General features: G+C 60.1%; 61 protein-coding genes (2 of these 61 only partly in view). 33 read left to right on the forward strand and 28 right to left on the reverse strand.

The features are described from left to right. On the forward strand, position 1 holds a 1-nt sliver of the coding sequence (locus EDC30_RS08690) for a phage baseplate assembly protein (RefSeq protein ID WP_132258428.1). It extends 1,187 nt beyond the left edge of the window; only 1 of the gene's 1,188 nt is visible here; the start codon falls outside the window, past its left edge; the stop codon is cut by the window's left edge — 1 of its three bases falls inside, at position 1. Continuing rightward, entirely contained in the window at positions 1-567 is a 567-nt protein-coding gene (locus EDC30_RS08695) for a phage baseplate assembly protein V (protein WP_132258429.1), read from the forward strand. The genes EDC30_RS08690 and EDC30_RS08695 overlap by 1 nt, the downstream gene beginning before the upstream one ends. Then, positions 567-1,025, forward strand: a complete 459-nt coding sequence (locus EDC30_RS08700; RefSeq protein ID WP_132258430.1) for a phage GP46 family protein — start codon at positions 567-569, stop codon at positions 1,023-1,025. Before EDC30_RS08695 ends, EDC30_RS08700 begins: the two co-directional genes overlap by 1 nt. A gap of 1 nt (position 1,026) precedes the next feature. Continuing rightward, positions 1,027-2,076, forward strand: a complete 1,050-nt coding sequence (locus EDC30_RS08705; protein ID WP_132258431.1) for a baseplate J/gp47 family protein — start codon at positions 1,027-1,029, stop codon at positions 2,074-2,076. After that, entirely contained in the window at positions 2,067-2,657 is a 591-nt protein-coding gene (locus tag EDC30_RS08710) for a YmfQ family protein (RefSeq protein WP_132258432.1), read from the forward strand. The genes EDC30_RS08705 and EDC30_RS08710 overlap by 10 nt, the downstream gene beginning before the upstream one ends. A 3-nt stretch (positions 2,658-2,660) precedes the next feature. Beyond that, positions 2,661-3,353: a tail fiber protein gene (locus EDC30_RS08715; protein ID WP_132258433.1), complete on the forward strand. Its 693-nt coding sequence runs from the start codon at positions 2,661-2,663 to the stop codon at positions 3,351-3,353. 9 nt (positions 3,354-3,362) lie between these two features. Next, complete coding sequence (locus EDC30_RS08720; RefSeq protein WP_132258434.1) at positions 3,363-3,953, forward strand: hypothetical protein; 591 nt, start codon at positions 3,363-3,365, stop codon at positions 3,951-3,953. A 6-nt stretch (positions 3,954-3,959) separates the two neighbouring features. Next, complete coding sequence (locus EDC30_RS08725; RefSeq protein WP_132258435.1) at positions 3,960-4,487, forward strand: hypothetical protein; 528 nt, start codon at positions 3,960-3,962, stop codon at positions 4,485-4,487. 8 nt (positions 4,488-4,495) lie between these two features. Next, positions 4,496-4,846, forward strand: coding sequence for a hypothetical protein (locus EDC30_RS08730; RefSeq protein WP_132258436.1), 351 nt, complete (start codon positions 4,496-4,498; stop codon positions 4,844-4,846). Between the two features lie 12 nt (positions 4,847-4,858). Next, positions 4,859-5,401 carry a glycoside hydrolase family 108 protein gene (locus EDC30_RS08735; protein ID WP_132258437.1) on the forward strand — a complete coding sequence of 181 codons (543 nt, stop codon included), beginning with the start codon at positions 4,859-4,861 and terminating at the stop codon, positions 5,399-5,401. A 2-nt stretch (positions 5,402-5,403) separates the two neighbouring features. Continuing rightward, positions 5,404-5,925 (forward strand): hypothetical protein, encoded by a 522-nt coding sequence (locus EDC30_RS08740; RefSeq protein ID WP_132258438.1) that lies wholly within the window; start codon positions 5,404-5,406, stop codon positions 5,923-5,925. Positions 5,926-6,106: 181 nt separating this feature from the next. After that, complete coding sequence (locus EDC30_RS08745; protein ID WP_132258439.1) at positions 6,107-6,895, forward strand: DNA adenine methylase; 789 nt, start codon at positions 6,107-6,109, stop codon at positions 6,893-6,895. Positions 6,896-7,227: 332 nt separating this feature from the next. Beyond that, positions 7,228-7,464, forward strand: a complete 237-nt coding sequence (locus tag EDC30_RS08750; protein WP_132258440.1) for a hypothetical protein — start codon at positions 7,228-7,230, stop codon at positions 7,462-7,464. Positions 7,465-7,694: 230 nt separating this feature from the next. Continuing rightward, positions 7,695-8,864, forward strand: coding sequence for a zinc-dependent alcohol dehydrogenase (locus EDC30_RS08755; RefSeq protein ID WP_132258441.1), 1,170 nt, complete (start codon positions 7,695-7,697; stop codon positions 8,862-8,864). Positions 8,865-8,901: 37 nt separating this feature from the next. Further along, positions 8,902-9,465: a hypothetical protein gene (locus tag EDC30_RS08760; RefSeq protein ID WP_207907243.1), complete on the forward strand. Its 564-nt coding sequence runs from the start codon at positions 8,902-8,904 to the stop codon at positions 9,463-9,465. A 78-nt stretch (positions 9,466-9,543) separates the two neighbouring features. On the opposite strand, the gene EDC30_RS08765 is transcribed toward EDC30_RS08760, so the two are convergent. Beyond that, positions 9,544-9,750, reverse strand: coding sequence for a hypothetical protein (locus EDC30_RS08765; protein ID WP_132258442.1), 207 nt, complete (start codon positions 9,748-9,750; stop codon positions 9,544-9,546). Between the two features lie 112 nt (positions 9,751-9,862). Further along, positions 9,863-11,041 carry a GGDEF domain-containing protein gene (locus EDC30_RS08770; RefSeq protein ID WP_132258443.1) on the reverse strand — a complete coding sequence of 393 codons (1,179 nt, stop codon included), beginning with the start codon at positions 11,039-11,041 and terminating at the stop codon, positions 9,863-9,865. Positions 11,042-11,301: 260 nt separating this feature from the next. Between EDC30_RS08770 and EDC30_RS08775 the strand changes: the two genes are divergently transcribed. The 5 genes from EDC30_RS08775 to EDC30_RS08795 all read left to right on the forward strand — a co-directional run bounded on the left by EDC30_RS08775 (position 11,302) and on the right by EDC30_RS08795 (position 16,326). Continuing rightward, positions 11,302-11,943 (forward strand): HD domain-containing protein, encoded by a 642-nt coding sequence (locus EDC30_RS08775; RefSeq protein WP_132258444.1) that lies wholly within the window; start codon positions 11,302-11,304, stop codon positions 11,941-11,943. A 79-nt stretch (positions 11,944-12,022) separates the two neighbouring features. Beyond that, entirely contained in the window at positions 12,023-13,081 is a 1,059-nt protein-coding gene (locus EDC30_RS08780; protein ID WP_132258445.1) for an NAD(P)-dependent alcohol dehydrogenase, read from the forward strand. 173 nt (positions 13,082-13,254) lie between these two features. Further along, a complete protein-coding gene (locus tag EDC30_RS08785) occupies positions 13,255-15,225 on the forward strand; it encodes a peptidase U32 family protein (RefSeq protein ID WP_132258446.1) in 1,971 nt (656 codons plus the stop codon). 164 nt (positions 15,226-15,389) lie between these two features. Further along, a complete protein-coding gene (locus EDC30_RS08790) occupies positions 15,390-15,956 on the forward strand; it encodes a protein tyrosine phosphatase family protein (protein WP_165973773.1) in 567 nt (188 codons plus the stop codon). 88 nt (positions 15,957-16,044) lie between these two features. Beyond that, on the forward strand, positions 16,045-16,326 hold the full coding sequence (locus EDC30_RS08795) for a hypothetical protein (protein ID WP_132258448.1): 282 nt from the start codon (positions 16,045-16,047) through the stop codon (positions 16,324-16,326). Positions 16,327-16,404: 78 nt separating this feature from the next. On the opposite strand, the gene EDC30_RS08800 is transcribed toward EDC30_RS08795, so the two are convergent. Beyond that, positions 16,405-16,599 (reverse strand): YjfB family protein, encoded by a 195-nt coding sequence (locus EDC30_RS08800; protein WP_132258449.1) that lies wholly within the window; start codon positions 16,597-16,599, stop codon positions 16,405-16,407. 165 nt (positions 16,600-16,764) lie between these two features. Here EDC30_RS08800 and EDC30_RS08805 point away from each other — a divergent pair, with 165 nt between their 5' ends. Next, the gene (locus tag EDC30_RS08805; RefSeq protein ID WP_132258450.1) at positions 16,765-19,488 is read left to right on the forward strand and encodes a bifunctional diguanylate cyclase/phosphodiesterase; all 2,724 of its coding nucleotides are present in this window, start codon (positions 16,765-16,767) and stop codon (positions 19,486-19,488) included. A 52-nt stretch (positions 19,489-19,540) separates the two neighbouring features. Here EDC30_RS08805 and EDC30_RS08810 read toward each other — a convergent pair whose 3' ends face one another. Further along, positions 19,541-21,961 (reverse strand): hybrid sensor histidine kinase/response regulator, encoded by a 2,421-nt coding sequence (locus EDC30_RS08810; protein ID WP_132258451.1) that lies wholly within the window; start codon positions 21,959-21,961, stop codon positions 19,541-19,543. Between the two features lie 481 nt (positions 21,962-22,442). After that, positions 22,443-23,579, reverse strand: coding sequence for an alkene reductase (locus EDC30_RS08815; protein ID WP_132258452.1), 1,137 nt, complete (start codon positions 23,577-23,579; stop codon positions 22,443-22,445). Between the two features lie 135 nt (positions 23,580-23,714). Between EDC30_RS08815 and EDC30_RS08820 the strand changes: the two genes are divergently transcribed. The 3 genes from EDC30_RS08820 to EDC30_RS19470 all read left to right on the forward strand — a co-directional run bounded on the left by EDC30_RS08820 (position 23,715) and on the right by EDC30_RS19470 (position 25,383). Continuing rightward, positions 23,715-24,692 (forward strand): LysR family transcriptional regulator, encoded by a 978-nt coding sequence (locus EDC30_RS08820; RefSeq protein ID WP_132258453.1) that lies wholly within the window; start codon positions 23,715-23,717, stop codon positions 24,690-24,692. A gap of 63 nt (positions 24,693-24,755) precedes the next feature. Then, positions 24,756-25,166, forward strand: a complete 411-nt coding sequence (locus tag EDC30_RS08825) for a hypothetical protein (protein WP_132258454.1) — start codon at positions 24,756-24,758, stop codon at positions 25,164-25,166. Between the two features lie 58 nt (positions 25,167-25,224). Next, positions 25,225-25,383 carry a hypothetical protein gene (locus EDC30_RS19470; protein WP_165973774.1) on the forward strand — a complete coding sequence of 53 codons (159 nt, stop codon included), beginning with the start codon at positions 25,225-25,227 and terminating at the stop codon, positions 25,381-25,383. A 10-nt stretch (positions 25,384-25,393) separates the two neighbouring features. Here the strand turns inward: EDC30_RS19470 and EDC30_RS08830 are convergent, their stop codons facing one another. Together EDC30_RS08830 and EDC30_RS08835 are read right to left on the reverse strand one after the other, a co-directional pair. Further along, on the reverse strand, positions 25,394-25,819 hold the full coding sequence (locus EDC30_RS08830) for a DUF1810 domain-containing protein (RefSeq protein WP_132258455.1): 426 nt from the start codon (positions 25,817-25,819) through the stop codon (positions 25,394-25,396). A 26-nt stretch (positions 25,820-25,845) separates the two neighbouring features. After that, a complete protein-coding gene (locus EDC30_RS08835; protein ID WP_132258511.1) occupies positions 25,846-26,538 on the reverse strand; it encodes an MlaC/ttg2D family ABC transporter substrate-binding protein in 693 nt (230 codons plus the stop codon). A 344-nt stretch (positions 26,539-26,882) separates the two neighbouring features. Between EDC30_RS08835 and EDC30_RS08840 the strand changes: the two genes are divergently transcribed. Further along, the gene (locus EDC30_RS08840; protein ID WP_132258456.1) at positions 26,883-27,614 is read left to right on the forward strand and encodes a glutamine amidotransferase; all 732 of its coding nucleotides are present in this window, start codon (positions 26,883-26,885) and stop codon (positions 27,612-27,614) included. 94 nt (positions 27,615-27,708) lie between these two features. Here EDC30_RS08840 and EDC30_RS08845 read toward each other — a convergent pair whose 3' ends face one another. Beyond that, on the reverse strand, positions 27,709-29,325 hold the full coding sequence (locus EDC30_RS08845; RefSeq protein WP_132258457.1) for an EAL domain-containing protein: 1,617 nt from the start codon (positions 29,323-29,325) through the stop codon (positions 27,709-27,711). A 395-nt stretch (positions 29,326-29,720) separates the two neighbouring features. On the opposite strand from EDC30_RS08845, the gene EDC30_RS08850 reads away from it, so the two are divergent. From EDC30_RS08850 to EDC30_RS08875, 7 genes are all read left to right on the forward strand, one after another. Next, the gene (locus tag EDC30_RS08850; protein WP_132258513.1) at positions 29,721-30,332 is read left to right on the forward strand and encodes a c-type cytochrome; all 612 of its coding nucleotides are present in this window, start codon (positions 29,721-29,723) and stop codon (positions 30,330-30,332) included. A gap of 29 nt (positions 30,333-30,361) precedes the next feature. Beyond that, on the forward strand, positions 30,362-31,675 hold the full coding sequence (locus EDC30_RS08855; protein ID WP_424446910.1) for a c-type cytochrome: 1,314 nt from the start codon (positions 30,362-30,364) through the stop codon (positions 31,673-31,675). 9 nt (positions 31,676-31,684) lie between these two features. Then, positions 31,685-31,861 (forward strand): hypothetical protein, encoded by a 177-nt coding sequence (locus EDC30_RS19475; RefSeq protein ID WP_165973775.1) that lies wholly within the window; start codon positions 31,685-31,687, stop codon positions 31,859-31,861. A 3-nt stretch (positions 31,862-31,864) separates the two neighbouring features. Continuing rightward, positions 31,865-32,437: a cupredoxin domain-containing protein gene (locus EDC30_RS08860; protein WP_132258458.1), complete on the forward strand. Its 573-nt coding sequence runs from the start codon at positions 31,865-31,867 to the stop codon at positions 32,435-32,437. Further along, positions 32,424-34,046 carry a cbb3-type cytochrome c oxidase subunit I gene (locus EDC30_RS08865; RefSeq protein WP_132258459.1) on the forward strand — a complete coding sequence of 541 codons (1,623 nt, stop codon included), beginning with the start codon at positions 32,424-32,426 and terminating at the stop codon, positions 34,044-34,046. Before EDC30_RS08860 ends, EDC30_RS08865 begins: the two co-directional genes overlap by 14 nt. Beyond that, on the forward strand, positions 34,046-34,837 hold the full coding sequence (locus EDC30_RS08870) for a c-type cytochrome (RefSeq protein ID WP_132258460.1): 792 nt from the start codon (positions 34,046-34,048) through the stop codon (positions 34,835-34,837). The genes EDC30_RS08865 and EDC30_RS08870 overlap by 1 nt, the downstream gene beginning before the upstream one ends. A gap of 117 nt (positions 34,838-34,954) precedes the next feature. After that, positions 34,955-35,245 (forward strand): hypothetical protein, encoded by a 291-nt coding sequence (locus EDC30_RS08875; protein WP_132258461.1) that lies wholly within the window; start codon positions 34,955-34,957, stop codon positions 35,243-35,245. A gap of 48 nt (positions 35,246-35,293) precedes the next feature. On the opposite strand, the gene EDC30_RS08880 is transcribed toward EDC30_RS08875, so the two are convergent. The 20 genes from EDC30_RS08880 to EDC30_RS08975 all read right to left on the reverse strand — a co-directional run bounded on the left by EDC30_RS08880 (position 35,294) and on the right by EDC30_RS08975 (position 55,681). Then, a complete protein-coding gene (locus EDC30_RS08880; protein WP_132258462.1) occupies positions 35,294-35,581 on the reverse strand; it encodes a hypothetical protein in 288 nt (95 codons plus the stop codon). 63 nt (positions 35,582-35,644) lie between these two features. After that, complete coding sequence (locus EDC30_RS08885; RefSeq protein WP_132258463.1) at positions 35,645-35,869, reverse strand: hypothetical protein; 225 nt, start codon at positions 35,867-35,869, stop codon at positions 35,645-35,647. Between the two features lie 174 nt (positions 35,870-36,043). Then, on the reverse strand, positions 36,044-41,272 hold the full coding sequence (locus EDC30_RS08890) for a two-partner secretion domain-containing protein (protein WP_132258464.1): 5,229 nt from the start codon (positions 41,270-41,272) through the stop codon (positions 36,044-36,046). Then, positions 41,253-42,902, reverse strand: a complete 1,650-nt coding sequence (locus EDC30_RS08895; RefSeq protein ID WP_132258465.1) for a ShlB/FhaC/HecB family hemolysin secretion/activation protein — start codon at positions 42,900-42,902, stop codon at positions 41,253-41,255. The genes EDC30_RS08890 and EDC30_RS08895 overlap by 20 nt, the downstream gene beginning before the upstream one ends. Before the next feature lie 19 nt (positions 42,903-42,921). Further along, a complete protein-coding gene (locus EDC30_RS08900) occupies positions 42,922-43,374 on the reverse strand; it encodes a cyclic nucleotide-binding domain-containing protein (protein ID WP_132258466.1) in 453 nt (150 codons plus the stop codon). Between the two features lie 18 nt (positions 43,375-43,392). After that, a complete protein-coding gene (locus EDC30_RS08905) occupies positions 43,393-43,851 on the reverse strand; it encodes a Crp/Fnr family transcriptional regulator (protein ID WP_132258467.1) in 459 nt (152 codons plus the stop codon). Further along, positions 43,848-44,366 carry a DUF805 domain-containing protein gene (locus tag EDC30_RS08910; protein WP_165973776.1) on the reverse strand — a complete coding sequence of 173 codons (519 nt, stop codon included), beginning with the start codon at positions 44,364-44,366 and terminating at the stop codon, positions 43,848-43,850. The genes EDC30_RS08905 and EDC30_RS08910 overlap by 4 nt, the downstream gene beginning before the upstream one ends. Beyond that, complete coding sequence (locus EDC30_RS08915; protein ID WP_243656702.1) at positions 44,363-45,106, reverse strand: TadE/TadG family type IV pilus assembly protein; 744 nt, start codon at positions 45,104-45,106, stop codon at positions 44,363-44,365. Before EDC30_RS08915 ends, EDC30_RS08910 begins: the two co-directional genes overlap by 4 nt. Positions 45,107-45,108: 2 nt before the next feature. Beyond that, a complete protein-coding gene (locus EDC30_RS08920; RefSeq protein ID WP_132258469.1) occupies positions 45,109-45,594 on the reverse strand; it encodes a tetratricopeptide repeat protein in 486 nt (161 codons plus the stop codon). Beyond that, entirely contained in the window at positions 45,591-45,944 is a 354-nt protein-coding gene (locus EDC30_RS08925; RefSeq protein ID WP_132258470.1) for a DUF192 domain-containing protein, read from the reverse strand. The genes EDC30_RS08920 and EDC30_RS08925 overlap by 4 nt, the downstream gene beginning before the upstream one ends. Beyond that, a complete protein-coding gene (locus EDC30_RS08930) occupies positions 45,941-46,828 on the reverse strand; it encodes a type II secretion system F family protein (protein ID WP_132258471.1) in 888 nt (295 codons plus the stop codon). Before EDC30_RS08930 ends, EDC30_RS08925 begins: the two co-directional genes overlap by 4 nt. 12 nt (positions 46,829-46,840) lie before the next feature. Continuing rightward, positions 46,841-47,692 carry a type II secretion system F family protein gene (locus EDC30_RS08935; RefSeq protein WP_132258472.1) on the reverse strand — a complete coding sequence of 284 codons (852 nt, stop codon included), beginning with the start codon at positions 47,690-47,692 and terminating at the stop codon, positions 46,841-46,843. Next, complete coding sequence (locus EDC30_RS08940) at positions 47,689-49,377, reverse strand: TadA family conjugal transfer-associated ATPase (protein WP_132258473.1); 1,689 nt, start codon at positions 49,375-49,377, stop codon at positions 47,689-47,691. Before EDC30_RS08940 ends, EDC30_RS08935 begins: the two co-directional genes overlap by 4 nt. Positions 49,378-49,388: 11 nt before the next feature. Then, a complete protein-coding gene (locus tag EDC30_RS08945) occupies positions 49,389-50,705 on the reverse strand; it encodes a type II and III secretion system protein family protein (RefSeq protein ID WP_132258474.1) in 1,317 nt (438 codons plus the stop codon). An 18-nt stretch (positions 50,706-50,723) separates the two neighbouring features. After that, complete coding sequence (gene cpaB, locus EDC30_RS08950; protein WP_132258475.1) at positions 50,724-51,770, reverse strand: Flp pilus assembly protein CpaB; 1,047 nt, start codon at positions 51,768-51,770, stop codon at positions 50,724-50,726. 80 nt (positions 51,771-51,850) lie between these two features. Then, a complete protein-coding gene (locus EDC30_RS08955; protein WP_165973777.1) occupies positions 51,851-52,141 on the reverse strand; it encodes a hypothetical protein in 291 nt (96 codons plus the stop codon). Positions 52,142-52,149: 8 nt separating this feature from the next. After that, positions 52,150-52,872: a hypothetical protein gene (locus EDC30_RS08960; protein ID WP_132258477.1), complete on the reverse strand. Its 723-nt coding sequence runs from the start codon at positions 52,870-52,872 to the stop codon at positions 52,150-52,152. A 1-nt stretch (position 52,873) separates the two neighbouring features. Continuing rightward, entirely contained in the window at positions 52,874-53,716 is an 843-nt protein-coding gene (locus EDC30_RS08965; protein WP_132258478.1) for a hypothetical protein, read from the reverse strand. After that, positions 53,710-55,299 carry a pilus assembly protein TadG-related protein gene (locus EDC30_RS08970; protein WP_165973778.1) on the reverse strand — a complete coding sequence of 530 codons (1,590 nt, stop codon included), beginning with the start codon at positions 55,297-55,299 and terminating at the stop codon, positions 53,710-53,712. The genes EDC30_RS08965 and EDC30_RS08970 overlap by 7 nt, the downstream gene beginning before the upstream one ends. 97 nt (positions 55,300-55,396) lie before the next feature. Then, positions 55,397-55,681, reverse strand: a complete 285-nt coding sequence (locus EDC30_RS08975) for a Flp family type IVb pilin (protein ID WP_132258480.1) — start codon at positions 55,679-55,681, stop codon at positions 55,397-55,399. 308 nt (positions 55,682-55,989) lie between these two features. On the opposite strand from EDC30_RS08975, the gene EDC30_RS08980 reads away from it, so the two are divergent. Continuing rightward, a protein-coding gene (locus tag EDC30_RS08980; RefSeq protein WP_132258481.1) for a tetratricopeptide repeat protein crosses the window boundary here: on the forward strand, positions 55,990-56,020 show its 5' portion. It continues 878 nt past the right edge of the window; the window shows 31 of its 909 coding nt (coding positions 1-31); its start codon is at positions 55,990-55,992; its stop codon lies off the right edge, out of view.

Raw genomic sequence — 56,020 nt, forward strand, 5'->3', positions numbered from 1 at the left:
ATGTTTGATGCAATCGACAAGCTGACGGCCGGTGCGCGTAACAAGGCGGCGCTGATGGTCGGCCGCTGCATCCTGAAGGCGATCGGCGATGGCAAGGCGGTGCAGCTGGTGCAAGCCCAGCTGCTGGCCGAAGAGATCCATGACGACGTCGAGCGGATTCAGGAATACGGCTTCACCAGCGTGCCGAAGCCAGGCGCTGAAGGAGTGATCGTTTTCGTTGGCGGCAACCGCGACCATGGACTGCTGATTGCCGTCGAGGACCGCCGTTTCCGGCTCAAGGCACTCGAGTCGGGCGAAGTGGCGATCTACGACGATCAGGGGCAGAAGGTTCACCTCACCCGAACGGGCATCGTGATCGACGGCGCCGGCAAGGATGTGACGATCGTCAATGCCCCGGTGGTGCATGTGCCGCAGGACTTGCAGGTCGGGCGCGACATCATTGCCGGGCGTGACATCAAGGATGCGGGCGGCACGAAATCCATGGCAGGCATGCGAGGGACTTATAACGCCCATACGCATAACGACCCACAGGGTGGCACCGTCAATACACCGAATCAGGGAATGTAATGGACATCGAAACTTTCTGGGATCCGGTCAATGCGCGCGGCGACTGGCGGCTTGCTTCCGGAGGCCTGCTGTCGGGCGCGCATGACCTCAAAACAGCTGCGTTGATTTCGCTTTTTACGTGGCGTCGGGCGCGTCCGGATGACGTGCTGCCGGATCCGTCCATGCGACGGAAAGGCTGCTGGATCGATGCGATTACCCGCCGCGAAATGGGCTCGCGCCTGTGGCTGCTGCAGCGGGAAAAGCAGACTCGCGTCGTGGTCCTGCGCGCGAAGGAATATGCCGAAGAGGCGCTCGCGTGGCTGGTTGAGGACGGGGTCTGCAGCAGCGTCGAGGTGGTCGCTGAAATCACGGCGCCGGGCGTGCTCGGCCTGCAGTGCATTTTCATGCGAGACAACAAGCCCACGATGAAATTCCAGTTTGATTTCGCGTGGTCAAACCTGCAATTAGTGAAGAGCTGACATGCCATTTACAAGACCGGAACTTATTGACTTGCGCGACGCGGCGTATGCCGACATCGAGCGCATTCCCGGCGCCGATGCGCGCCTTGCCTTTGGCAATCTGAACGTACTGGCCCACATCGTTGCCGGTGCCGTCGACGGGTTGTATGGCTATCTGGACTGGCAAAGCCGGCAGTTGCTGCCGGACACAGCGGACGCCGAGGTGCTGGACCGCCATGCGTCGATCTGGAGCGTCACGCGGCGCCCCGCTGAACCTGCGTCCGGTGACGTCACCGTGTCCGGCGCTATCGGCACTGTCGTACCAGCCGGGACGCTTTTCGTGCGGACCGACGGCCAGCAGTTTGCAAGCACGGTGGAGGTGGTTCTTGCTGGCGCCACGGCTGCAGTGAATGTCCAGGCGGCGGTTGCTGGGGTGCTATCGAATACGGCGGCCGGCTCGGCCATGACGCTGGTGTCCCCCGTTCCCGGGCTGGCCAGTGCTGCAACGGTTGCTGCCGGCGGGCTGGTAAACGGCTCTGACGTCGAAACGGACGCGGCTCTGCGAGCCAGGCTGCTGAAGCGTGTCCAGTCGCCACCGGACGGCGGATCCATGACCGACTATGAACAATGGGCGCTTGAGGTTCCCGGTGTCACACGGGCATGGGTCTATCCGCTGGAGTTGGGGCCGGGAACGGTGACGGTTCGCTTCGTTCGTGACGGCGATGTGAGCTTGATTCCTGACGCCGGCGAGGTTGCAGCCGTTCAGTCCTATATCGATGCATTGCGGCCGGTTACATCAGCGCTGACGGTCGTGGCGCCGGTTGCCTCTCCGATCAACTTCCAGATTCAGCTGACGCCGGGATCGGCTGCGGTAAAGGCTGCGGTCGAATCTGAACTGCGCGATCTGATCAAGCGCGAGGCGGCGCCCGGGAAGACCCTGCTGGTCAGTCACATTCGTGAGGCGATCAGCATTGCGGTCGGTGAAGAAGATCACGTCCTGATTGCGCCAGCGGCGAACGTTGTGAATGCAGTAGGCCAGATCGCGACCTTCGGGGGCATTGTATGGAGCTGACAAGGGAGGACTATCAGCGCCTGCTGCTGCAGCTGCTACCGGAGGGGCCGATCTGGCCGCGTGACCTTGACACAGTGATTGCAAAAGTATTGGGCGCATTGTCGGACAGTCTGGTGCGGGTAGACCGCCGTGCTGCCGACGTGATGGGCGAGATCGATCCGCGGCAGACCCGGGAGTTGTTGGTCGACTGGGAGCGGAATTTCGGTCTGCCTGACGGGTGTATGTCCGACACGCCGACCGGTGATGAGCGAAGGCTGCGACTGCATCAAAAAGTTGCATGGCAAGGCGGGCAATCCAAGGCATTTTTTATCGGCCTGCTTGAGGCGCTCGGCTACCCGGGCTGCACGATCACCGAATATCGCCGCATGACAGTCAACAGTAAGTGCGACGCGGCGATCAATCAGGGTGGGTGGTGCTACGCGTGGCGAGTCAACGTCCCTCTAACTGTGAACGTGAAGGTCATGACTTGCAATAGTTCCTGCGACGCGCCGCTTGCACGGTGGGGTGATCCGGGCCTGATGTGTGTGCTGTCCCAGCATAAGCCGGCACATACGATTCTTTACATTTCCTATGGAGTTTAAGCAATGAGACGAATTTCTACGGCGACCAAGCAGGTCGACAAGTTCGGCGCAGGCAAGCATGGTTTCCGCGACGGTGATCCGGTAAATGCGATCTCTGCCACTGATCTGGAGGCACAGTTCTTTGATCACGTGCAGGAAGAGTTGTGTGCGATTGTTGAAGCGGCAGGCGGTGCTGCGGACGGCAGCTCGCGGAGCCAAGTCGTCAATGCGATTCTTTCGCTGATTGCTGCAAATGGCAGCGCACCGGGGAAAGTGGCTTATTTTGCGATGTCCTCGGCTCCTGCTGGCTATCTGAAAGCGAACGGTGCTTTGGTGTCTCGCACGACTTATGCGGCGCTGTTTGCGGCAATCAGCACGACATTCGGTGCCGGTGATGGTGTAACAACATTCAAGCTGCCGGACCTGCGAGGGGAATTTATTCGGGGATGGTCTGATGGAGCAGGCGTTGATAGTGGGCGTGTTTTTGGTAGCGCACAGACTGATGCTATGCAGGGGCACGTACACCCTGGATGGGCCAACGCGACGGCTGCTAGTGCAACGGATACCCCCGCTGGGGCTGGTGGAACACAGTACACAGGGATCATCAATAACCCAAGTACAGGCAACCCCGCCACTGACGGTGTGAACGGCACTCCAAGAACCGCAGCAGAAACCCGTCCGCGCAATATTGCGCTGTTAGCGTGCATTAAATATTAAGGTGCCAATATGGAATTTATTACAGTCTTTCAACTTGATCCGAATGGCATCTTTATTGGTGAAACCGTCGCAGACCGCTCCCCGTTGGAGGAGGGTGTTTTCCTGGTTCCAGATGGCTGTGTACAAGAGCCTCCGCCTGCATTTGTCGCAGGCAAGCTGCGTGCCTTCGTTAATGGTGCATGGCAGTACCAGGATCCGCCATTGCTGCCGGATAGCATTGGCGAGGATCCTGCCCCTCCGGCATTGGAGCAGATGCGCATGCAGGCAATCCGTTCGTTAAATGAGCGGTGTCAGGCGATTGCCGACCATCTGACAGCAAGTTATCCCGATTTTGAGAAATTAACTTGGGAAGATCAGCGCCGAGAGGCGGTCGCATGGCAGGCGGATTCAGCTGCGCCGACGCCCTACATCGATGGGCTTGCCGTGTTGCGGGGTATCGATCGGGTCGAGTATTTGACGCGAACCCTTGCCAAGATCACGTCTTTTGCATCAGCGGCGCAACGACTTGTTGGTTTGCGGCAGAAATATGAGGACCAATTCAGAGCTGCCACATCGCCAGAGGAAATCGCAGCGATCAACCCGGTCATTACATTGGAATAAATCGCCATGAAAATCGCCTTCTACAAGGGGCGGGAGCGCCTCTTCAATCGGTTCGTCAGCTGGTGGACGCGCGGGCCGTACTCGCACTGCGAGGCTGTCTTCGATGGTTTTCGCGGTCTTGACGGTCCGGTCCTGTGCGGATCCTCGTCCTTCATGGATGGCGGTGTGCGCACCAAGATGATCGAGCTTATTCCAGAGCACTGGGACATCATCGATGTGCCCGCGATCGACGGTTTGCGGGTGCTTGACTGGTTCGCCAGGCACAAGCGTGACCGGTATGACGTGATCGGGCTGCTGTCCACCTCGGTTCCAATCGTCGAGTCGAGAAAGCGCTGGTTCTGCAACGAGGCCGTCGGTCACGCTGCAGGGCTGTCAGAGGCGTGGCGCTTCAACCCGAACGGGTTCGCGCGCATCGTGGAGCTGCTGCCGGGCAGTAAATGGGTTCAGGGTGGGCCGCCGCTGGCTGGTAGTACGGCGCGATCAAAACAATCAAAAGAACCAAAACGACCCGCTTCGGCGGGTTTTTCTTTATAGGGGCGGCAATGCCAGCACCGGCAGATTTTGACTGGAGTAATCCAGCGACATGGGTTGTAGGTTTGGCGAGTGCTGGCTTGGGCTTCTATACCCTCATCCGGACATTCAAAAAAGACAGTCGGAACGACAAGCAGGAACAGCAGATCGACACGTCGGTGCAGCAAATTATTACGACCCTTCGTTCCGAGGTGGAGCGGCTGGTCGGAAGAATGACCGACATGGAGCATGAGCTGGTCCGGTTGCATGAGGAGCGCAACGAGTACTTGAAAGAGCGTACCGAACTGATGCGGGAGCGGGCGCTGCTGATCTCCAGGCTGGAACGGTGCGAGGCAGCCGATGCGCAGGCAAAACTACTATAGAAGGCATCCACTATGAAATTTGAAGAAAAACTGGATGAACTGGTCGGCGTCGAGGGCGGCTACGTCAACGACCCGGCTGATTCAGGGGGAGAGACGATCTGGGGCATCACTGCCGCCGTGGCGCGGGCTTTTGGCTATGCCGGCGCCATGAAGGACATGACGAAAGCGCAGGCCAAGGAAATCTATCGTGCGCGGTACTGGACGCAACCGAAATTCGATCAGGTCGGCAGGCTTTCCGCGCCGATCGCTTACGAGCTGTTCGACACCGGCGTCAACATGGGGCAAACCGTCGCCGGCAAGTTCCTGCAGCGCGCGCTGAATGTGCTGAACAATGGCGCCACCATTTTTCCGGACCTGACCGTCGACGGCGCGATCGGGAAGATGACGCTGTATGCCTTGGAAACGTATCTCAAGGCGCGCGGCGTGACTGGCGAGAACACCCTTCTGAAAATGCTCAATGCCCAGCAGTCGGTGCGGTACCTCGAGCTGGCAGAGAGCCGACCCAAAGACGAACGATTCATGTTCGGATGGCAAACCAACCGTGTGGAGATGTAAAGATGGATCCAGTGACCATTCTCATGGGCCTCGCGCAATTTGCGCCGGCCGTCATCAAGTGGGCAACCGGCAGCGACAAGGCTGAAGAGGTCGCCGGCAAGGTAATCGACGTGGCCAAGGCGGTCACCGGCCGCGATACCCCGGACGCCGCGCTGGCTGCTATCCAGGCAGATCCAGCGCTGGCGATCGAGTTCCGCAAGGCTGTCATGGCCAACGAACTCGAATACGACCGCATGTTCCTTGCGGACGTCCAGAGTGCCCGCGATCGCGATATCAAGATGGCTGCCGCCGGCAACCGGAACTACCGCGCCAATGTTCTCGCCGGCATGGCGATCCTGCTGGTCATCGTCTGCCTGATGGTCGTGGTCTGGATGAGCGATCTGGACGACTATGCAAAGGGCACCATCACGCTGATCTGCGGCCGTGCCTTGGGCTGGGTCGAGCAAATCTTCTCGTTCGAATTCGGCACCACGCGCTCGAGCAAGACCAAAGACGACACGATTTCGAGGTTGTCAGGGTCGTAATTCACTCAGAAGGGAAGCTGGCGACGATCGCCGCCAGCCTAATAATTCAAAGACAGAGCGCCTGCCCGGTTGCGTCAACAACCGAACAGGCCTCAATCCACTGAGCAAGCCAGTGAACCGAGCAAGGCTCTGCCACCTCCCGGGAGGCGCGCAAAGTCTAGCACAGAAGAAAGAGTTCACCATGGCAACACCAATCATTCCTTGGATCGGTGGCAAGCGCCGTCTTGCCGATAAGTTAATTCCACAGTTCCCGCCGCACTCCTGCTACGTCGAAGTGTTCGCCGGCGGCGCGGCGCTGTACTTCATGCGGCCGCCGGCCGAGGTCGAGGTCATCAACGACATCAACGGCGAGCTGGTCAACCTGTACCGGGTCGTCAAGAATCACCTCGAGGAATTCGTCCGGCAGTTCAAATGGGCGCTTTCCAGCCGGGATGTGTTCAAGTGGCTGCAGGATACGCCGCCGGAAACATTGACCGATATTCAACGCGCCGCGCGCTTCTTCTACCTCCAGCAGCAGGCGTTCGGCGGCAAAGTCTCTGGCCAGACGTGGGGCACCGCGACGACGGCGCCGGCCGTCAACCTGCTGCGCCTCGAGGAAACACTGTCCGCTGCTCACTTACGGCTTTCCGGGGCGTATATCGAGAACATGGACTGGGCCAAGTGCATGGAGCGGTATGACCGGCCGCACACCTTTTTCTATCTGGATCCGCCGTATTGGGAAACGGAGGGCTACGGGGTGGAGTTCGAGCTGGACCAGTACGAAAAGATGGCCGACATCCTGCGAAACCTGAAGGGCAAGGCGATCGTGAGCCTGAACGACCATCCGGACATCCGGCGGGTCTTCGACGGCTTCTACATCGAGACAGCGCCGATCCAGTACACGGTCGGCGGCGGTGCCAAGACGGTCGACCGGATGGAGGTCATCATCTACAGCTGGGACAAGCCAGGCGATCCGGCCGGGCTGTTCTGAGCCTCGGCGGACTTCTAATCGGCAGTTCGAATCCCGAAACGGGGGCTTCCAGGCACCGGCAGCGGCGGGCGATGAAATGACAGCTTTTTGCCAGCATTTCTGTGGAACCCGCATGAAATAAGGGGATTTGGTATATTCGAATCCCCCCCTCTCCGCCAGAATAGAAAGCCCCGCACTTGCGGGGCTTTCTGTTTTGGAGGACAAAAAGCCAATGAATCAGCTCCCAAAGCTCTCCACATTGGCATAAATCCGCCTACTATCGGGAATCCTCTGCAGTTTCGCCATCTAATACGACTACGCACTGCGTGAATTCATCGATTCTCAGGAAAACAATGGCAACCACGATCAAGCATAGAAGAACCAATATCGTCACCCTGGAAGACGGCGACACCATCGCCGCCACGTGCGCTCCCGACGACATTGCGCTGGTCGCGGAACATGATGGCTGGTGGATCCACTTTGTCGGCGAAGATGGCAGCGTGGAAAGCTATGACGAGCCCTACCCGACCTACAATCAAGCCCTGTGGGCAGCCAAGGCGGCAGCCGAATATTCTTCCGCCGAAGAATAACTGCCACATATCACGACGAATTAATTCACTCGAATAAATTCAGGCACGGCACCCGGCCTGAAAATTGTCGCACCTGGCGAAACTTTCCAGGAACGCCCAGTCTTATCAAATAAGCCAGCCTGTTGGCAACCCGCTTTGTCTCTTGCCGCACACTCACGTGTCGCGCAGGAAGCGTCCTGTTGCGCTGTTCACTTAGCCGGGCCACCACGTCAATTTTTCAAGGAGGTGCCATGCTTGCCATGAATTACAGAGGTCCTTACCGGGTACGCGCCGAGCAAAAATCCGATCCGGTCATCGAGCATCCGAACGATGCGATCGTGCGCGTATCCCGTTCCTGCATTTGCGGCTCGGATCTCCACTTGTATCATGGCCTGGTGCCGGACACCCGCGTCGGCATGACGTTCGGGCATGAGTTCACCGGCGTCATCGAAGAAGTCGGGCCAGGCGTGCAGAACGTCAAGGTCGGCGATCATGTCTTGGTGCCTTTCAATATTTATTGCGGCTCGTGCTTTTTCTGCCAGCGCGAACTCTACGGCAACTGTCACAACGTCAATCCGGAAGCGACCGCAGTCGGCGGCATCTACGGTTACTCGCACACCGCCGGCGGCTACGATGGCGGGCAGGCGGAATTCGTGCGCGTGCCGTTTGCCGATATCAGCGCGACCGTCATCCCGAATGACATCCATCCCGACGATGCCGTGCTGCTGACGGATGCGCTGCCGACCGGTTATCAGGCGGCCGAGATGGGCGATATCGAAGAAGGCGACACCGTGGTCATTTTCGGCGCGGGACCGGTTGGCATATTCGCGGCCAAGTCGGCATGGCTGCTGGGCGCGGGCCGCGTCATCGTCGTCGACCATGTCGAGTACCGCCTCGAATTCGTGAAGAACTATGCGCAGTGCGAGGTCATCAATTTCCTCGAAGTCGATGACATGGCCGTGCATATCAAGAAGATCACCGACTGGCTGGGCGCGGATGTCTGTATCGATGCCGTCGGTTGCGAAGCGGCCGGCAATGCGATGCAGCGCCTCACTGGCCGCTATCTGAAACTGCAATCGGGTTCGGCCACTGCCTTGCACTGGGCGATCAATTCGGTGCGCAAGGGCGGCACCGTTTCCATCGTCGGCGTGTATGGCCCGACCTTCAACGCGGTCCCGATCGGCAATGCCTTGAACAAGGGCCTGACGCTGCGCATGAACCAGGCCAGCGTGAAACGCCATCTGCCGCGCCTGTTCGAGCATATCCGCGCCGGCCATCTCGATCCCAAGCAAATCATCACCCACCGCGTGCCGCTGGAAGAAGTGTCGGATGCCTATCATATCTTCGCCAGCAAGCTCGACAATTGCATCAAGCCGATCCTGGTCCCGCCGCGGGCACCGCGCTTCGACATGATTCACTAAGCCGGAATCGATAACGTATTGGAAGGAGTGCCCACACATGGAACCTCAATTCAGCATGACCACCCAGCGCGACCACAGCGGCACCAGACTGGACGCGCAACAGGAAGCTAAGCGCAAGTCAGCTTCCGATTACTCCCACATCAAGGGATGGGGCGCGGACCTCGATCACAAGAACCGACCGGCGTATCCGATGGAACGCAAGCCACCGCGCCTGGAAGGTTTGCATTGGCATGACATCGAAGACCAGCCATTGAGGGTGAAGGTCTACCATTCGATCGAGCGCCCCGGCATTACGCCCGTGTTCGGCACCAGCACGCCGCCGAGCGGGGTAAGCGGCAAGATCCGCGATGTCGCGTATGGCTTGAGTGAAAACGATATCCGCCACTGGCTGATGCTGCTGTTCGCCGACCGCGTCAACGTGGTCGAAGGCATTCTTCACGACCTCTCGCGCGGCCATATCCCGAATATCTTCGCTGAAATGGGATGGAAAGCCGAGATGAAGCATCGGCCCGGCCGCCTGGCCTTGAAGGTGGCCGTCACCGCCACCGTGCTGGGGCTGGGCTACAAGATGCTCACGCGCAGGAAAGCGCGTTCATATTGAGCTTCAGACTCCGCTATCGGTAACGTCACCTGCCGATAGCGGAGTCTGAAGAAAGGCAAGCCATCTGCGCTCGCTGGCTCACGTATGTTGGGAAGTGAATTGCTTGATTGCTGCAATCCGCCATTCCCGAATTTCATCGAAATCGCACACCTGCGGCACAGGCGTATCCACGTAATAAAAGTGCCAGTCTTTTTTATCCCAGCGCACCTTGCGCTCGCCCTCTGCAGTAATCGCCCGGCAAATTTCACCATCGTATAAATGGGACAATGCGTAATCAGCCCTCATGCTCCATCCTCTGCGTGATCTCTGAATGAAAAGAGATTAGAGAGGCTATGTGTGTCCCGGTTCTCACTGCATGCAAGCGATGCCATGCATGGCGGCGAATCGGCTGGGCGGATCAGGCTGAATGGAGGCAGGCATCCGCAGGCAGCCGGGGATTCGACGCCACCCGGTCCCGGCCATTGTCTTTGGCCTCATACAAGGCTTCGTCAGCCCGCTTGATTAAGGTTTGCAAGCTATCGCCATCGGCACGGACGGCAACGCCAATACTGACTGTCAGACCCGCATGTTCCTTGCCGGTCATGCCTGCCTTGATCTTTTTGCTCAATTTATTGGCGACCGCGACGGCTCCCGGCAACTCGGTTTCCGGTAGCAAAATGGCAAACTCGTCGCCACCCATCCGCCCGAGGCAATCGACGGCGCGCAACTGCTCTTTCGCGAACCGGGAAAACAGCATCAGGGTGCGGTCACCGGCGTCGTGACCATACGTGTCATTGACCGGCTTGAAATTATCGAAGTCGATCAGCAAGAGGGCCAGCGGACGATGATGCCTTACTGCACGCGCCAGTTCGCGCTCGCTGATTTCAAAAAATCCTTTTCGCGACAGGGCGCCGGTGAGGAAATCGTGATTGGCGGCATACTCGACCATGGAAATGATGCGCCGATGCGCCAGCAGCAGGCCGCCGAATGCCAGGGCCGGCAATGCCACCGCGGCGGCAGACATGAGGATCACACTACCGTCCTCCGACTGCAGCAGCGAGGCTGGCGGTTGCGGCGCCACCAGCATCCAGCCCATGCGGGCCAGGTGGCCAAGGCTCACCAGGCTGCACATGGTCAGGATGAAGCATTCAGTGTAATACGGCTTGTGCCATTGCGCGCGGGACTGCAGCAGCGTCACCGCGATGCCGCCGGCTATGCCGATCTGGAATAGCGAGACGATGACGCTGCGCGCCAGGAACGAGTCATGGACATAATGAAAAAACGCGATCGCTGCCATGAGCGCCGGCACCGCGATCGTCAAGGCTAGCGAAAAAGGCCGTCGCGTAAAGAAATAGCGGTAGGCGACGAACAGCGTTGCGGACGCCGCCGCGTAGACGCCATTGGCCATTTCATAGGCGATCAAGGGCGGCAACTCGCGGCCGAACGCATAAAGCAGGTTGCCGCCAATGCCGAGCACGGTTGCCGCCAGAATCTGGTTGACGCCGCGCACCCGCCTGGTTTGCAAGGCCAGTATCACCAGAAACGACAGCAAACAAAATAGGGCGCCGATGAGGAACGCTTGTTTGGCACTAGGCATGAGATGCGTTCCAGCCAATCAGCGAAAAAATTAAATTGTTCAAAAATGACATGTTTGGGTAAAGCGGGACTTATCGGTTCAAAGACTAACCGGATCCTTTAGCTGTGGGAGAATGTCGGCCATTGTCATATTGCTGTCTGAATGCAGTCAGCGCCGGCCACATGGATTGCAGAACTTGCGCAATTGCGTCAGTCGAAATAGTACCTTACCTCCGCCGGCTTTTTTCAAATCCGTAGCATTTGCCTGCCATTTAGCCTGATATGAGTGAACTCCTCGCCACATGGAAATCTCGCTTGATTAGTGTTGCATCATCAGAGAACCAGGACGATGCCGCCCATGACGTCAACCATTTGCACCGGGTGTGGCAAATCGCGCAAGCCTTGTTGGCCAGTCATCCCGAGGCGGATGCGCTGGTGGTGCTGGCGGCCTGTTATTTGCATGACCTGGTCAACTTGCCGAAAAATCATCCGGATCGTGCGCAGGCTTCGCGGATGGCAGCGAACCTGGCTTGCACCAGATTGGCGGCATCCGGCTTTCCGCAGGAGAAACTGGACACCGTCCGACATGCGATCGAAGCCCACAGTTTTTCCGCAGCGATTCCAGCCCTGACCATCGAAGCGCAAATCGTGCAGGATGCCGACCGGCTGGATGCCCTGGGCGCCATCGGCCTGGCGCGGCTTTTTTATACTGCCGGGAAAATGGGGTCGGCCCTCGCCCATCCTTCCGATCCGCTGGCGACGCAGCGCGCGCTGGACGACCGGCTTTACGCGCTGGACCATATCGAATGCAAGCTGGCCACATTGCCGGCGACCATGCAAACCGAGGCCGGGCGCCGGCTCGGCGAGCAAAGGCTGGCCTGGCTGCGCGGATTTCGCGACACCTTTGCGGAAGAATGGGGTTAGGCTTAGCCGGCCTGGAACTTGACTCGGGCGCGCCAGTCCACCTAGTCTGATTGTCTTGTCCAATTTGAAAGGCCTCGCCATGCTTGCATCCACCGGATATGGCGCCACCAGCGCTACCGAACCGCTCGCCAAAATCGATTTCGAGCGCCGCGACCCGAAACCCAACGATGTGCAAATCGATATCCTCTACTGCGGGGTTTGCCACTCGGACTTGCACACCGCCCGCAATGAATGGGGCAATACGGTGTACCCGGTCGTGCCGGGACATGAAATCGTCGGGCGCGTCACCAAGGTCGGTAACGAAGTCACGCGCTTCAAGGAAGGCGACCTCGTCGGCGTGGGTTGCATGGTCGATTCCTGCCAGCAGTGCAGCGCGTGCGGCGAAGGCCTGGAGCAATATTGCGAAAACGGTTTCGTCGGCACCTATAACGGCGAGGAAGGCCACACCGGCGGCATGACGTACGGCGGCTATGCCAGCAATATCGTCGTGCGCGACAAGTTCGTGCTGAAGATTCCGGCAAACCTCGATCCGGCCGGGGCCGCGCCCTTGTTATGCGCCGGTATCACGACGTTTTCGCCGCTGCGGCAATGGAAAGTCAGCCCGGGCCAGAAAGTCGGCATTGTCGGTCTCGGCGGCCTGGGCCACATGGGTATCAAGCTGGCGCATGCGATGGGCGCGCATGTGGTGTTGTTCACCACCTCGCCCGGCAAGCGCGAGGATGCCAAGCGGCTCGGTGCCGATGATGTCGTGGTATCGAAGAATGCCAGCGAGATGAAGGCGCACCGCAATTCCTTCGACTTCATTTTGAATACGGTGGCCGCGCCGCATTCGCTCGACCCCTTCCTGGACTTGCTCAAGCGCGATGGCACCATGACCCTGGTCGGCGCGCCGGCCACGCCCCATCCCTCGCCGCAAGTCTTCAGTCTCATCATGAAGCGGCGGCGCCTGGCGGGTTCGCTCATCGGCGGCATTGCCGAAACCCAGGAAATGCTGGATTTCTGCGGCCAGCACAATATCGTGTCGGATATTGAAATGATCCGTATCCAGGATATCAACGAGGCGTATGAGCGCATGCTGAAGAGCGATGTGAAATATCGCTTTGTCATCGATATGGCGTCATTGAAACAGCCAAGCTGATACACGCGGGCAAAAACGGTCGCGCTACCCGGGGAGTCGGCAAGCAGGCTAACAAGAATGCCGGCAGATGGCTGGCAGGATAGCGGGCGATAGCGCTTCGCCAAGCGCTAGCTTCACGCTGAAGGCGTCCGGCTTTGGCTATAATGACCGCCTTCGCCTGATTGGATTTCCCCATGTCTTTGCTCTCTCACCAGCTCGAACTGCTCTCGCCCGCCAAGACCGCCGAGATCGGCCGCGAAGCCATCCTGCATGGCGCCGACGCTGTCTATATCGGCGGGCCTGCCTTCGGCGCGCGGCACAATGCCAGCAATTCGCTGGAAGACATCGCCGGCCTGGTGGAATTCGCGCACCGCTACCACGCGCGCATTTTCATCACGCTAAACACCATCCTGCATGACGCCGAGCTGGAAGCCGCGCGCAAGCAAATCTGGCAACTGTACGATGCTGGCGTCGATGCGCTCATCATCCAGGACATGGGCTTGCTGGAAATGGACTTGCCGCCGATTCAGCTGCACGCCAGCACCCAGTGCGATATCCGCACGGTGGAAAAGGCGCGCTTCCTCGGCCAGGCAGGCTTCTCGCAACTGGTGCTGGCGCGCGAACTCACGCTCGAACAAATCCGCAAGATCCGCGCGGAAGTCGATACGCCGCTGGAGTATTTCATCCATGGCGCGCTGTGCGTGGCATTCTCGGGACAATGCTATATCTCGCATGCCGATACCGGTCGCAGCGCCAACCGCGGCGATTGCTCGCAGGCTTGCCGCCTTCCCTATACGCTTACCGATGGCCAGGGCCGCGTGGTGGCGTATGAAAAGCATCTCTTGTCGATGAAGGACAATGACCAGAGCCGCAACCTCGAAGCCTTGGTCGATGCCGGCATACGCTCGTTCAAGATCGAAGGTCGCTACAAGGATATGGGCTATGTGAAAAACATCACCGGCCACTATCGCCAGCTGCTCGATGACATCCTCGAACGCCGCCCGGAATTGTCGCGTGCTTCCAGCGGCCACACGCGCCTGATGTTTACACCGGACGTGGACAAGAATTTTCATCGTGGCCACACCGATTACTTTGCCCAGGGACGCAAGGAAGATATCGGCGCATTCGATTCGCCCAAGTACGTCGGCGTCGAACTCGGCACCGTCACCCGCATCGGCAATGACTACTTCGACCTGCTGACGAATGCGCCGATGGCCAATGGCGATGGCTTGAATTACATGCACAAGCGCGAAACCGTCGGCATCCAGGCCAACCGCGCGGAAAAATTGGGGGATGAGACGGAAGGCCAGCGCTGGCGCGTCTTCCCTAATGAAACCCTCGGCAGCCTGCCCGGCCTGAAAGTCGGCACGGTCATTCACCGCAACCGCGATCACCAATGGGAAGGCGCGCTGCAAAAGAAATCGGCCGAGCGCAAGGTCAAGCTGCGCATGACTTTATCGGAACAGGCCGGCGGCTTGTGCCTAAATTTATGCGACGAGGATGGCATCACCACTTCGACTACGACGACGATGGAACTGCAACCGGCGCAGCAGGCAACGCAAGCGGAAGCCTCCTTGCGCACGAGCCTCGCCAAGCTGGGCAATACGATGTTCGAAGCCGACGCCGTGGAGCTGTCGCTGTCGCAGCCGTGGTTCGTGCCTTCCTCCGCCATCAATGCGCTGCGCCGCGATGCCATTGCCGCGCACGAAGCCGCGCGCCTGGCTGCCTGGCAGCGCCCGCCGCGCAAGGCGCCGGCCGAGCCGCGCGCCACTTATCCGGAAACGCAACTGAGTTATCTCGCCAACGTCTACAATGAAAAGGCGCGCGCCTTCTATCAAAAACATGGCGTGCAACTGATCGATGCGGCCTATGAAGCACACGAAGAAGCCGGCGAAGTGTCGCTCATGATCACCAAGCATTGCCTGCGCTTTTCCTTCAATCTCTGTCCCAAGCAAGCCAAGGGTGTGCAGGGTGTGCAGGGACAGGTGCGCGCCGAACCGATGACACTGGTTTCCGGCAATGAGCGCTACACCTTGCGCTTCGATTGCAAGCCGTGCGAAATGCATGTGGTGGGCGCGATGAAGCCGGGCATTTTGCATTCGCCGCCGCCATCGAATATTCCCTACAGCCCGCTGGTATTCCACCGCAAGCGCCCGAGCGCCTGAGTCGTTGGCAGGCTCGCCTGACTGCCCGATTCGCCTGACGCTGATTCGGCGTTCCCGACGCGGCACAAAATCCTGCGCCGGGAACGGAGTAATATGTGAAGCTCCATGCCGTTCACCACTGTCACGCCCATACCTTGGGGGTTGAAACGATGAAAGACCTTCACATGAAGCCAGTTCAGAAAAGTCGGCGCTCCCTGCTATCGCTTGCGGCAGGCATCAGCCTGGCCTTGTGCTTTTCCGCCCATGCGGAGTCGACAGCCCCCTCCGCGCTTTCCATGAAGCGGCTGACGCCAGACATTGCCGTTTCCGGGCAAATCAGCCAGGAATCGCTGGCGCAACTGAAGGCACGAGGTTTTGCCACGGTGATCGATTTGCGCCCCGATGGCGAAGCGAGCGGGCAGCCTGCCTCCAGCGACATGGCATCGGCGGCGCGCGCCAACAATCTGCAGTTTTACTATGTGCCGGTTCCGCCAAGCGGCATTCCGGAACAAGCGGTCAAGCAGCTTGCCGATGCGCTCAAGGATGCGCCGAAGCCGGTATTGATGTATTGCCGCAGCGGCAGCCGGGCAGCGCGGACATGGAGCCTGGCGGAGGCATCGAGGCCCGACGGCATGGAGGCGGATGCCATCAAGGCGGCAGTGCGGGAAGCGGGGCAATCGGCAGAAGACCTGAACCCGAGCATCATGCAACGCATTACGCAACGCAAGGCGGCATCTGCACAAAAGCCCTGAACGCGTCAGCGCGCCGGCGAGGATGAAACCGAGAAGCTCCCGGCATCGCGATACCACAGGCCAGGCTTGAAAAAATGGAGGCGCTCCGGTGATGCAATTTTTCGCGGAATGGTTTGCCTGGCGCCCGTACCGCTGCGCCCTGGTCGCGCTCGTGCTTTCAGCGATGCTGTTTTTGCCGCGCCATAAAACCTGGGCAAAAATCTGCATCGGCGCGGCGGCGCTGACATGGTGGTATCTCACCTATACCGAAGCCACTACGCCGCGCGGCTTCGCGATCCGCATCGATTTCGTTTTCCTGTCGCGAGCCGCAACGGCCACGGCAATCGTCGCACTCATCGCCATGGCATTGGGCTGGAAGCGCAGCGCTTGAGCGGTCTTCTTAACCCGGCTGCAGCATTAATTCATGTCGTGATCGGCGCTGCCTGATGATGGCCAAGAAGATGTGGCGCTACGCCTTGGTATTGATATTCTGGCCAAGGTGCGGCGGCAGGTTGGCGGTCACGGGCGGCAAGGCGTCCAGCAGCGCCGAGGCCGTGCTGGCTTGCGAATCCAGCGCCTTTTTAAGGACTGCAACACTGACCTCTTGCGCGGTCTTGGTCTGTTCCATCGCAGTCGCCATACTGGCTATCGCATTGACTTCCATGGCACGCTCCTTCAGTTATCTACCAGGCATAACGGCAGAACGCCGAATAACTTGAGGTATAACAACTAAATCGATTCCAGACTTCAATAACGATTGAAATTTGGAACTTCGCTATCCGGATCACCTCTCATCGCAAGTCGTTTGCTTTTTCCACCACGGACTTGCATGAATCCACATAACTCAAGCGCCGTGCGTAACACCACCACGCACTTTTTATCCCAAGTCAGGCCCTCGCTATTTGTTGCTATCTGGCCGATTCTTGGCCTGCTGTTGCTGCAAGGATTGTGGAGCTATACCGGCCATCAGTTGAATGGCATGAAGCAAGATACCGAAAACAAGATTCGCGCACAGGTAACCTTATCCGCAGAATCTTATACACAACAACTTCGCCAGACACTGGAACAGATTGACCAGATCGCGCTAAGGCTTAAATACAATTCCGAAGATCCTTCCAGACAAGTCGATCTGGAACGCGACAAGCAGCTTGGCTTATTTCCGTCTGACCACTATCTATACGCCTCGGTCTTCGATGTCGAAGGCAAACCCGTGACCAGCACCGTGTCCGGCTGGAAAACCATGGAACTATCCATCAAAGACAGGTCGGACTTTCAGGTGCATGCGTCCAATTGTTGCACTGGCCTGGTGGTGTCCCTGCCGACGCGCAGCAAGCTCATGGGCAAGACTGTCATCCGCTTTACGCGGCGCTTGAGCAAGCCGGATGGCAGTTTCGCAGGAATAGTTTCAGTGGCAGTCGAGCCGGCGTTTCTGATTACCTTTCAAGAGAATGTGGGCGTCGGCGACAAGGATTTTGTCTCGGTCCGCTTAACCACGGGTCCGTTGCTGGCGACCAAAGTCGGCAACTCGCGGGATGTGAAAGTCTTCTATCGCAAGAATCCGGTATTCGCGGCCGATTCCGGCCTCTTGCTCGAGCCGGCGGAAAAATTCATCGACAATGAAGCGCGTTACGTCGCCTGGAAAAAGCTGGATAAATATCCGGTCATCGCCTTGTCGGGCGTCGCCGTCAAGTCGGCGATGGCGCCCTATTATGCGACAGAGCGACACTACCGCGATGTGGCAATTTTCAGCAGCATCGTGATCATCCTGCTGTCGATCGTCGCGGCATATGTCGCGGCAGGCGTGGCCAAGCGCCGGCGCATGGCCAGCGAGATCGAGGAAACCTATCGCCTGGCGACCGACGCCGCCAATGAAGGCTTTTACATGCTGCGTCCGGTGATCAGCCGGCAAGGCTATCCGGAAGACTTCATCATCGAGGATTGCAATAACCGCGCGGCGGAATTGATCGGCACCAGCCGCGACCAGCTGACCGGCACGCGCCTGTCCGACAATGCGCATGTCTACTTTCGCGAAGACATGCTGGACTTATGCCGCCAGGGCCTGGAAAAGGGATTGCTGGAAGATGAAGTCCGGATCGCGCAAGGCAGCCCGATCAGGGCAAGCTGGGTGTATCGCCGCGTCGTCCGCTCGAACTCGGGCCTGGCCATTACGGTGCGGGATATTTCTGACGCCAAGCAACAGGAAGAAGCGCTGGCGCACCTGGCAAATCACGATACGCTGACCAAGCTGCCCAATCGTCACTGGCTCAACGGCTATCTGCCCAAGGCGATCGAGCAAGCCTCCCATGGCACCCGTCGCCTGGCAATCTTTTTCATCGATCTCGACAACTTCAAGAATATCAACGATACCCTGGGCCATGAAGCCGGCGATGAATTATTGATTCAGGCGACCCAGAGGCTGAAGGATGCGGTGCGCGCCAGCGATCATGTCGCGCGCCTTGGCGGCGATGAATTCGTCGTGATCCTCAATCATTATGAAATCGAGGAAGATGTCATCCGGGTCGCCAAGGCCATCATTCATACCATCAGCCAGCCATTCGCGCTGGAGTCGGGAAACAGCAACCAGGTCAGCGCTTCCATCGGCATCAGCCTGTTTCCGCAGGATGGCCAGGATGCCGAATCCTTGCTCAAGCATGCCGATATCGCCATGTATGCCGCCAAGGCCGCCGGCAAAGGGCGGTATGCGTTTTACCATGCGCACTTGTCGGATGCGCTGATTCTCCGCCTCAGCAAGGAAAACGCCTTGCGCGCAGCAATCGAGAAAGATGAATTCGTGGTGCATTTTCAGCCGCGAGTGGGCGTGCAGTCCGGCAAGCTGACCAGCATGGAAGCGCTGGTGCGCTGGGAACGCCCGGAATATGGATTGATTTATCCTTCCGAATTCATCGATGTGGCCGAAGACATCGGCTTGATCACGCAGATCGGCGAACTGGTCATCGAAAAGGTCTGCCGCCAGATCGCGGTGTGGAAAGCCAAGAGCTTGCCACTGGTTCCGGTCTCGGTGAATGTCTCGGCACAACAACTTAAAGCCGGCGCCCTGAGCGCATTCATCGCATCCTGCATGTGCCGCTATGACGTGGAGCCCCGCCTTCTGGAAGCCGAGCTGACCGAATCGACCGTCATCGAGAAAAGTCGCATCGTCACCAATGAACTGGAAGCCTTGCGTAATCTTGGCATCAAACTCATGATCGACGATTTCGGCACCGGTTACTCATCGATGGCGCAACTGCATCGGCTGGACGTGGATGTGCTGAAAGTCGACCGCGCCTTCACCAATGCGCTGCTGGAGGATTCGGAAGGCGAATTGCTGTTCAAGGCCATCATGTCGATGGCGACCGCGCTGGACATGTGCGTGGTGGCGGAAGGCGTGGAAACCCGGGAACAGCTGCGCATCCTCGCGAACCTCGACTGCGATGAAATACAGGGATTCATCATCTCCAAAGCCATTTCGGCCGAGGAGATGTCGCAATTGATGATCAAGCGCGTGCTGCTCTCCAGCGGCAGAGTGCATTTGCACGCGAGTAAAGAACATTGAGGAGCGCTCAGGAGCACTGAAGAACGCCGAGCGCTGCCTTATGCCCTAATCCTTATGCCTTAATCCTGTTCAGGATCTCTTTCACCTGGTCCAGGTCATAGGGCTTGGGCAAGGAGACGGATTCCATCCCGGCCTGATGCACGTCGCCGAAACCCGATGAAAAAATAATCTTGATGTCCGGATTGCGCAGCCGCGCCTGCTTGGCCAGCTCGGTGCCGGGCATGCCGGGCAGGCGCACATCGGTCATGAGGACATCGAACATGGTGCTTGCCATCAGCTTCAGGGCGTCTTCGGCGCTGCATACGCCCTCGGGCGCATGGCCGAGATAGCGCAGCACTTCGCATAGCACGAGGTTGGCATCCTCGCTGTCTTCGACCACCAGAATCCGGTAGGCGTCATTCCTGGCTGCGGGCGTTTTTGGTGGAGCAATTGAATCTTGAATCATGGGAGAGTCTTGTAACTTCTTTCGCTTATTCGCAAGCATTTGGTGCAGCTTTCTTGCGAGGTCTTCCCGGCCATACGGCTTGCTGATCAATTCCACGCCGGGCTCGAGGTGGCCGGCGTGGAGAATCGCGTTTTGCGTATAACCGGAGGTGAATAGTATTTCGATGTCGGGAAACCGTGATTTCGCCTGCCTGGCCAGCTCGGCGCCGCGCACGGTGCCCGGCATGACGACATCGGTAAAGAGCAGATCGATCGGCTGGCCGCTTGCCAGCACCGTCAGCGCGCTTTCGCCATCCCTGGCTTTCAAGACCTGGTAGCCCAGGTTCGTCAGCATATCCACTACCGTGGCTTGCACCGCCGGATCGTCTTCCACCACCAGGATCGTTTCTTCCCCGCCCTTGACCGGAGCGGCGAGGCTGTCGGCAGCCACGGCTTCCGGCTGATGCACGCGCGGCAGGTAAATCTTGAATTGCGTGCCGTGGCCAAGCTCGCTGTAGACCTTGATATGTCCGCCGCTTTGCTTGACGAAGCCATACACCATGGACAGGCCAAGGCCGGTTCCCTCTTCTTCCCCCTTGGTGGTGAAGAATGGCTCGAAAATCTTGTCCATGATATCGGGAGCAATGCCTGTGCCGGTGTCGGAGACGGCCAGCATCACATACTGGCCGGGCGTGACATCCGCATGCAGATGGGCATAGCGTTCATCCAGCTGCGCATTGCCCAGCTCGAGCGTCAGCTTGCCACGGCCATGCATGGCGTCCCGGGCATTGATCGCCAGGTTGAGGATGACATTTTCCAGATGGTTGCGGTCGACCATGGCATTCCATAAGCCGGCGCCGACGATCGTTTCGATTTCGATCGATTCGCCCAATGCGCGCCGCAGCAGCTCATCCATGCCGCGCAAAATGCGCCCGAGGTCGGTCGGCACCGGATGCAAGGCCTGGCGGCGCGCGAAGGCCAGCAATTGCGAAGCCAGCTTGGCGCCGCGCTTGACCGAGGCGATCGCCATGTTCATGCGTTGCACGGCTTGTTCATCGCCGGTGAAATTCAGCTTGAGCAGCTCGAGGTTGCCGGCAATGACTTGCAGGATGTTATTGAAGTCATGCGCGATGCCACCGGTGAGCTTGCCGATGGCTTCCATTTTCTGCGCCTGGTGCAGCGCTTCCTCGGTTTTGTGCAACATGTCTTCCTGCTGCTTCTGGTCGGTGATATCGCGCCCGACGGCATAAAGCTGGTCGCCTTCCGGCATGATGGTCCAGGATATCCAGAGACAGGCGCCATTCTTATGGCGGCAAGGAATCCGGACTCGCGTGACGGGCGCGCCCGTGGACAGCTTGGCGAACATCTCGCCCAGCTGTTGCCGGTGTTCGGGATGGGCCAGGTCGCGCAGGGACATCGCCCGCCCCTCTTCTTCCGTCCAGCCGAGCAGGCGGGTAAAGGAAGGATTGAAGCTGGTGAATTTTCCCTGGCTCGAAGCGATGGCCAGGATATCCTGCGACATGCGCCAGATGCGGTCGCGTTCCTCGGTACGCTGCGACACGCGCGCTTCCAGCGATTCGTTCAAGTGCCTGGCGGCGGCTTCGGCCTCTTCTGCCTTGCGCCGGGCCAGACGCAATTCTTCTTCGTAGGCGCGGCGGCTGCGGGCATCGAGCAGGATCGTCCGGATCACTTGCGGCTGCCCCCGCTCGTCGCGCTTGAGCGTGGCATTGAGCAGGATGGGATTGGGCGTGCCGTTGGCGCAAATCAGATCGAACGAGATTTCCCTGGCGCAGCCCTGCCTCAGCAACAGCGAGGAAAAATGCGCGTCATAAAACGCCTTGCCGGCAGCCGGCAGGAGATCCTGAAAGCGCCTCTTTTCCAGCACCAAGCCGCGGCTGTAGCCAGTCCACTCCAGGAAGGTGGCGTTGCACTTGATGATGGTTCCATCCGGCAGCGTCGAGATAAAGCCGCAAGGCGCATGCTCATACAGCTCGTTGAGATCTTCTTCCAGCAGCATGGCGATCACCGCGGGATTGGATGGCAGATTCATTGGAGTGATGCCGCCTGCAGATAGCGTTCTACCGCTGTGAAAGTTTCACCGCGAGCGCTCGGGCTCGGGCACTGTCTGGTGGCTCGCAGTTGCACCAACGCGCATGCCGGCACAGGGGCACGCAGCATATGGCTGACTGCGGCAGCGCTGGCTTCGTGAGACTGGAATAGGACAGCAGTCATGTCGGCATCCTTGCTGCATGTAATCGTAAGTGCCGATACCGGGCACTACGTAATCGACACTAGTTTGATGATTCCGCCACTGAATACGGGTCGGTATCAACGCGAGAGGGCCGATTATATGCGCTTGGATGGAGATAACGATGACTTAGCCAGGAGAATGAGCGCATTTTGTGAGCATGCTTGATCTCAGTCAAGCTTCATTCAGCAACGTATTCCGCCATCGTGCATCTATATGCCGGGATTATTTTCCCTGCAGGCGCAATCCAGCTGCGCCTGCAGGAAAGCGTTCAACAGAACGATTACGCTGCCTGCTGCAAGTGCGGGTAATCGACATACCCCACCGGGCCCGGCGTGTAGAAGGTTTGCGGATTCGGCGCATTGACTGGCGCGTTCGACTTCAGGCGCTGCACCAGGTCGGGATTGGCAATATACAGCCGCCCGAATGCGACGGCATCGGCACGGCCGGATTCCACGACATCAATCGCCAGGTCACGGTTGTAACCATTGTTGGCGATATACACACCCTTGAAGGTCTGGCGTGCCCAAGCGAAGTCAAAGCCCGGCAAATCGCGCGCACCGCCTGTCGCGCCTTCGATGAAATGGATGAAGGCGATACCGCGCTTGTTCAATTCTTCCACCAGGTAACCGAATACGGCTTGCGGATTGCTGTCGCTGATATCGTTGACCGGCGTGACTGGAGACAGGCGAATGCCGACGCGGCCGGCGCCGACTTCGGCAATCACGGCATCCACGACTTCCAGCGCAAAGCGGCAGCGGTTTTCCACCGAGCCGCCATAGACATCAGTGCGCTTGTTGGCGCCATCGCGCAGGAACTGGTCGATCAGGTAACCGTTGGCGCCATGGATTTCCACGCCGTCGAAACCGGCGCGGATGGCATTGGCCGCACCTCGGCGATATTCCTCGACGACCTGGGCGATTTCCTCCACCGATAGCGCGCGCGGCATGGGCAGTTCGACCTTGCCGTTATGGGTATACGCTATACCTTCGGGTTGTATTGCCGAAGGCGCGACCGGTTGTGCGCCGCCGGTCAGGTCGGAATGCGTAACGCGGCCGACGTGCCAGATTTGCGCCACGATCTTGGAACCGGCGTCATGCACCACCTGGGTGATGGCTTTCCAGCCTTCGACCTGGGCATCGGAATAAATGCCTGGCGTGGCCATGTAGCCTTTGCCGATGGGCGAGACTTGCGTGCCTTCGCTGATGATCAGGCCGGCATTGCTGCGCTGGCGATAGTATTCGACATTCATGGCGCTGCCCGGAATATCGCCGTTGGCTTCATCGGCGCGGCCGCGCGTCAGAGGCGCCATGACGACCCGGTTGGCGACTTCGATATCGCCGATGCGCAGCGGCTGGAACAATTTTTTGTTTTCTGCTTGTGCAACTTGGGTATTGCTATGTGACAGTGGAGCATTCATCTTGTTAATTTCCTTCATTCAAACCAATGTGGTGATCTGGTTACGGTTCATGACGGTTGATTATGCCCATTCCTGAATCCATGCAGTAGACAAAGAGAGTGATATTATTTATTCCATTCAGGAATAGGAGCAGCGATGGACCGCTTACGCTTGATGGAGACCTTTGTCCGGGTCGTCGAAACGGGAAATTTTTCCGCCGTCGCGCGCGAAGCCTTCACCACCCAATCGGCCATCAGCAAGCAAGTGCAAGCGCTGGAAGCGCAGATCGGCGCGCGCTTGCTGGTGCGCTCCACGCGCAGCCATTCGCTGACCGAAGCCGGCCAGTTGTATTACGAACGCTGCCGGCAAGTGCTCGATACGCTGGAAGAAGCGCGCATCGAAGTGCATCGGGCCGAGCATGAAATCAGCGGTGTACTGCGGGTAGCGGCGCCGGTGACCTTCGGCCGCCTGCATATCGTCCCGCGCTTGCCGGAGTTTTATGCGAAGTACCCGAACATGCGCATCGACTTGCAGCTCGACGATAACTTCGTCGATTTGGTGGCGGCCGGCATCGATATCGCTTTCCGCGTCGGCGAATTGAAGGATAGCCGGCTGGTGGCGCGCCGCATCGGCACGGCGTATCGCGCCACCCTGGCCTCGCCCGCCTATCTCGCCAGGCATGGCGAACCGACTCATCCCGATGAACTATTGCGGCATAACTGCCTGGTCTATACCGGCCTGGCGACCATCAATGAATGGGGTTATCTCGATGAAGACGAACGGCTGTTGACGGTGCGCGTGTCCGGCAATTTCCAGTCCAATAGTTCCGAAGCGATCCGGCAAGCGGCCTGCGAAGGACTCGGCATCAGTTATTCACCGCTGTGGACTTACGGCGAAGATATCCGTGCCGGGCGGATCAAGCCGATCCTGACGCGCTTTTTGCTGCCGCCGCTGCCGCTGAATGTGGTGTTCCAGCCGGCGCGCCGGCCTTCGCTGAAGATCAATAGCTTCGCCAATTTCTTTGCCGAAGCGTTCAAGCGTGACCCGGATATCGCCCAGATACCGGCTGCAGGCACGCCGCCGGCGCGCCACCGCAAGCCGGGCAAGCGCACGCCATCCAGGCGCTCCGCCTGACAGCGCAGAACGTTTGTGCCGGGAAGCTGGTCGAACATAAGCTTTGCCCGCCTCCCCATTGTCATGATGATTCGCGGCGTCATTTTCCTGGCACTTCTCGTGCAATGTCCCTTGTCGGCCCAGGCAGCGGATGACGAGCCTGAGCGCGCCGCCGCACGGCCAGCACGACCATCCGGCTCGCCGTCCCAACAAGAACCGCCGCAGCCGCGCCGCCGTGTACCGGCCATCGTTCCGCCAACCGTAACGCCACCGGGCAGCACCACGCTATGGCCGATGTCGCGTCCCTCGACGACGCAGCCTTCGCGTCCTGCGCCATCCATGCAGCCGGATCGTCCCGCGACGGTGACCGGCTGCGACCCGGTCGGTTGCTGGGATGGCAGCGGCAACCGTTACAATAGCGGCGGCGGGACGACTTACCTCAATAAGGCAGGCAAACTTTGCACCCGCAATGGCGCCTGGATGCAATGCTTTTAGCAGCCGGGCGATACGAGCACAACACAACGTCGCAACTCAAACTTCGGAGATAAATGGAATGGCGCCCACCCAGATGAAAATGCGTGGCCTGACGATCATAACGACAATGGTGATCTTGCTGGTGGTCGGCATCGTCGGCTCGGTCGTGGTGAATTATTTTATCGATAAGCGCTGCGCGCAAGAACCGTCGCTGGAGATGTGCGCCAGCCGGAAATAGGCGCTGCGCCTCAACGCCCGATGCGCTGCAGCGTCAGTGCATCGGGCTGGCCTTGAAAATACTTGCGCAGGCAATCCTCAAAAACCTCGTTGTCGTCAGTTGCTTGCGCAAAGAGCGTCATGGACGAATGAAATTTCATATCGTCGGGATAGCCGAAGATGGCTGCCACGGACTTGCCCGCCAATTCCGCCACCGCGCGGCTGCATTCGCGCAAGCGGGCACCGAGAATCGGATGCGCCAGATAGGCGCGCGCTTCATCGAGCGAAGTTATCGCATAGCGGCGCGCCACGTCGCTGCGTCCCAGTCCTTCAATTTGCGGAAAGATGAACCACATCCAGTGACTGCGCTTGCGCCCGGCACGCAGTTCCGCCAGGGCATGGTCATAGGTCGATTCCTGCGCATCGAGAAACCGTTGCAGATCGTATGGGTCGTGCATGGTCAGGCCTGGAAGGTGTGCCGCCCTTAACTACCCACCGACGGCACCAGCGGCCCTTCTTTGACCACTGCCGGGCCGCCTATGGCCGCCAGTTGCCGGTTCTTTTGTTCGAGCGCCTGGATCAAGCCATCGATGCCGCCGCGGGCAATTTCGGAAGAAAATGTATTGCGGTACGCTTCGCTCATCCACACGCCCAGCACATTGACGTCATAGATTTTCCAGCCCTCCGGCGTCTTGGCCATGCGATAGCTGACACGGATGGGTTCGGCACTGCGCTCGCGGCGCCGGACCTGGAAGCGCACTTCGACATCCGTGGCATCCGGCTCGGCGCGCAAGGGCAGGAATTCGAGCGGATAGCCTTTTTTGATTTGCGACATGGCGCCGGCGTAGGTGTACATCAGCAAATCCCGGAATTCCTTGATCAGCCGGGTCTTTTGTTCCGGCGTTGCCGTGCGCCAGTGACGGCCGACTGCCAAAGCCGTGGCACGCTGAAAGTCGGCATGCGGCAAGATTTTCTGATTGACGACTTCCAGGATGCGCTTGCGGTTGCCGGCCTGGATATCCTTGTCGCTGGTGGCCAGGTCGATGATTTCCTGGCTGACGCGTTTGACGAGGACATCGGGAGGTTCTTGCGTGGCATCCTGTGCCGATAACTGGGCGGAGACCGCCATCGCGGCAAGAAACAGCATTCCTGCCATCCAAGAGTAATATTTTTTCATATTCATGATTCCTCCTTGTGCCGCGCACAAGACTGATGCAATTGCCAGAACCGGCCATCACAGTGGCCGCATGACTTCGATCTTCTCCTCGTCCGTTATGGTCGATATGGGCTTAGTCAAGTTTTTGCCGATTGAAGCGGCACTTTGCAGGCTGTTTGCGTTATGTGGATAAATCGGCATTGCCGGCAGCGCAGGTTGCTTTGATACGATCGACATTCGGCACGCGCATGCCCTCCATCACGACAATATAGATTGGATGCCATAGCGGCTGCACAATTCCGGAGCAGTGACGATGGCATTTGTTTTGCTTGAACTCTGTCAATATTCATCATTGCGGCCGCATCATGAAACCCTTAGTCATTATCAAATTGGGCGACACCTTCCCCCAGCTCGCTGCCCGGCATGGCGATTTTGAAAACTGGATCGAGGCGGGCATCAGCAGGCTACATGTTCCGGTGGAAGTCATCGATCCGCGCCAGGATTTACCCTTGCCGCCCAATGAAGACATCGCCGGCGCGATCGTCACCGGTTCGCATGCGATGGTGACCGACTATTCTCCCTGGAGCGCGACGACGGCCTTCTGGCTTTACAAGCTGGTTTTGCACGGCATTCCCGTGCTCGGCATCTGTTACGGTCATCAATTGCTGGCGCATGCACTGGGTGGAGAGGTGGGCTATCACCCTCAGGGCATGGAAATCGGCACCGTGCCGGTGCGCCGCACGGCCGCTGCTGCCACCGATCGCCTGTTCAAGGATTTGCCGGATGAATTTCCGGTACAAGTCGTGCACCGCCAAAGCGTGCGCAAGCTGCCGCGCGGCGCCGTGCTCCTGGCCGGCAACGAGTTCGAGCCGCACCAGGCATTCCGCGTGGGTAACTCAGCCTGGGGCACGCAGTTTCACCCCGAGTTCAGCAGCGCCGCCATGGCTGGCTATATCGCGCATCTTGGCGCCGACCTGGAACGCGAGGGCCGCGACCCGCGACGCTTGCAGGAGCAAGTCACGCCGACTGCGGCAGCCTCACGGATCCTGCATGGCTTTGGCACGCTGGTCGCCGAGCGCCAGGGCTGCTTTGCCTGAACCACAGTCGCCATGGCGGCGCGCAGGTTCACCTGCGCGCTTGCTAGCGAGATCACGGAAGCAGCGTTCTCTGACTTTTCATTGCCAGCCAAGGCTAGTTTCGGTTTTGCGCAAGCTGGCTGGCCAGTTCGCCGATCGACATGGGTTTGCCGAACAGCCAACCCTGCCCGTATTGCACGCCCCGTTCGCGCAGATATCGCATCTGCGCCTCGGACTCCACGCCTTCGGCGATCATCCGCAAATTCAACGATTTCGCCATCTCGATGATGTGCGGGATGACCTGGCTGGTGGCGGCTTCCACGCCGATGGTATCGACGAAGGATTTGTCGATTTTCAGGTAATCCAGCTCGAAGCTGGTCAGGTACGACAGGCTGGAGTAGCCGGTGCCGAAATCATCCACGGCCACGCATATGCCCGTCTTGCGGATATCGCGGATGATTTGCGCCGCATGTTCCGTCTCCAGAAAGCCGCGCTCGGTTGCCTCCACCATGATGCTGCCCGCCCCGACGCCGGCGCGCCGCAGCATGGCGTGGAGTTCGTTGATGAAGCTGCCGCTTTTCAGATCGGCTGCAGCGACATTGATCCCGATGTGGAAATCCTCATAGCGCTTCAGCAGGCCGGCGGTATCGCGCACCACCAGCGCCATGACCTTTTGCGTGACCTGGCGGATCAGGCCGCTGGCTTCGGCGACGGATATGAACACATCCGGCCTGATCAGGTTGCCATCCGGCCGACGCCAGCGCAACAAGGCTTCGGCGCCATGCCATGTCCCGCTCTGCAAATCGACGATGGGCTGGTAGAGCAGGAAAAGCTCTTCCGCACGCAGCGCATTGCGCAATAGCGTCGGCATGGATAACTGCCGCCTGGTCAGGTAATACACCGCCAGCGCCAGGACGAGGCCGGCGATGATACCGACCGGCACCAGCACCAGCGCCGATTGCCGCGTCCCGGCATCGAGATACACGGCGGGCACCGCGGCATAGGCAATGTAATCGTAGTTGCGCGAGCTGACGGCGGCGAACACGTACTTGCCATCGAAGCGCTTGATCTCCTGTGCAGGGCGCATGCCTTGCAGCGGCTCCGGCTTGAACGGCCCACGATTCAAAATCAGTTCACCGCTGCTCCTGCCGACCAGGCCGATCGACATGCCGGGCCGGTATAACATCACATCCAGCGGGCCGGACCGATGCACGATGGCGGCATAGCCGCTTGCCTCTTGCGTGGAAATGGTGAATTGCGAGCCCGGCACGAATGCCAGCTCGACCGCCGAGCGAATGCTGACGCCATTGGTATTCACGTAGTTCGGCAGCCCCACCGGAATCCCTGCGCCATGACTGCCCAGCGATGAGCACAGCAGCTTGTTGCCGGCGATGTAGCCCACCGCCTGCAAGCGGGTCGAACTCAAATCGATCTCGCGCATGCGCTCGATGTTCGCTGGCGAACACGGATCGGCGATCCGTTCCCTGCCCAGCTTGGCAAACGCCTTGTAGATCTGCTCGCTGGTTTCATCACTGCGCCGCACGACTTCGGCGGCCAACGCGAGGGCGCGCGCTTCTTCGGCTTCGAGACTTTGCATGCTGGCGAGGTAAAGCGACACCAGGATCGGCACGGCGATGGCTACCAATCCGGCAAACAGCGCTACAGCGATTGCAGCTCGCTTTCCCACTGGAGTCTCCTCGACGCCGGCCTGCAGACCGGAGGGCCGATCCATGCCGCGCCTCGTCGTATGCCGGCCGGCCAGGCCGATTGCGCGCCGGCACACGGTGTTCGTTTATTGTACAAGCGTGATGATGACGAGGTTGAAGCAAGTCGACCAGCGTAGCGCCTCATGAAACGGCATGGCAATCCAATGCATATCAAACCTCATGCGCTTTTCTTGGCCGCACAGGAATTTTTTACCTGGAGCCCAAGTCTATTTGGTTATTGCAAAAGCGACAGTTGTTTTACCTCATCAATAAGCGACAGGCCTTCCCGCATGTGAACAGGAGGTGAGCGGTGCTGCGGCATATATTGATTCTGACAATTTGCCTGTTTGCTGCACTGGTCCGCCCCGCATTGGCGCAACCTGCCGGAAGCCCTGCGCCGTTGACGCTGCCGCCGAACACCATGGAAGAGCGCGTACGCGCCTGCGTGTATTGCCACGGCGAAGCCGGCAAGGGCACCGACCGCCCCTATTTTCCTCGTCTCGCCGGCAAGCCGGCGGGCTATCTCTTCAATCAGTTGACGGCATTTCGCGATGGCCGACGCCAATATGCGCCGATGAATTACCTGCTGGCCTATCTGCCTGACGAATACCTGCAGGCCATGGCACGGTATTACGCCGAGGCGCGCATTCCTTATGCCGCGCCGCAGCCCGCGACCGGAGCCGAATCCGTATTGCGGCGCGGCCAGCAACTCGTGCAGCAGGGCGACTCAGGCCGTCAGATTCCCGCCTGCACCGCGTGCCATGGCCCGAATCTCAGTGGACGCGAACCCGGCATTCCGGGCTTGATCGGCTTGCGTTCGGATTACATCAGCGCGCAATTGGGCGCCTGGCGCTATGGCACCCGCACGTCGATCGAGCCGGATTGCATGCAACTGGTTGCCGCGCGCCTGACCGAACAGGATGTCGCCGCAGTGGCGGCATGGCTGTCGTCGATGCCGATCCCGTCGGAGACGCGCCCCCTGGCGCGCTCGACCGCCGCCTTGCCCTTGAATTGCGGTAGCCAAAAGCCTTAGCGAGGAGAAGCCCGGTGCTGATCAAGTTGATGCAGATGCGTGGCAAAGCATGGCTGGCATGGCTTGCCATTGGCGCCATGTTGCTGGTGGCGGCGCAGGCTAGTGCCCAGACCGCTCCGCTATCTCGGCCGGTTCAACCCTCTTCGCCCTCTCCGATCTCGCGCACGCCGGCTTCCGCCACGCTGATCGAACGCGGCAAATACCTGGCCCAGGCCGGTGACTGCATCGCTTGCCACACCGTGCCTGGCAAGCCTATCTTTTCCGGCAACCGCCCCTTGCCCACGCCTTTCGGCACCTTGTATTCCCCCAATATCACACCGGACCGCAAGCATGGCATCGGCGCCTGGACCGCTACCGAGTTCTACGACATGATGCATACCGGGCGCGGGCGCGATGGCAAGCTGCTCTACCCGGCGATGCCCTTCGCGTCTTATACCAAGGTCACGCGCGCCGATTCCGATGCCATCTTCGCGTATCTGATGTCGGTGCCTGCGGTGGCGCAGGAAAACCGGCCGCACGAGCTGCGCTTCCCTTACAACAACCGCTCCCTGCTGATCGGCTGGCGCACGCTGTATTTCCAGCAAGGCGAATACCAGCCGGACAAGACCAAGTCCGTCGAATGGAATCGCGGCGCTTATCTCGTGCAAGGCCTGGGACACTGCGCGATGTGCCATACGCCGATCAACATGCTGGGCGGCTCTTCCGAGGCGCAGGCGTTTCAGGGCGGGTTGATCCCGATGCAGCACTGGTATGCGCCGTCGCTCACCTCCAATCGCGAAGCCGGCCTGGGGGAATGGGAATTGAAAGACATCATGGACTTGCTGCAGGTCGGGATTTCCATGCGCGCTACCGTGTATGGGCCGATGGCCGAGGTCACCTACAACAGCCTGCAGCACTTATCGGATGAAGATATCCGCGCCATGGCGGTGTACCTGAAGAGCTTACCGGACAAGGAAACCTCGGTGCGCGGACCGAGCCAGTTGCCCAACACTCCTGAAGCCATCCAGGCCTTTTCCGAAGGAAGGCGCGTGTATGAAGCCAAGTGCGCGACCTGTCACCGCAGCGATGGCCGCGGCAAGCCGCCGCATTACCCGCCGCTGGCCAACAACCAGTCGATCGAAATGACTTCCGCGGTGAATGCGATCCGCATGGTGCTCAACGGCGGTTATCCCCCCGGCACGAAAAAGAATCCCATGCCATATGGCATGCCGCCCTTCGCCCAGGAATTGTCGGATGTCGAAGTGGCGGCAGTGGTGACGTATATCCGCACCGCCTGGGGCAATCGCGGCGCGCCGGTCACGCCGCGGGAAGCCAATGCACTGCGATCCGTTCACATGGAATAGGCGACGCTCATGATCCTGGAACCTTATGACAATAGCGTGGATTCGCCCGAGGCGGCGCAACAGCGGGTCGATGAGATCGTCAGCCGCGGCCCCGGCGGCGCGCTGGCTCTGGCCGGCACGGCAGTCCTGATCGTGCTGGCGATCTGGTTTGCGTTTTACTTTTTCGTTTTCATTCCGCGTACCTGAGCCATGCCCGCCCCGCTCCTACCCGGACATTCGGCCAGCCACGATGCGGCAGCCAAGGCCGAATCGCGCTGGATCATCTTTGTCATCGCCGTGATCGGCTTACTGCTCTGCTTGATCGCCTTCACCAGCCTGCACTGGGTCATGATGCCGACGCAGCGCATCGAAACCGTCAATCCCGCGACGCTGCATCTCGCCGGCGAATTCACCGAAGACAATCTCGGCTCCGCCATCGAGCCCGATGGTTCGGTGACGGTACGCGTGGTCGGCCAGCAGTATGCCTTCAATCCGCCTTGCCTTCTGGTGCCCGACAAGACACCGGTAAGGTTTCGCGTCACCAGCGCCGATCTCATTCATGGCTTCATCATCGCCGACACCAACGTCAACGTCATGCTGGAGCCGGGCTACATCTCCAACTTCCTGACCACCTTCAAGAAGCCGGCCATGCATGTGATGCCTTGCCATGAATTTTGCGGCGTCGGCCATGCCGGCATGTGGGCGCGCGTGAAAGTCATCGACAAGGCAGATTTTTTCCGGCAAGCGCAAAACCGACGGAGGCTCAGCTGTGTTGAACAGTAAACGACTGGTGCTGGCGCATTTCTGGCTGGGATTCTTGGCCTTCTTCCTCGCCCTGCTGCTTGGCGAGTGGCAGATGTACGTGCGCAGCCCGCTGTTTCCGGGCTTGAGCAACCCGGAACTGTATTACCGCTCGGTGACGGCGCATGGCTCGGCGATGGCGTATGTCTTTCCGATTCTGGTGGCGATGGGCTTCGGCTATGCAATTGTCGAGTTGGCGTTGAAGCGCCCGCTTCTCGGTAAAAAATGGGCATGGATCGGCTATTGGCTGATCGTGGTCGGCACGATCGTCGCCATGGTGCCGGTGGCGATGGGCCTGGCATCGGTGTTATACACGTTTTATCCGCCGATGATCGGCAATGCGTTTTATTACATCGGCGTCGTGCTGGTGGTGGTGGGCTCGTGGATTTGGGTGGCGCTCATGTCGATCAATCTGCATGCCTGGAAAAAGGACAATCCCGGCGCACCGATTCCGCTGGCGATGTTTGCCAATGTCGCCGGCGCTTATCTGTGGGCCTGGACATCGGTGGGTGCGGCGCTGGAAATCCTGTTTCAAATCCTGCCGGTGGCGCTCGGTTTCAAGACGACCATCGATGCCGGGCTGGCGCGCATCCTGTTTTCCTGGACGTTGCATGCGATCGTCTATTTCTGGCTGATCCCGACCTACATCGCCTTTTACACGCTGGTGCCGCGCGCCATCGGCGGCAGGCTTTACAGCGATACGGCGGGACGGGTGGCATTCGTGCTATTCCTGGTGTTTTCCATGCCGATCGGGATTCACCATGTCTTCCAGGACCCGCAAGTGGGGGAAGGCTTCAAGTTCGTGCACGCCATCTTCACCGGCATGGTATCCGTGCCCACGCTGATGACGGTGTTCACGATTACCGCTTCGGTGGAAATAGCCGCGCGCCTGCGCGGCGGGCGCGGCGTGCTGGGCTGGGTCAAGGCCCTGCCCTGGCAAAACCCGATGATGCTGGCCGTGGCCTTTTCCTTCATTTTGCTCGGCTTTGGCGGCGCCGGCGGCATCATCAACATGAGTTATCTGCTCGACTTCACCGTCCACAACACGCAATGGATCACCGGCCACTTCCACCTGATTTTCGGCGGCGCCATCGTCATCATGTACTTTGCGATCGCCTATGACCTGTGGCCGCACCTCACCGGCAAGGCCTTGCAGAGTGCGGGCATGATGCGCCTGCAGCTGTGGCTCTGGTTCATCGGCATGATTGTCGTGACCTTCCCCTGGCACTATGTCGGCATCCTCAGCATTCCGCGGCGCATGGCGTATTTCGACTACAGCGATCCCGCGATTGCGCCGCAAGCCCTCTCCGTCACCATCACCTTTATCGGCGGACTGTTGCTGGTGTTGTCGGCTCTGCTGTTCCTCGCCATCCTCGTGCGCGGCCATCTCGGCGCGCGGGTCAGCCTGCCCGAGTTCCGCTTCAGCCAGCCGGTGCATCAGCCAGCCCGGGTGCCGATTGCCCTGAACAGCTTTTCGCTGTGGCTTGCGCTGATGATCGGGCTGACCGTCGTCAATTACGGCTATCCGATCGTCAAGCTCATGGCACTGGAAACGACCTCGGTGCCGGCTGTCTTCGTCGGGGTGAAATGATGGCGCAAGAGCGACTTTATTCCCTGCGCAACCCATGGTTTGTCGGCGCCCTTTCCATCGTGGTGGGCATTGGTTTGCTCGCCGGCCTGGTCGGCTTTATTTGGATGCCGTACCGGCAAGCCGGCGGCACGCTCAGCGGCGCATGGGATGCGATCTGCCGCGCGGCCGGCGCGCCGGCTTTGGCCAACCCCGACGTGCAACTGGCGCCGTCGCAGTCGCGCCCCAGCGAAGTCATCCTCATTCCGAGGATGGTGGCGACCGATACGGAAGCGGTCGGCCGCGGCGGCACCCTGGCCCTGCGCTGCACGATGTGCCATGGCGTGCGCGGCATGAGCGGCGCCGAAAGTCCGAGTCTTGCCGGCCAGGGGCCGGAAGTCATTTACAAACAGTTGCGCGACTATCAGTCGGGACATCGCGTCAGCCAGATCATGGCGCCGCATGCGCGCAACCTGAGCGACCAGGACATGCGCGACCTCGGCGCCTATTACGCTTCCCTGCCACGAGTGACGGCGCCGCCCAGCGTGGCGGAACAATTACGCGCGCCGGCCATCGTGCAGATCGGCGCGCCGATGCGCAATATCGCACCCTGCATTTCCTGCCATGGCGGCAGCGATTTGAAAACGGCGGCGCCCCTGCTCGATGGCGCACCAGCTTCCTACCTGCGCAACCAGATGCTGGCCTTTGCCAAGGGCACGCGCCGCAATGACTTGCAGGGTCAGATGCGACATATCGCAAGACAAATGACACCGGAAGAGATCGAGCAGGTCGTGTCCTACTATTCCCAGCGCTAGAAAGTCGTTTACCGCAAAATTACTAGGGTGCCGCAAACATTTGTGCAAACGCAAAGGCCGGCATTTGTTGTCAGAAAATAATCATCTTCCTCGTGATTAACTGACAATGACCATGCTATGAGAAGCGCGATTTCTACCGAACTGCCTGCGCAAAGCACCCCCTCCATCATCGGCCAAGCCGAAGCTTATCTGGCAAAGTTGCCCGAAATCACTGGTGAGGATATCAAATCCGTGCTGGCGGATGGCATGGTGCTGGTGTCCGGCCTGTTATGCAGCGACACCAGTGATACGCCGGAACAGGAAAACCAGCGCAAGCTGGCCAACCTGGTGCTGGCGAAAATGCAGCGCATCACCCGCGAAACCAGCCAGCATGCCAGACCGGGCTCCTATCCCTGCTTCACGTCGTAAAGCTAGAGCTGCAGCACGATCATGCTGCAGCGATTATGCTGGCGCCGGTCAGTTCATTTGCGGCGCATGGGCTTCGCCGCGGCCCTTGTTGCCCAGTTCATCCACCAGTGCATGGCCTTTCTGCAGACCGGCCTGGACCGCGGCTTCCTTCGAAGGATAGTCGCCATCGTCGCCTGACTTTCCTACCACCTCGCCCTCACTGGTGGCGTCTTCGCCGGGCCAGGCGATGCGCACCGTGTAATCCCAGAGCGATTCTGTTCCCTCGTGGGGCAAGGCCGTGACGAAAATATCCATGCCCTTGTACGACTCGGTTTGCCAATCCTGTTGTGCAGCCATGATTGCCTCCTTATTTAACAGCTTGAATCCGCTATATAAAGGATGGCATGGCGAAACAGAGGTTCAACGCGCCTTCGACAAGACGATCAGCCAGCGGCGAAATAACAGGATTTGCAGATGACCTCTGGCAATACCTGGGCTGCATTCGAGGATGGGATTGGCGCGGTAAAACAGGGTGCGGTAATTGCGACCGATGGAAAGTTCGCGGCGGCCGAGACGCAGCTGAATGGAGGAAGCCAGGTAGTTAGGCTGGAAGCTGAGGGGCAGCGAAGATGTCATGTTTGCCATGGTGTTCACCTTTCTTGTATATTATCAACATTGAACGTGATGGCACTTTAACACAAATACTGTATAAATAAACAGTACTTTTGGTAAGTGTTGTATTCACGCAAGGCTCACCTCTTGCAAACACAAGGTCAGTTTCCCGACCTTTCTTCCCTCTTCCTGATTCCCTCCTCCTTCTTATTTTCCGTCTAGAGACGCCGGCCCGCTCTGTGCCTGCGGCTTCTGGCAAGGGTCATCCATCCGTAGGCCTTCGCGGTTGACCTGGATGAGACGGTTCTTGGCATCGGCTTTGTCGTCATCCCGGACAGCGTCATTGACCGCAGCCGCAGACACATCGGCGCAATTGAGGTCAAACGCGGCCGGCGCTGTTGCGCTTGCGCCGTTCTCATCATGGCTACCGTTTCCTGACCCATTGTCATCTCCAAGGTCGCCGCCTTTTGTCGAAGAACCCGCATCGCCGGCGTTGTCGCCACCTGCGCCAGCACCATTGGATGCATCGCCGTCGCCGGCGCCAATGCCTCCGGTGCCGCTGCCAGAATCTCCATCTCCAGTTCCACCGCTGGCCGATCCGCTGCCGGCATCGCCTGAACCGTCGCCGGCTCCGGTCGTGCCGCCATTGCCATCGCCGTCACCGACACCAACGCCATCGGCTCCACCGGCACCATCGCCCTTGCCGCCATTGCCCGCGCCGTTGCCATTGCCGCCATCGCCATCGCCGATGCCGCCGCTGCCGGTCCCGGCGCCGCCATCACCGTCAGCCGAGCCATTTCCTCCGCTGCCGCCGTTTCCTGTGCCATCGCCGGTGTCGCCTGTCCCGGCGCCATCGGTGCCTTCGCCGGTGCCACCGCCTCCTGCGCCGTTGCCGCCGTCACCCGTGCCGCCAGTGCCGCTGCCGGCTCCGCCATCGCCGTCACCAGTGCCGCCACCTCCCGTGCCATTACCGCCGGTTCCGGTGCCATCTCCGGTGCCGCCCGTTCCGGAGCCGTCGGTGCCGTCACCCGCACCACCGCCTCCGGTGCCATTTCCTGCACCGCCGTCTCCGGCGCCGCCAGTACCGTCTCCGCCATCACCGTCACCAGTGCCGCCGCCGCCCGTGCCAGTGCCGCCGGTTCCTGTACCATCGCCGGTGCCGCCCGTGCCAGTGCCGCCGGTTCCTGTACCATCGCCGGTGCCGCCCGTGCCTGATCCATCGGTGCCATCGCCGGTGCCGCCGCCTCCGGTGCCATTTCCTGCACCGCCGTCTCCGGCGCCGCCAGTACCGGTTCCGCCATCGCCGTCACCGGTGCCGCCGCCGCCCGTGCCATTGCCGCCACCGTCACCGCCGCCATCACCACCGCCAATGCTGCCGGAACCGGATGTGCCGCTGCCGTCGGTGCCAGTGCCGCCTGTGCCGCCATCGTCGCCGGGAGTGGTGGTTTGCGGAGGATAGGGATTGGTATTGGGAGGAGCCGGCGGGCAACCGACACAGCTGCCGCTGTCCGGATTGACCACCACGCCGCCGTCGCCCGAGCCGTTGCCGCCACCCGAATTATCGCCGCCATCGATGCTCGAATCAGGGAAGGGGTTGGGGTTCTCGCCCTTGCAGGTATCGAGATCCTGGCATCCCTGCCATAAGCCGCCGCTGGTACCGCCGTCATTTTTCTTGGTAAACGTGGGCGTCCGGCTATAGGTAAACACCTTATTGCCGGTCGAGATCACCAGCTTCCTGTTGCCCAGCGCGGCGCCGAGCGTGTCGTCCCATGGGAGGTGGATGTCGCCATAGCCGGCGCCGCCGTTGGGGAACGGGTAGTCAGTACTGCCGCTGATGATGATGGTGCTGCCGTCCGGCATTTTCATGATTTCAGCTGCCGTGAAATTGGGCTCCCATGACTTCGGGCTATTGCCTACCCAGATCGTCTCGTCATTCAGGGTGCGGAAGGTAATCTGCGGCTTGTTCAAGTTTTGATACTTGTCCGCAGTCCCCGGCAGCGTGAGGTTATTGGTAAAGAAATGCATCTGCGGGCCAAACGTCTTGAACGAATGGATCGTCAGATTGGTTGCCGCCAGGCGCAAGTTGTAGAGGGGACCGACTTCGTGCGCGACGATGCTGCCGGTGGTTTGCGCCGACAGGCTGCGATAGCCGAGATCGAGCGCGCCGTCGGAACCGATGTGGATGTCGCCGGTCTGGATATTCTTTGCCGCCGCATTGACATTGCTGTCATTCAGGATTGCGTTCTGCGGCGTGCCGATGAAAAAGGTTGCCGTCTCGTTGGTAAATTTTTTCAGCAGGCCGGCGCTGTAATTGATGTCGGCAGTGAAATCGGTATCCGTGCCATTTTCGATGCCGATCCGGTAAGCCGTGTTATACGGCTGAAGCATGATGCGCGCGCCGTTTTTGGTCGCCGCATCGAGCAGAATATTGAGCGAATTGGCGCGCAACAGCAGGTTGTCGCCCTGGCTGTTCAACTTGATGATATTCAGGGCGCCGCCGGTCGTCAGATAAAAGTCGCCGACCGGCTTGCTGGAACTGGTCACCGTGGTGGAGCCGCTACCGGAAACGTCGGGCGCAGTAGCGCTGGCGGCGACCGCGCCGATCCCGAGGCCGGTCAGCTCGCCGGTGTACGCGCTATTGTTGATGACCATGGTCTTGCCGCCGGCGGCGGACAAAGCCGAGACATTCGTGGTCAGGTAAAACGTGCCTAGCAAATCATCGCCGAAGACGCCAAGCGTATTGGCGTTGATGCGGCTGCCCAGAAAGGTCTGGGCGATATAGTCACCGCCGACGCCGACCGACACCACGCCGGAGCCGGTCGCCGTGGCCGCATTGATGTTGGCGAAGATATTCAGGTTGCCGCCCACCGACAACGACACATTGTTGTCGTTATAGATGGCGGGCGTGGCGCGTCCCTGCGCATCGACACCGGCCAGCGTCACGATCGTATTGGCGGTCGTATTGATGCCGGATACGCCGCCGACGCTGCCGATATTCAGCGGCCCGCCGGTATAGCTGATGGAACCGTTGGTCCTGGCGGCCATAGTCGTCACCAGGTTCTTAGCATTGTTCAGCACAAAGGGCGTAACGCTGCTTGAGCTGGCGCCTTGCAACAGCAAGTTGCCAGCCTTGAGCGAGCCGGCGTCAAGCGGTTCGCTGGTGGCGGCATCGACATCGTGCCGCTGATAGACGCCGCCACTGCCGGCCGTCAGGCGAATCGTTCCGGTGCCGGCATCGATGCTTTCATTCAGGGTCAGGCTGGCGGGGTTGGTGCCGTCGGGCAGCTTGGTTGGGTCGAATCCGGCGGCGTCACCGGTGGTGATCGTGACGTTATGGTTGTTGGTCTTGATGCCGGCCTGGCCATACGGATTCCCGACCGTCATGCTGCCCTGGGTATTGACGACCAAGTCGCCGTTGATGTCGGCGCTGATGTTGCGGATGTTATTGCCTGCCATGGCCAAGTTGGCCGAGCCATTGCGCAATGCCAGGTTATTGACTTGCAGCGCGCCGGCAGTCTGGTTGATGCCGCCTTGGGCGCGGACGTACATGCTGCTGGTGCTGACGTTTTGCGCCAGGTTCAGCACCCCATTGTTACGGTCCAGGTAGAACTGGGTATTGCCATTGGCATGGGTCACGCCGGAAACGCCATTGACCGTGCCAATGGTGAGATTTTTATCATTACTGAATTGGACATAGCCGCCGCTGATATTGGCGGCAAAGGTGTTCACCTTGTTCCAGCTGCCGACGAAGTTGTCGGACGTGATGCCGACCAAATCCCAGTTGCCGCCGCCGGTCAACAGCAGCCCGTTGGCGCCGATGACCGTGCCGGATTTTTGCGTGGCGCCATTGGCCGCATCGAGCCAGATCGTGCCGTTGTAGCCTTCGACATGCGAGTTGATGACGATGCGGTTGCTTGCCTGCAGGCGCAACGTCGAGCCGGAATTCCATTGCACACCGCCGCCGTTGCCGTCATCGATGGTGATGGTGCCGCCCTTCGGCGCCGTGCCGCTGGCGGTCGTTGTCGTCACGGTGACATTGCCGCCGGCCAGCGCCGTCTCCAGCGCGCCGACCGACATACGCGAGGTACCGCCGTTATCCGTGGCATCGCGAAAGGGCTCACTTCCAGTCATATCTGCCGTGGCCGCGTCGACGCTTTGCACGATTTCGATATCGCTCGGGTCGAGCAGCAGCGTGCCGGCATTGCCCTTGGGCGCCAGCGTATTGGCCGTGCCGTTAAAGTCGAGAATCGCCTTGCCGGAGATTTCCACATTGCCGCCATCGCCGCCTTGAGCGCCGCCCTTGGCCGCGATATCGCCGTAATAGCGCGTGTATTCATCCGACCAGACCACGACATCGCCGCCGTTGCCATTGTTCCTGGCGGAGGCATCGATCGTCACATCCCTGGCGACATAGGCGCTGCGCGCATTCGGCAGCGGTCCCTTGCCTTGATAGCTGCCGCCGACATTGATCGTGCCGCCGCCGGCGTCGCCGGAGGCATCCAGGCGCGCATTGCCGGTCAGCGCCACGCGCTCGCCCAGCACGGCAATGCGCCCGCCGGTCTGGCCGGCACCGCTGCCGCTGGCGTCGAGCGTGCCGCTGACCTGGGCATTGCCGCCCTCGGCCATCAGGTAGATTTCGCCATTGCGCTCGACCGTGCTTTGCGCGCGCACCAGGCCGGTATTGTTGACGCTGGTGGCGGCGAGGTCTCGTGCTGTCGCCGCCGTCATGATGGCGCGACCACCATCGGCCAGCAACTGGCCGCTGTTGTTGACGCCGGAAAGATCGGCCACGGCTTTTTCATCGACCGTGAAATTGATCATGCTGTCGCCGGCGATATCGAGCGTCAGCTTGTTGCCGGAGGCGAGCGCGGCAGTGCCCAGGCGAGCCTGGATCACGCCGCTGTTGCCGGCGTAGTCGCCGGCCAGCACGATGTACCCGCCATCGCGCGCTTTCAGCAAGCCGGCATTGATGACTTCGCGCCGCGCAGCCAGGCCTTCGCGGCTGAATACGTAATTGCCAGCCATGAAGTCGTCATTACGGATCGACAGGGTGGTGGCAATCAAGCCGCCGACATCCACCACGGCGCCGGCGCCGAAATAGACGCCGAACGGGTTGACCAGGAATACCTGGCCGTTGGCCGACAGGTTGCCGAGGATATGGGAAGGATTATTCCCGGTCACCCGATTCAGGATGACTGAAGAGGTGTTCGGCTGGTTGATGCGCACGCTGTTGCCGGCGCCGATGGAAAAATCCTGCCAGTTGATGATGGCCTTGGGCGTGGTTTGCGTGATGACCTGGTTTGCACCGGCGGCATTGATCGCAGCAGCGCCGCCGACGACCGTGCCGCCGGAAGGAAGCTGCGCCAGCGCCGTGGCATGGCAGAGCAACGCCGCGGCGAGCGCGATGGCCGTTTTTTTAGAAACTGGCGCTGACATTCATCCATACCCTGTGGTTCTGGCCGTCGGCGGCTTTATACCGGTTGCCGAGCGCTGTCGCCAGGTCGATCGATGCCGTCACACCCTTGAAGGCGTACAAGACGGCGCCCACGCCGGCACTGTGCAGCTTGTCGCGGCTGTCAGCATATCCCGGCATCTTGTAAATGACTTCGCCCGTGTCGAGAGTCAAGCGGAACATGCCCATGCGGCCAAATACTTCGAAAGGATGGCGCAATTCCGCCGTCCCCAGATAGCCGCTGTCGCCGCGTACTTCGGAAGGACGATAGGCACGCACGCTGCCCGGCCCGCCCAGGGAAAATTTTTCCGTGTCCGGCAGCATCTCCGCGCTGTACACCATGGTGCCGCGCAAATACAGGTCCCAGCGCTGCACGAAAGGCGAAGTATGGTTGACATCGACTTCGTAGCGCGCCCGCACCGCATCCTGCTGGGTGGCAGACCTGACGCCCTTGAAGTTGCTCGTCAGGCCAAGCTTGAGGTTGGTAACGGCGCTGTCTTCATGAATATGGTTGAGCTGATAAGCCAGATTCAGCACGCTGATTTTATTGTCCGACATCGTCACGCCCAGGGCGTTTTGCACCAAGCGGCTGCGGCGCAGTCCGACATTGAGCCACTGGCTGTTTTCGCGGGTGCGCACGAGCGGATGGCTGACGCCCACCTCGGCAGTCTTCACTTCGCCAGTAATGCCCAGGGCCGCCGCTGCGCCGCTGACGTCATAGCCGGTGCGCGCGGCGCTGAGCGACAAGCGCGTGCCCAGGGTATTCAAGGGCAGCGAATAGGCAGCAGTCCAGTACCGCACGAGACTGTGGTCAGTAATCGAGCCGGTCAGCGACAGCTGGTCGCCCCAGCCGAAGGGAGAATTCAGGCTCAGGCCGGCTTCGAGCCGGTTGCGCCCGGTTTCGTTGCGGCCATTGTTGTTCAGGCTGATGCTGCCGGTGACGAGCTTTTCGGTGATCTTCACTTCGGCGTCGGTGGTGCCGAACTCGGCCCCCGGCTCCAGCACGACTTTAGCGGCAAGACCGGGGATATCGTTGAGCAGCAGCAGGTCATGCTCCAGCCGCTCGGTGGTCACCAGCGTGCCCGGCTGCAGCATCTGCGTGCGTGTAGCCAGAAACCCTTCGGCAAAACGCCGGTTGCCGGAAAAGCGCAGCTTGCCGATGCGGCCTTCGATGATCTGCAGTTTGACGATGCCGTCGGCGACCCGTTGCGCAGGGATCACCGCCCGCGCCAGCGTATAGCCGCGCGCGTGGTAAAACTCGGTGATGGCGGCAGCGGCCTTGTTGAGGTCATACAGGTTCAGTTCCTGGTCGACAAAGCGCTCCACCACTTGCTTCAAGCGGCGCTCGCGGAAAACCGTATTGCCGGACATGGCAAAGGCATTGACGCGGAAGCGGCGGGCGCGCGGATCGTGCTCCGAAGGCGGCGATGGCAGCGGCAGCAATACCTGCGGCGGCGTGACGGCCTGGCGCGGCCTGGTGTTGCCCAGGCTATCCAAGACGCTGCCGGGAGTAATCGGCGCTTCCGCCGCGCAGGCCCACGCCTGCAGCAGCAGGCCGAGCGGCAAAACGGCAGCGTGCCGGAACGGGATGCGGAATGTACGGAAGATCGTCACAGTGCCCGGGTTTCCTTGTTCATCGGGCCAGCGCGGCGCGCGAGCGCTTGTTGGCTTCCTGAATGTCGCGCGCCATTTGCACGGCGATCATGTATTGCAAATGATGCGCGACCGGCGCGGCATCCTCGAACAAGGCCTGAAACGCTTCACGCGATAGCGCGGCCGTTTCGCCTGGGCCTTTGGCGGTGCAGGTCGCGCTGGCGGGCATATCGTCGACCAGCGACAGAATGCCGAACATTTCGCCATCGGCCAGTTCGCGCAGCATGTATTCTTCGCCACCGTTGTCATGCTGGGTGATGTGTACTGCGCCTTTGAGCAACAGATACAATGCGGCGCCCTGCTCGCCCTGGCGGATGAACACCTGGCCATCGGCATGCGGGGTGACGTGCAAATGCTTCGCCAACGCTTCGAGATGCGGGGTGGCGAAATCCTCGAAGGCTGGCAGGTTTTTCAGAAAATATTTCAAGTCCATGAATCGGCCTTCGTGTAGTTATGCCTGGGCGGCGGTTGCGCGCAGGCGCTTGGCCATCAGCTCGATGAAGTTTTCCAGCAGGACGCTTGCCACCGCCTGATTCCCGGTGATCAGCTTTTCAAAGCCGAGATGGTGAACCTTGACCACGACGCACGCGGTATCGGTGACGATGGTGGCGCTGGCGAGATGTTCGCCGCTCAGCACGGAAATCTCGCCCAGCCATTCGCCGGAATGGACAGTGCCGACGCGCAGCGACTTGCCGCCCTGCTCGATGTAAGCGCCCATCTCGCCGGACAGCACGAAATACAGGAAATCCACCGGCATGCGGTCGCGAATGAGCGTGCGGCCAGGCGCCACTTCCTGCACCGAAGCGCCGTCCAGCAAGTCGCCCAGATGCTGCGGGCCGAGCTGCCCGGCGATCTTTGGAAAAGCAGCCTGGAATTGCGCGGCGATGGCGGAGGTCTCTGTTGTTTTCATGGCTGATAAGGCTTCAGTGAATTGGCCGGCTCGACGATGGACCGGGCTTGGCCGTCGGCCAGATTGACGCCGGTGGCGAGAAAGCCGCCGATCATCAGGGTCGGCAGCAGGATGGCGACCAGCTTCATGCCGTTCGACGGCATTTGCGGCGCTGCGCCGTAGCGATTTTCTCCGCGCGTACCGGGAATGAACCAGAACGCCAGGTTAATGACTGGCACAAGCAGAAACAGCGCCAGCCAGCCGCCGCAATTGAAATCGTGGGCGCGGCGCACCGTCAGCATGGTGAAAAAGACCGGCAGCAGGCAGTAGATCAGGAACACGGTCACGATGCCGTACACCATGCGCCCGGCGCCGCCGGCCAGCAAGGCGAACAGGCCGACCAGGATCATGGCCAGGCAGACCAGCACCACCGCGCCCAGTGAATAGACGATGTATTCGGCGCGTCCGAGGCGGCCATGCAAGGTCCACAGGCGCCGGCGCTGCACTACCGGTTCGACGATATTGGAGGTGTTCATGGTCCCACCCATTTGCCGGGATTACGGAAAGGCGACTGCATCCGCACCACCGCTTCGGCCGTCACCGGGATGCGATACTGATCATCGATGCCCGTGCAGGGCTTGGCCGTGGCGCCGCCGCCTTCGGAAGCCAGGATGTCGGGGGCGGTCTTGATGTCGGGAGACGAACCGGGCGGGTCCACCACCAGGTGAAAGATCAGCTTGTTAATGATCGGCACCGCCATGCGATAGCAATAGGTGACGCGCACCTTGAGCAGGTTGGCATCCTGGATGCTCATGCCGCCGGCCAGGCTGGTCGGGCGGTACATCAGGTTATCGTTGGGAATTTCATTGCCGGTCTCGGACTGGCTGCCGTAGGCGGAAAGCGCCGCCGAAGTCGGGTTGACGATGGTGATGGTGGTGATCTTCGGGTTGCTGACCTGCTCGTTGGCGAGCTTCCAGGCATTCTTCAACAGCGCCAGGTTACGGTCGCCGCCCGAACTGCTGCTATGGGCAAACAGCGGCATCAATCCCGAACTGAGCCCGTCGACGATGGCGCTCATGGAACCGTTGCGCAGCGCGCCCTGGCGGGTGGCGCTGAAGGTGGCGTAATTCAGCGTCGCCTTGGTCTGGTAAATGAAGCCGAACTGGATGGCGCCCATGATCAGGAGGATCAGGATCGGGAATACGTAAATGTATTCGGCCATGGCTTGCCCTCCCTGCTTGCCGGGATAGCTGCGGCGGTGGAAGGAAGCGCGCATCGTCATTGTTTTTTCGCAGGCGCGGGCGACGCCGGCTTGGCTGTGCGGCTCAAGCCGTCGAGCGGAAGTTTTTCCATGCCGCTGATGAGGGCTTCCAGCCGGGCATGCAGCGGGTCGTCGGACGGACCGGCATTGTAAGCCTGGATCAGCGCGGCCCAGGCTTCGCGCAGGCGCACCACGCCGAGGTTGTGCCAGACCTTGGCATCGTTCCCGTTCAGCATGAGCGCCTTCTGGTAAGCCTGCGCTGCCTGATCCGGGCGGTTGGTGCGCGCATACAGGTTGCCCAGATAAAACCAGGCTTCGACATCGTTAGGCACGGCGCGGGTGACGCCGAGCAGCAGCTTTTCAGCGCGCTCATCCTGGTCGCCGGCGTAAGCGACCTGCGCGTCGCGACGCAGTGAGTACAGGTCGTCGTCATGCCCGGAAAACGCCGCGCAGCCGGACAGCAGCAGCACGGGAACAAGCAGCGTAGCAAGGCGGCGCGTCATGCTGCCACCTCGCGCCAGTCGAGATGGTCGCCTGGGTGCAAGCCGATCGCGTCCAGCGTGCCCGGCGCCATTTCCAGGGTGGCGCAAGCGGCCAGACTGCCGGCCATGCGCGCGGGCGCCAGGCCGCGCACCAGCTTGCGCACGCGGCCTGCCTTGTCGATGAAAGCCAGGTCGAGCGCATAGCCCATGCCCAGCGTATGCACCATGCCGCATTTACGGATCAGCATGCCTTCGCCGGTTTTCAGCTGCGGCCGGCCCAGCAAGCCGCGGGTACGCTCCCAGGCGCTGACCGCATCCCAGACGCGCGGCAGCAGGCATTCCTCGCCACGGTAAATGGCTCCCAGCCTCACAGCATCCCCTCTTGCATGAACTTCACGACGATCGGGAAAGCCAGCACGATGAAGGTCACCGGGAAGATGAAGGCGATCAGCGGCAGGATCAGCTTGACCGGCGCTTCCATGGCCAGTTTTTCGGCGCGCTGGAAGCGCTCGATGCGGCGCTGCTGGGATTGCACGCGCAGGGCGACACCGAGGCTCGCGCCCATCTTCTCGGCCTGGATCACGGTGCCGACGAAGCTGGTGATGGCTTTCATGTTCAGGCGGTTTTCCATGCGGCGCAAGGCATCGGCGCGCGGCACGCCGGCGCGCAGGTCGCGCGTGATCATCTGGAATTCATTGCGCAGCGCGCCCGGCGGGCCCTTGTCCATGGCTTGCTTGATGGCGCCGGTCAGGTTCAGGCCGGCTTCCACCGCCAGCGTGATGAAATCCAGGTACACCGGCAGCGCCTTGAGAATTTCCTTTTCGCGGCGCGCGCGCACATCGCGCAGCCAGATCTCGGGATAGTAATTGCCGAGCAAGGTCAGCCCCACCAGCAGCATCGGCGAGGAATAATCGAGCGCGTGCATGCAGTACAGCGTCAGGACGAATGCGACGACAGTGGAAAAGATGCGCACCGCGTAATACTGCTCGGCCGTCAGGATGTAACCGACGCCGGTTTCCTGCAAGCGCTTGTGCGCCTTTTCCAGCCAGGCCGGCGGCAGGCGCGAGGCGAAATGGTATTCGATGAAGGTAATCACCGGCCAGGTCTTGCGCAAGACCGGCGGCAACGGGTCCATGTATTCGCGGTCTTCCTGCGGCACTTCGGACTTGAGCTTGGAGAGGCTGTAGCTGACCAGCAGCACCGAGGTGCCGGCCAGGATACCGATGATGAGCGCGATCAGGGAAGTCGATAGCATCGTGAATTCCGTTCAGACATCAATGGTGGTGATCTTGCGGATGAACAGGTAGCCGATGGTGATCATCACGATGATGACCGCCAGCGTCACCCAGCCAAACAGCGTGGTGAACATCGCGCCCATGGCCTTGGGTTCGATCCAGTTGAGCGCGGCCATCATCAAGAGCGGCAGGCAGGACATGATCAAGCCTTGCATCTTGCCCTGCGCGGTCAGGCTGCGGATCTTGCCTTCCATGGTGGCTTTGTCGCGCAGCGTGGTGGCCAGCGACTCAAGAATCTCCGCCAGGTTGCCGCCGACCTCGCGCGAAATGCGCAAGCCCGACACCACCAGCGAAAAGTCCTGGATCGGATTGCGCTTTTCCATGTTGACCAGGGCCGTGTCGAAATCCACGCCGAGGCGCTGCTCGCGCAGCATCAGCTCGAATTCCTGCGACAGCGGCGGCTTCTGTTCCTTGACCATCGATTCCATCGCCACTGTCAAGCTGGCGCCGGCGCGCATGGCGCCCGACACCATCAGCAGCGCATCCGGCAACTGTTCCTCGAAGCGCTTCAGGCGCTGCGCGGCCAGGCGCTTGATCCACAGCTTCGGCAGGATCAGCGTGCCGATGGCCGTGAACGTGACGAACACCGGGTTGTTCGTGAAGAGCCAGACCAGGGTCGGCAACACCACCAGCGCGGCGACGTTGTAGTAAAAGATCTTGGTCGGATCGAGGAAGATGAACATGTCGGCCAGCGTGGTGCGGGTCGACGTTTCCAGGTCCGATCGCTGCCGCGCCAGCACGCCGCGCACGGCTTGCATGACCAGCCAGATGATGATGAAGGCGGTCAGCAGGCCAACCGCGATGAGCAATCCCAAACTGTTCACAGGCGCTTGTCTCCGGATGCAAACATGTTGAAATCGATATCCAGGCCGCGGCTGCCGAGCTCTTCGTAAAACTCGGGAATCTGGCCGGTGGCGACATGCTTGCCCTTGACCTTGCCGTCCGGGCCGAAGCCTTCGCGCTGGTACAGGAAGATATCCTGCAACTGGATGATGTCGCCTTCCATGCCGGTGATCTCGGTGATGTGGGTCACCTTGCGCGAGCCGCAGGAGAAACGGTTTTGCTGCACGATGAAGCGCACCGCCGAAGCGATCTGTTCGCGGATCGCGCGCACCGGCAAGTCCATCCCCGCCATCATCACCATCACTTCGATACGCGCCAGGCAATCGCGCGGCGTGTTGGCGTGGGCGGTGGTGAGCGAACCGTCGTGGCCGGTATTCATCGCCGTCAGCATGTCGAGCGCCTCGCCGCCGCGGCACTCGCCGACGACGATGCGGTCCGGGCGCATACGCAAGCAGTTCTTCACCAGGTCACGGATCGCCACCATGCCTTTGCCTTCGGCGTTGGCCGGGCGCGATTCGAGGCCGACCAGGTTGGGCTGGCTGAGTTGCAGTTCGGCCGCGTCTTCCACCGTGACGATGCGCTCGTCCTTGGGAATGTAGCTGGACAGGACATTGAGCAAGGTGGTCTTACCGGAACCAGTGCCGCCGGAAATGATGATGTTGGCCTTTTGCTCGACGATAGTCCGCAAAAATTCCAGCATGGTCGGCGTCATCGACCCGAAGCGGATCAAGTCTTCGCCGACCAGCTTCTTCTTGGAGAACTTACGGATCGTGATGTTCGCGCCCTTCAAGGCCAGCGGCGGGATCACGGCGTTGACGCGCGAACCATCTTTCAGGCGCGCATCCACCATCGGCGAGCTTTCATCGATGCGGCGGCCCAGCGGCGTGACGATGCGCTCGATCGCCTGCACCACTGCCTGGTTGCTGGTGAAGGTGATGTCCGACTTGCGCAGCTTGCCGTTACGCTCGATGAAGATCTCATCGGCGCTGTTGACCATGATTTCCGACACGGACTCGTCGGCGATCAAGTCTTCCAGCGGGCCCAGGCCTACCACTTCATCCAGCACGCGCTTGACCAGCATGGCCTTGTCCAGGTGCGCCGGGATATTGCGGTCGGCGGCGACGATCTCCTCCAGCATGACGCGCGTATTGTCGCGCAGCTCGTCCTCGCTCTGGCGGTTGACGTCCACCCGGCGCAAGTCCATCTGCTTGATGAGTTGCTGGTGAAGGTACTTGAGCACCTCGACGATTTCCTTCGCCCGCGCGGCGATCTGCTCGTTCGTTTCATCGTCGGCGTCGGCATCAGAAGCGGGAGCCGCGCTGGTGGCGGCGTGACTAGCCGATGCCAGGGTTGGTGCTGCCGGCGCCTCCGGCTCCAGATCCAGCACTTCCAGCACGTAGTCGCAAATGGTGACCTTGTCGCCCGGCTTCAATGGCCCGTAGCTGCCGCTGATCTTGGTGCCATTGACGCGCGTGCCGGAAGACGCGCCCAGGTCGTTCACGAACACGCCATCCGCACGGCGCTGGATGGTGGCGTGCGAGCGGCCGACGGTCCATCCCTGCAGGATGATGCGATTCTCGTCGCTCTTGCCGATGGAGCACGTATCGATGGTGCATTCTTCCTCGGTGCGCTGGCCCTTGGGCGTGGTAACGGCGATAAGCAGCATGTTGGTTAACCTCAGTCGACGATATCTTGGTTGTTCAGCTTGCGCTCGAAGCGTTCACGCATGTCCATGCTCTTGTCGATGCGCTCGCGGTTGATGGTCGAGGCCGGATCGATGATGGTCGGCGTAACCAGGATCACCAGGTCGGTGCGGCCGGAACGGAAACCATCCGAGCGGAACAGGCGGCCCAGCACCGGGATATCGCCCAGGCCCGGAATGCGGCTCGAATCGTCCGACATGGTGTTGTTGACCAGGCCGGACATGATGATGGTCTGGCCATTCTTGACATTGACCTCCGACTCCGATTGGCGGGTCAGGAAGCCGGGAATGCCCTGCACCGATACCGATGGATCGATGCTGCTGACCTCGGTCTTGATCGCGGCCACGACATTGCCTTCATCGTCGGCGATCGGCTTGATCGCCAGGCGGATACCGTAATCCTTGAATTCCACCGAACCCGAGCCGAGGGCCGATTGCGCCGGCAGCGGGATCTGGCCGCCGGCCAGGAACTTGGCTTCGCCGCCGCTGCGCGCGGACAGTTCCGGCTCAGCCAGGGAATAGACATCGCCGTTATTCTTGGCCAGGTTGATCGTGGTGTTGATCAGGCTGGAAATGCCCAGATAGGTATGGAAACCGCTGACCACCTGCTTCTGGTTATTGGCATTGACGAAGCCGACCGGGAACACATCCTTCAACGGCGCCTGGGCACCGCGCTCGCTGCCGAGGTTACCGGAAAAGCCCACCATCGGACCGGCGAAGGAGCCGGGCCACTGCACGCCGATATTCTTCAGCAGGTTCTTGTTCATCTCGACGATCTGCACTTTCATGTAGATCATCTTCTTCATCGACATTTCTTCTTCGCTGACCAGGCTGGTGACCTGCGGATAGGCTTTGACGACGGTTTCGATGCGCGCCAGGTTTTCCTTGCTGGCCGCGCCGCTGACGATCACGTTGGTGCCGACCGTGTTGATGCGGATGCCGGGGATGCCCTGCAACATCGCGCTGGCCTTGCGATAGGCATCGCTGGAATCGCGCGGGCTGATGCGCAGCGTGTAAATCGACTTGTTAACCGGGCCGGACCAGATCACCAGGGACGTGTCGCCCGGGGCTTCGGCGATCAAGAGCAGTTCCTTGTTGCCCAGCACCGAGGTGGTGACCAGCTTGCCGTTGCCGACGGCGATACGGCTGATGCGATCGGCCGCGAGGGTCTTGACCTCGCCGACATACATCAGGATTTCATTCGATTTGGCATCAGGCGCGGATTGCTGCGCGCGAGCACCGCCGGTCAGCGCCAGCAAGCTCCAAAGGATAAGTGTGATGAGACGTTTCACGATATTTTCCCTGCAATGTTATTTAGTAGTAGCAGCCTTGGCGCTGGCATTGGCGTTGCTCAGCTTGATGAGTTCGGTCAGGTTCTGCGGCAGCGCAGGCTGGGCAGTAACCGTCTGCGTCGCTGCCGGCGCGCCGCCGGGCATGGATGGCAATGCCCCGGCCGGCAGCGGCACATTGATCACCGGCGCGACGGCTTCGCTGCCGCCTTTGCCCCCGATGAAGTACTCGACATAGCCGGTCTTGCTGCTCGGCTTGGACAGAGCGACACGGCGCTCGCGCTCGCGCACTTCTTCCAGGATGTTTTCAGCGGTAACCGTTTCAAAGTCCACCGATTGCGTGTCTTTTTCATTGCGCAGCACGGCGCGGACCTTGCCCAACTCGGTTGCCAGGGACAGGCGGGCCGCCTGGGTCGGCGTGACTTCCAGGGTGAAGTTGCTGTAGGTGACGCGACGCGGCTGGCCATTGCCGGCGGCCGGGTCATCCTGGGTCACCTTTTGTCCGGTCGCCAGCACCTTGACCTGATCAAGGAAGGGCACCACGGTCTGGTGGTTGGAGCCTTCGCTGCCCGGCAGCACCAGCAGCAGATCGACCAGGTTGCCCGGCTCGATCATGTGCGACACCGAATTGATTTCATCGACATTGATCGTGATGGCGCGCTTGCCGGCCTTGAGCGTATCGGCAAAATCCGAGAACACTTCACGCACGTCGGATCGGCGCAGCGGCTTGCCGCGTTCGACCTGGTGCAACAGCGCCTGCCCCTTGTAGGCATCGAACTCAGATACCCTGATCGTATCTTCATAGACGAAATCGGCAGGCACGTTGCGCGCCGCCACCATGCTCTCTTCCAGCAGCGCGCCAGGCGGCATGTGCTTGGTGGGCACCACCACCGCGACGGTCTCGCCCAGGTCCTTCTGCGATCTGGCGGCAATCTCCGCTTCCAGGCTTTGTTCCTTGAAGCGCAGGTATTGCAGGGTCAGCCAGGCTGTGAGCAAGCTCAGCACGATGGCCACGATAAGCATCAACCAGGTTTTGTTGATCTTGATATTGGGACGTTGGATTTTCAAGTTAATTGGCCCTGATTAAAAAATTATTTGCGACCCGTCCGCCCTGCTCGGGCGAACTCCCCCAGTTAATAATTGTTTTACTAATTGAATTCCACATCCACCGGCCATTCCGGATTCTTCAGGTCGACGCACTTGTCGACGCTGACCGATACCGGGCCGACCTCGGCGCCGGTGAAGCAATTGGGCATCGACGAAATCGAGATGGCATATGAATAATCGGTGTAGTACTCGCGGATGGCGGAAGCCAGCTTCTGGATCGGCGGGTCGGACCCGACCACCAGCACGATCACGCCCACCATCAGCACGACCAGATATTCGATGAAGGATTGGCCGCCCATGCGGCGGCGCCCCGGCATCCGGCGCTGACGCATCGCCGCCCTCATGGCTTGTCCACCAGGTTGGCCAGCACCATCGTCTGCGTGCCTTCACGGGTGAATACCAAGCTGGCTTCGGCCAGTCCGCGCTTCATCACCAGCGTGATGCCCGGCCCCTTCTTGGTCTTCATCTGGTAGCTGCTGATGACTTTCCAGCCCTGGCCGCCCAATTGCTGCCGATAGAAATCGGCATTGGCCTCCGCCGAAAAACCATTGCTTAATAAGAGCGTGCGCGCAGCCTTGCCGTCATCGTGATGATCGATGTCGTTGAGGACGGTGCTGCCGGACATCATGGGCAGCTTCTTATCGTCCGGCACGAGGCGTGCACTCTCCGGCGCCTGGGTGGCGCTGAGCAAGCCTGTCGAGCCGGTGCCCGCCGCCTGCACCTGCACCGTGAAAAAGCATTTGCCGCGCACGACAGCAATGGTTTGCCAGGGGCCGGACATGTATTCCTGCGGGGCCGTCGCCGGCGCGCCGTTGCCCCAGGCCTGGCGGTAAAACGCCAGGATGGCTTCCGGCTTTTGCTCGCTGTCGAAGCGCTTGATACTCATCGGCACGCCGTTGTACACCATGTGCTGCGCAACCCATTGCACGCGCGCCCTGGGCTCGGCGAAAAACGGGCAATCCAGTTCGGCTGACACCGCGTTGGCCGACGCCAGCGCGCACGCCGCCACCACGCCGAGGCGGCGCACGAACCTTGCAGCGATGATGGTCGGAATGGCTGTCATGTCACTTGACCCGGTCTTTCGGCACTTCGTCAGGCACGATCTTGCCCGGCTCCAGCTTGGAGGCTTCCGGCAGAATGAGGGAGATGGCGCCCAATACGAAATCGGTGATGTTGACGCCCTCGAACTCCACATCCAGCAGGGTGGTCGGCACCAAGCCCTTGACCTGCTGCTTGACGCTGGTCTTGGCCGGATCATCCGGGCCGTTGGCATTCCAACCGTTGGCCAGCAAGACCGTGGTTTCGCTGAACTTGGCAGTCGTATCCTTCAGCAGGAAATGGTCATAGTCGATATCGCGCACATTCATGCTGACCTTGGCCGCATACTTGCCATTGGTTTCCAGCACAAAGGGGCCGAGCGTGGCGGCGAAATTGGCGATGGGATCGAGAATGACATTCAGGGTGCCGGGCGCCTGGCCATTGTCGACCTTGTTTTGCACGGCGCTATAGTCGGCCAGCATGGTCTTGCCTTTGCGGTCTTGCCACAGAGCCTTGGCGCCGCCATTGAAATTGCTGCTGCTGCGGTCGGCATTGGAAAAGGCGGCGCTGGTTTCGGCCAGCTGACGCGCGCCGAGTTCGCGGCGGATTTGGTCATCGGACTTTTCATTGGCCTGCCACTTCTGCGACACGCCAAACCATCCCAGGCTGGTGGCGGCGTCACCGCCATACCAGACGGTGCGCTCCCAGGCGGCATAGCGCGAGGTTTGCACCGCTGTGGCGCGAATGTCGAGATACTTGCCCAGCAACGGGATCGCCAGAAACAGCGGGATCAGCACCAGGCCGCCGGCGATCAGCAATTCGACCATCGCCTGGCCGCGCACTCGGGATAAAAAAGGCGGCTTTACCATAGCTGATAGCTCATCGAGGCGTACTGTTCAAGGAAGCTATTGGGCGCCAGGCGGGCTTGCCAATACGGGCTATACAGGCTGGCCAATTCGGTCTTGCCGTCGCCGCGCGCAAACAATTTCTTCGGCCGGGAGAAATAGACTTCCGCCTTGGAGAGGCTGCGCATATAGCCGCTGCGGGTACCGTTTTGCAGCGTCAACTGGCCGCCGGAAATCTTGTTGCTGGTCGGGATATTGGTATCGGCCTTTTCGATTTCCAGCACCAGCGGCGGCCCTTGGAGATTCGGCTTGGTATCGTTTTTCACGTCGAAGTACTTGCGCAGGCCAGCCTTCGAATCCATCGTCGAGCCCGCGCCCTTGCCTGCCTGGATGCCGGCAGCGCCGGCTGTCATCGGATTGTTGTAGATGCCGCCATACGCGTCCGACGGCTCCGTATCGAAGTTGTTGGTCGCCAGCAGGTTGCTTGACTGGCCTGCCTGCGCCGCGCCCCAACCCATCGGCAGGAAGGGAATGATGATCGGGATGGGGATGGGAATGCCCAGGATACTGATCCAGAAAATCGCCGCGCCGAAAAAGCCGGTGCCATCCATCGCGCTCCAGGTCTTCTTGGCAGCGCCGACTTTCTTGAGTTCGGTGCCGCCGCGGTGCCACAACATCATGAGCAGCGCGCCATTTTGGTAAGGAATCAAACGGGTCGGATCGACGACGAATGGCGTCAGGTACATCGATTCGGCCGGAAAGATGTTGCCCGGTCCGCCACCCTCGGTATTCCTGTTCTTGGAAAAACCATCGAGCGAGTTTTTGGTCACCTGCGCCATGCGGTCGGCCTGGGCGCCATCCTTGTTCAAGACGTTCGGATCCTTCTGGCTGGTAAACATGAACCATTGCGCCAGGTGCACGATCGCCGCTGCCATGCCGGGCGTACTCAAGTCGGCATCCTTGTCGTTAAGCTTGATGACGTTATAGGCTTCATTAAAGCTCAACAGATCCTTCACTACCCCCAGCGAATCCACGTCGACCCCCGGCAGCTTGTCGATCACCGCGGCGGGCGACAAGCCGATGGTTTGCGCCACTGTCAGAGCGGTGCCGTAGTGGTAAACCATTTGCGCGGCATTGAGCACATCGATCAGCACATCGAGCAGCTTGACGGCGATCGGCCCGGCGGTTTCCATGGCTTTGCCAAACGCCTTGGAAGCCGGTTTGTACGCCTTGACCGGCGTATCCCAAAAGATTTTCGCCAGCGGACCGCCCAGGCCGCTCAAGACCTGCGGCACCCAGGACGAGGGGCCGTTGTAGGTGGCGGCGTAGCCCTTGGCCCAGGACGTCAGCCCCACTACCTGCGCCACCGCCACCTGGTTGGCGATCACGGCGCGATTGGTGTAGGCGGAAAAATTGTAGTCGCGTGCCTCCGCCTGCACCGCGCTGTAAGCTGCAGCGTCGGCGGCATTCTGCAGCCGCATCTTATTGATGGACTGCTGCCCCATGGTGTACATCGACACCATCACCAATAAGATGATGACGACGGTAACCAGGGAAAATACCAGCGCTTGACCGCGCTGGTAAATCAGGTGCGGCGAGACAGACACAACCGGGCCATTGCTGAAATAACTGCAGGCACGCCGACTCCAGCCTGCTGGCAGCACTCAGGCTGTCGGCCGGCTGATGTCTGACGTGAAAGCAGTATTACTTGTTGCCGGAGTCGTAGCTGGACATGCCCTTGGCTTCGGCAGCCTTGGTATTGGCGCTCTGGGCAGAAGTTTTAGCCGTGTTCTTGCCTTCAGTTGCGCCGGTGCCGGCGACTTCACCGGCGAGGCCTGCGACTTGGCCACGGATGGTTTGACCGAACATGCTGTAGACACCGATTGCCGCCACGGCGATCAGGGCAACAATAATGATGTATTCGGTCATGCCTTGGCCAGCCTGGCGCAGCGAGAATTTTTTAGTCAGGTTTTTGGTGGTTTTTTTCATGACGACTCCCTGTCGAACTAAGTTTGAAAAGTAAATTCTTTATATTGAGGCACATCAAGGATGCCAATTATTTCAAGCAGAGTTATATTAACTTACGAAAATGCAATATTTGTTGCAAGAATCATTTTTTTACGGAAATGTAGTAAAGTTTTTTGCTTGCATCTAACCTTTTGAACCAAGTTGGTGCAATAAATTTCTTTCAAGAAATTTTTTATATCAAACACCGGCGCGGTGTTGCAAAAAAGCTGTATATGCGCCCGCTCAGGGGATGCGCTTCTCCCCGCTCTTATCTATAAAGGATTACACCGATGGACCGAATGGTCATAAAACTTGCCGTCG

The organism is Paucimonas lemoignei, assembly GCF_004342585.1.
Lineage (GTDB): Bacteria > Pseudomonadota > Gammaproteobacteria > Burkholderiales > Burkholderiaceae_D > Paucimonas > Paucimonas lemoignei.

Coding starts and splice junctions, on each gene's coding strand:
- EDC30_RS08695 (WP_132258429.1), top strand. CDS start 1: ATGTTTGATGCAATCGACAAGCTGACGGCCGGTGCGCGTAACAAGGCG.
- EDC30_RS08700 (WP_132258430.1), top strand. CDS start 567: ATGGACATCGAAACTTTCTGGGATCCGGTCAATGCGCGCGGCGACTGG.
- EDC30_RS08705 (WP_132258431.1), top strand. CDS start 1,027: ATGCCATTTACAAGACCGGAACTTATTGACTTGCGCGACGCGGCGTAT.
- EDC30_RS08710 (WP_132258432.1), top strand. CDS start 2,067: ATGGAGCTGACAAGGGAGGACTATCAGCGCCTGCTGCTGCAGCTGCTA.
- EDC30_RS08715 (WP_132258433.1), top strand. CDS start 2,661: ATGAGACGAATTTCTACGGCGACCAAGCAGGTCGACAAGTTCGGCGCA.
- EDC30_RS08720 (WP_132258434.1), top strand. CDS start 3,363: ATGGAATTTATTACAGTCTTTCAACTTGATCCGAATGGCATCTTTATT.
- EDC30_RS08725 (WP_132258435.1), top strand. CDS start 3,960: ATGAAAATCGCCTTCTACAAGGGGCGGGAGCGCCTCTTCAATCGGTTC.
- EDC30_RS08730 (WP_132258436.1), top strand. CDS start 4,496: ATGCCAGCACCGGCAGATTTTGACTGGAGTAATCCAGCGACATGGGTT.
- EDC30_RS08735 (WP_132258437.1), top strand. CDS start 4,859: ATGAAATTTGAAGAAAAACTGGATGAACTGGTCGGCGTCGAGGGCGGC.
- EDC30_RS08740 (WP_132258438.1), top strand. CDS start 5,404: ATGGATCCAGTGACCATTCTCATGGGCCTCGCGCAATTTGCGCCGGCC.
- EDC30_RS08745 (WP_132258439.1), top strand. CDS start 6,107: ATGGCAACACCAATCATTCCTTGGATCGGTGGCAAGCGCCGTCTTGCC.
- EDC30_RS08750 (WP_132258440.1), top strand. CDS start 7,228: ATGGCAACCACGATCAAGCATAGAAGAACCAATATCGTCACCCTGGAA.
- EDC30_RS08755 (WP_132258441.1), top strand. CDS start 7,695: ATGCTTGCCATGAATTACAGAGGTCCTTACCGGGTACGCGCCGAGCAA.
- EDC30_RS08760 (WP_207907243.1), top strand. CDS start 8,902: ATGGAACCTCAATTCAGCATGACCACCCAGCGCGACCACAGCGGCACC.
- EDC30_RS08765 (WP_132258442.1), bottom strand. CDS start 9,750: ATGAGGGCTGATTACGCATTGTCCCATTTATACGATGGTGAAATTTGC.
- EDC30_RS08770 (WP_132258443.1), bottom strand. CDS start 11,041: ATGCCTAGTGCCAAACAAGCGTTCCTCATCGGCGCCCTATTTTGTTTG.
- EDC30_RS08775 (WP_132258444.1), top strand. CDS start 11,302: ATGAGTGAACTCCTCGCCACATGGAAATCTCGCTTGATTAGTGTTGCA.
- EDC30_RS08780 (WP_132258445.1), top strand. CDS start 12,023: ATGCTTGCATCCACCGGATATGGCGCCACCAGCGCTACCGAACCGCTC.
- EDC30_RS08785 (WP_132258446.1), top strand. CDS start 13,255: ATGTCTTTGCTCTCTCACCAGCTCGAACTGCTCTCGCCCGCCAAGACC.
- EDC30_RS08790 (WP_165973773.1), top strand. CDS start 15,390: ATGAAGCCAGTTCAGAAAAGTCGGCGCTCCCTGCTATCGCTTGCGGCA.
- EDC30_RS08800 (WP_132258449.1), bottom strand. CDS start 16,599: ATGGAAGTCAATGCGATAGCCAGTATGGCGACTGCGATGGAACAGACC.
- EDC30_RS08805 (WP_132258450.1), top strand. CDS start 16,765: ATGAATCCACATAACTCAAGCGCCGTGCGTAACACCACCACGCACTTT.
- EDC30_RS08810 (WP_132258451.1), bottom strand. CDS start 21,961: ATGAATCTGCCATCCAATCCCGCGGTGATCGCCATGCTGCTGGAAGAA.
- EDC30_RS08815 (WP_132258452.1), bottom strand. CDS start 23,579: ATGAATGCTCCACTGTCACATAGCAATACCCAAGTTGCACAAGCAGAA.
- EDC30_RS08820 (WP_132258453.1), top strand. CDS start 23,715: ATGGACCGCTTACGCTTGATGGAGACCTTTGTCCGGGTCGTCGAAACG.
- EDC30_RS08825 (WP_132258454.1), top strand. CDS start 24,756: ATGATGATTCGCGGCGTCATTTTCCTGGCACTTCTCGTGCAATGTCCC.
- EDC30_RS19470 (WP_165973774.1), top strand. CDS start 25,225: ATGGCGCCCACCCAGATGAAAATGCGTGGCCTGACGATCATAACGACA.
- EDC30_RS08830 (WP_132258455.1), bottom strand. CDS start 25,819: ATGCACGACCCATACGATCTGCAACGGTTTCTCGATGCGCAGGAATCG.
- EDC30_RS08835 (WP_132258511.1), bottom strand. CDS start 26,538: ATGAAAAAATATTACTCTTGGATGGCAGGAATGCTGTTTCTTGCCGCG.
- EDC30_RS08840 (WP_132258456.1), top strand. CDS start 26,883: ATGAAACCCTTAGTCATTATCAAATTGGGCGACACCTTCCCCCAGCTC.
- EDC30_RS08845 (WP_132258457.1), bottom strand. CDS start 29,325: ATGGATCGGCCCTCCGGTCTGCAGGCCGGCGTCGAGGAGACTCCAGTG.
- EDC30_RS08850 (WP_132258513.1), top strand. CDS start 29,721: ATGGAAGAGCGCGTACGCGCCTGCGTGTATTGCCACGGCGAAGCCGGC.
- EDC30_RS08855 (WP_424446910.1), top strand. CDS start 30,362: ATGCAGATGCGTGGCAAAGCATGGCTGGCATGGCTTGCCATTGGCGCC.
- EDC30_RS19475 (WP_165973775.1), top strand. CDS start 31,685: ATGATCCTGGAACCTTATGACAATAGCGTGGATTCGCCCGAGGCGGCG.
- EDC30_RS08860 (WP_132258458.1), top strand. CDS start 31,865: ATGCCCGCCCCGCTCCTACCCGGACATTCGGCCAGCCACGATGCGGCA.
- EDC30_RS08870 (WP_132258460.1), top strand. CDS start 34,046: ATGGCGCAAGAGCGACTTTATTCCCTGCGCAACCCATGGTTTGTCGGC.
- EDC30_RS08875 (WP_132258461.1), top strand. CDS start 34,955: ATGAGAAGCGCGATTTCTACCGAACTGCCTGCGCAAAGCACCCCCTCC.
- EDC30_RS08880 (WP_132258462.1), bottom strand. CDS start 35,581: ATGGCTGCACAACAGGATTGGCAAACCGAGTCGTACAAGGGCATGGAT.
- EDC30_RS08885 (WP_132258463.1), bottom strand. CDS start 35,869: ATGGCAAACATGACATCTTCGCTGCCCCTCAGCTTCCAGCCTAACTAC.
- EDC30_RS08890 (WP_132258464.1), bottom strand. CDS start 41,272: ATGTCAGCGCCAGTTTCTAAAAAAACGGCCATCGCGCTCGCCGCGGCG.
- EDC30_RS08900 (WP_132258466.1), bottom strand. CDS start 43,374: ATGGACTTGAAATATTTTCTGAAAAACCTGCCAGCCTTCGAGGATTTC.
- EDC30_RS08905 (WP_132258467.1), bottom strand. CDS start 43,851: ATGAAAACAACAGAGACCTCCGCCATCGCCGCGCAATTCCAGGCTGCT.
- EDC30_RS08910 (WP_165973776.1), bottom strand. CDS start 44,366: ATGAACACCTCCAATATCGTCGAACCGGTAGTGCAGCGCCGGCGCCTG.
- EDC30_RS08915 (WP_243656702.1), bottom strand. CDS start 45,106: ATGCGCGCTTCCTTCCACCGCCGCAGCTATCCCGGCAAGCAGGGAGGG.
- EDC30_RS08920 (WP_132258469.1), bottom strand. CDS start 45,594: ATGACGCGCCGCCTTGCTACGCTGCTTGTTCCCGTGCTGCTGCTGTCC.
- EDC30_RS08930 (WP_132258471.1), bottom strand. CDS start 46,828: ATGCTATCGACTTCCCTGATCGCGCTCATCATCGGTATCCTGGCCGGC.
- EDC30_RS08940 (WP_132258473.1), bottom strand. CDS start 49,377: ATGCTGCTTATCGCCGTTACCACGCCCAAGGGCCAGCGCACCGAGGAA.
- EDC30_RS08955 (WP_165973777.1), bottom strand. CDS start 52,141: ATGCGTCAGCGCCGGATGCCGGGGCGCCGCCGCATGGGCGGCCAATCC.
- EDC30_RS08960 (WP_132258477.1), bottom strand. CDS start 52,872: ATGACAGCCATTCCGACCATCATCGCTGCAAGGTTCGTGCGCCGCCTC.
- EDC30_RS08965 (WP_132258478.1), bottom strand. CDS start 53,716: ATGGTAAAGCCGCCTTTTTTATCCCGAGTGCGCGGCCAGGCGATGGTC.
- EDC30_RS08975 (WP_132258480.1), bottom strand. CDS start 55,681: ATGAAAAAAACCACCAAAAACCTGACTAAAAAATTCTCGCTGCGCCAG.